A 56,102-nucleotide genomic window follows, 5' to 3' on the forward strand; every position below is an offset into this window, starting at 1 on the left:
CCGCCTTCAAGGCGGCTTTTTGTTTTCTTAGCTTGTGCCGAGATAACGACCCGGTTTGTGATTGATTGCGATGATGAGGTTCATGGCAATCGCCCCGATCAGGGAAAGCGCCATGTTCTCCCACGGGATAAACAACAGCGAAGCCAGCATGATAAGGACATCGAGGCCGAGCTGTAACCAGCCGGCTCTTATCCCATAAGCGTCCTGCAGGTAGAGCGCCAATATGTTGACGCCGCCGACGCCGGAGCGGTGTCGGAAAAGTGCCAGCACTCCCATACCCATCAAGGTACCGCCCATGAGTGCGGCGAAGAGCGGGTTGACGCTTGAGAAATCGACACTCAAGGGCATTAGCTGTGCAAAGCCCGACATCATGGCGACGGCGACGAAGGTCCTTATAGTGAAAGCCCAGCCCATTCGACGCACGGCGAAATAATAGAATGGCAGATTGATCAGGAAATAGAGCAAGCCGAATTCTGTGCCTGTCGCATATTGGATGAGAAGGGCGATGCCGGCCGTGCTGCCCGTCATCAGCATTGCCTGGCTATAAAGCGTAATACCAAGCGCGATGAAGGACGTGCCGATCAGCATTGCCATCGCATCTTCATAGAGGCGATGACGATCAAATGTGACTGCTTTCGACGCATCGATGAGCGGGGCGGCGTTATCAGTGATATCGGCCACGTGGAAACTCCAGAACAGCGAGAAGCCGGAAATCCGGCAAAAAGAATTACGGTGCCGGAGCGAATTCCGGCGTGTCATGCATTTGCGCTGTACAGTTGGGCAAGCACGCAGCATCAGGTCTTGGGAGACGATCAAATATAGCAGCCGATTCGACGCTTCGCACGGCTTGAAATATTGTTATTTCAAGGTCAGCTTTGTGGATTTATCCCAATTGCGGTGGCTGTTTGTTTTGATTTATTTCGCATGCCATTTGCGTCAGTAAGCGTTCCACGTCACGCGGACTGGACAAATGGAGCTTGGTGAGATGCTGGGGCGCAGTTTCCAGAAAGGCCAGTGCGCGAATGCGACCGTTCTTGCGATAACCTGCCACCCATTTCAGGAAGTTCCAATCGAAGCGCTCTACGCAGCCTTCCGCCATGTCGGGACGAGAGTGTCCGTAATGCATTATCGTTCGCTTCAGGACTCGCCACAGCCGGCGGGTTGTCGATATATCGAGAAAAACGAGCATATCGGCCCGCGAGGCACGATAATTCATAGTTTCGCTATGATTGCCCTCGAATATCCATGTGTCCTGATTGGCCGCTTCGATGGTGAGACGACCGATCTGGTCACGCGGGCGCATCGTCCAGCCTGGCTGCCAGTAGAGGATATCGATATGAATCACCGGTAAGCCGGTAATGTCGCCTAGCTTACGCGCAAGACTCGATTTTCCCGAACCGGCACCGCCTATGATCATGATCCGCTTTAACACCTGCGCCGTCCCCGGATTTTAACTCTGGTCGAATAAAAATCGGACATGGGCCAGGAAGTACTATAATTTTACTTCTTGGTACCTGCATGACCATAACGAGCAAAGAAAGCTCGTTAGAAAATTTGTATTGGATATGAAGGTAATATTGATCAAATGATTGACAGTCAACTTTGCGGAGCGCAATGTTGGCGTATAATCGGAACGGCTGAGAGCAACAATGACATCTACCGTTCCTCTATATTAGTAAGATCACTGGGTTTAAAAGGTGCCAAGTGATCGAAAGAGCTGCATTCGATAGGGAGTGACAAGATGTCAATTCGAACCATCACCGCCATGGCCGGCACAGCCATCATCATGAGTGCTGCAGCATTTGCCTTTTCATCGCCCGCCAATGCCCTGACGATGAAAGAATGTAGCGCAAAATATCAGTCTGCCAAAGATGCTGGCACACTTGGCGACATGAAATGGAACGATTTCCGCAAGGCGCAATGTGGAGACGGCGCAGATGCCGCCGCAGCACCGGCAGCTCCAGCCAAAAAGGCAGCTAAGAGTGCAGCCGCTCCTGCAGCAGATGACAGCGCCAAGGGCCTGACAATGAAGGAATGTAGCGCGAAATATCAAGCTGCTAAAGATGCAGGAACGCTTGGCAACATGAAGTGGAACGATTTCCGCAAGGCGCAATGCGGTGCAAATGCGGCCACAGCTCCTGCATCTGCTTCTCCGGCAAAGAAGACGGCGAAAAGTGCTGCTGCTGATGATAGCGCCAAGGGTTTGACGATGAAGCAGTGCAGCGCCAAGTACCAGGCGGCAAAGGACGCCGGTTCTGACAATGTTGCAAAATGGAATGATTTCCGCAAGGCTGAATGCGGACCGGGGGCGGATCCAGTTGCCTTCAGCACCGATGGTAATAGTGAACCAGCAGCCCCAACGGTTGCAGCGCCCAGAGGCGTCAAATTTCCAACGGCGGTTTCTGCAAAGTTTTCGAATGAATCAGCTGGCAAGGCTCGTATGCACACCTGCCTCGAGCAGTATTATACGCTGAAAGATGCCAATGCACTGGGTGGTTTGAAGTGGATACAAAAGGGCGGCGGTTACTACAGCCTCTGCAATGCACGCCTGAAAGGCAATTCCTGATCTGATCAGGACAAACTAAAGAGAAAGGGGCCTTTCGGCCCCTTTTATCTGGCTCTTGAAAACCAGCCCGTCGTTGCAACGACAAGCCAACCGAGAATCATCAGCGATCCGCCGGTCGGTGCGGCCATCGGAAACATTCGATCGTCCATTATGTCACGAATGAAGAGATCACCGCAGAACAAGGCGAGACCGATGACAAGCAATATCCCGCCCAGATAAGCGGTACGGCTGCCCGGTATGATGAGCGACAACACCAGAAATGCGGGCGCATGGCCGAGAAGAAGCGGGGCAATGTTACCCAGATGATTGTCCCCGCCATGGGCCGCTCCCGCATAAGCAGCGATCGCAAGGGCGCCACATAGCCCGGCAAGCGTGCTGAAAAGAATGTTGGGAGGTCGATTATCGAATCGAAACTGCATATGGGGCTCCACCGTTCAGGCAGTTTTGCGAGTATTTGCTTGTTTCCGGGCGTCCTCCAAAGCGGCAGGAAGGGCTGCTTCAAAAAGATCGAGCTGCTCTTCAATACCGACACTAACGCGAATGCAACGATCCAGCAGGGGGGCGCCGGGTTTGCGCACAAAGATGTCACGCGCGATCAGCCCGTTGAGAACTGCCGTGGCGAAAGTTCCATCCTCACCGCAATCGATGGCAACAAAATTCGTGGCAGATGGGATGGTCGAAAGACCATTTGCCTTGGCGATTGCGGCAATGCGGTTTCGCCCGGCAATTATTCTAGCGACTACGTTGCGCAGATAGGCCTGATCCTTGAGGGCCGCAATAGCTGCTGCCTGCGCAAGACGGTTCACTGCGAAATGATCGCGAATCTTGTCGAAAGACTTGATGGTTTCGGCGCTGCCGACAACATAACCGCAACGAATGCCCGCCAGACCATAGGCTTTGGAGAAGGTGCGCATCCGTAAAATGTTACGGCGGTCGGTTTCAAAAGGTGGGAAGGCGGACGCAGGCCCTGTTTCGCAATAGGCTTCGTCCAGAACGAGCATGGTGGTTTCCGGAACGCGTTCGATGAAGGATTGAATGTCCGAACCCGCATGCCAGGTTCCCATCGGGTTGTCCGGATTGGCGAGGTACAAAATCGCTGCATTCTTCTGGCATGCGGCATCAAGCAGGCCGTCGAGGTCCGATTTATCGTTGATATAAGGCACAGTGACCAGTTTTCCGCCATAACCCGCAACGTGGTAGTTGAAGGTTGGATAGCCGCCCAGCGAGTTGATGACGCTGTCACCGTCCTGAACATATTGTCTGACTGCCAGCCCGAGTAAGGCATCGACACCTGCTCCCGGCATAATGTTTTGCGGCTTTACGCCGTGATGCGCGGCAATGGCATGACGCAGTTCATAGTTTTCGGGGTCGCCATACTTCCAGATTTCGCTCGCTTCGGTCCGAATAGCATCAAGGACAGACGGCGCTGGACCAAAACTGCTTTCATTGGCGCCGATTCGAGCCGAGAAAGGCTTTCCGCGCTGTAGCTCCAGCGTTTCGGGGCCGGTAAAAGGAACGGTAGAGGGCAAGCTTGCGACGAGTGATGTAAGGCGAGGCGATGCCATGGCGATTTCCAGTCGATTCTCAGTCCAGCATGGTGTGAGGAGGACAGTCGAAGAGCTGGGGAGTGTCATCCCCCGTCAACGCCTGTCCGACCGGAAAAGGCATAGCAACTTGCACTGGCTGGTGCCATCACAATGATTGCAGTCGATTGAATAATGCGAGCGAACGATCAGGCTTGCGGCCCGTCAATCTGGTTAAACAATAAAATTATGCAAAGTGAAGCTATCCGGGACAACACCCGAATATCGGCAAGCTCAAGGTCGCAGCCATACTGCCGGTGGCTTGCAATCTAAAGCCCAATTCGCAGTGCCGAAGCCATATAGAGCGCCTTTCGATCTGATTGAATCAGATCGACGTTCCAAGCATTCATCCAAATCCGCATCTTATCCGAAACCGGCTTACCCGCGTCGGGATTGCGTTTTAGTGGACCTCGAGCACTTTCACGCATGAATCGAGATCATGTGTCGCCAAATGGGCATAACGCATAGTCATCTGGAGTGTCTGGTGTCCCAGCCACATCTGAACACGACGGATATCGATCCCGCCACGGACCAGACGGGACGCGCAGGTATGACGTAGAATATGCGGAACGACCTGATCGTCTGTGCCAAGACCGACTTCCATCTTCGCTTCATTCCAGATCTGGCGGAACCGGACCTGATTGAGCATGGAAAAGGGGCCTTTGAGCTTCTCATGCGGGATATGTGCTGCCTTGCGGGCACGGCGGGTGAGGGGGACAGTGCGGCTGCGATTTGATTTGGTGAGCCAAAACGTAACGCGCTGATCCTGAATATCGTTCCAGGTGACACCGATTGCTTCTCCAAGGCGGCAGCCTGTGTCGACAAGGAAAAGTGAAAGCCGATAACTATCTTCACAGCGAGACTTGATCGCTGCGAAAAGGCGCTTTTCTTCCTCATGTTCAAGGAATCGAATACGTCCTACACGCTCCTTCTGCCGGACGAATTCCGGTAGATTGAAGATATCTCCCATCTTGTGTGCCTTTCGCAGCAGCTTGCTCAGCGCAGCCATCTTTCTATTGATGGTTGCATTGCTGTTGCCACGCTCACGAAGAGAACCGACGACGGAATCAAGCATTTCCTGATCGAAACCTGAAAAGCGTGCGCCCTTCAAAATCTCATCAATTTCGCCCAGAAACGACTTCACGTTATACTTGTGTGACCCGTCATCCCACAGGATGTTGATATATTTCCCCGTCAGTTCCGCCACCGAAAATTGTTCGACAAGCCGGTGGTTCGGATTTTTGCTGGATGTGTACTTTAAGTTGTAGTCGACTATCGGCGCAAACTTGTCGCCCGTGTCGATCTTCGTTTCCCCAACGACGATCATTGCACGCCCCCCTTTGATATATGGGACGCACAACTAATGAAATAATTCACAGAACACAAGATAAGTGAGCTAACTTTATGCGGAGACATGATTGGACCTTTCTAAAAGACCATGTTTGCCCCCAGCTTTCTGTCGTCCCCCGTGATTCCCCTCGACTTTTGATCCTTTTCGAAATCCCCATTTCTGGAGGATCAAAATTCACGCATTCGTGAGCTGCATTTCAACTGAGTGTGCGCCAACGGTTTCCCGCTGGCGCATTTTCTTTAAGCGACGATCTGAAATTAGAACGAACGCTGGAAGCGGATCATGCCCTGGAAAGCATCTTCGCCATCGAGAACCGAACGTGAGTCGTCCCACTTGGTGTAGGAAACTTCCGGGGTGATGGTGAAGCCAGGAACCAGCTGGTAAGCAACGTTTGCGGTTGCTGCGAAAGTGCCGGCATCTTCATAAGCGAGCTGCAGGTTGAAGGTAGCCTTTTCGGTTGCCTTGAATGCAGCACCACCCCAGACAGCCCAGTCGCCACCCCAGGTGCCGTAGAACGAGTCGATAGCGCGGATACCACGGAAGTTGCCGTCAGCATCTGTATAGCCATAGTAGGTGTCGTCGTTGGACTTGTAACCACCCATAGCCCAGACTGAAAAACGGTCCGTGACATTGATGTCGGCGCGGATCTTGCCGGCCCACTCTTCATTCGTTGCGTCGTACGCGGCAACAGCAGCAAGCGAACCCCAGCCGCCAGCGTACTTCAGGCCGCCAACAACGTGCGGCATGTAGTCGTCAATGACGCCATTGTAATCGACATCAACGTTGTTGCCCTGCTCGAGCGATACGATGGCCGAGAAGCCATTGCCGCCGTTGAAGGTATAGCTGATCAGACCCGTGCGATAGCCGCCAGCAAGGATCACGTCGTCGTTCATGACGTTACCGAGGTAGCCCGGGAAGGTTACGAAGGCCGATTCATCGAGACCAACGCGCAGACCACCGAGCTCGATGTAGCCGTAGCGCAGCGTGCCGGTTGAGCCGGAATCGTTGCCGTCAGACCACTGGAAGCGCGTTTCGATGTAGGTCTTCAGAGTACCAAGTTCGGTTTCCGAAGCCGTCGAGAAACGAAGGGTTGCACGAGCGGTCTTGGCATAAGTGTCGCGGTCTTTACCACCCAGAATGAGCGATGCACCACCATCAGGCAGGCGCGAGAAGCTTCCGCCTCGGGCATAAACGTCGTCGCCACCCTTAACATCGTAACGAACATAGCCATGGATACGCAGGCAGGTTTCGGTGCCCGGGATGTAGAAGTAGCCAGCGCCGTAAGCATCGCAGACACGGACATATTCAACGGCTTCTGGTTCTGGTGCGACGATTGCGTCGGCAGCCTGAGCGCCGGAAGCTGCAACCAGAGCTGCAGCGGAGCCAAGGAGAAGGCTCTTGATGTTCATTTCTGACCTCCAGTCAAGAATCGGAGAATCCAGAAATTCAATAGTATTTTCAATTGGTTACTCTTTTCAAAGATTCACAATCGAAAAAGCCACAAAATCGGAGAGCAGTGCAACAATGCCGAACCGGACGCGAATGGGCACAGAATCGCAGGCAGTAAGACAAATTGTTTACGATTTTTTTCTTGAAGGGTGTCGGTCGAGACAACTGGCGGAGAGGATGGGATTCGAACCCACGAGACCCTTATGAGGTCTACTCCCTTAGCAGGGGAGCGCCTTCGACCACTCGGCCACCTCTCCGGTAAGGGCGAGATAGCCGGTACGCTTTGTCATTTCAAGCGAATTGCGCGCCTATCTGTAAATTTTCCTGCGGATTATTGCACTTTATATATACGCAATCAGGAATATGCGTGAAATCGGCCACCTTTGTTGAGGGGCGACAGTTACAATTAAGGCTGGACAACGAGAGAAGATTCGCACCCAAATCAGCCAATGTGGCAGTACGTGACCGCGCTTTGACATATTCTCCACCGGAAGCCGGAAAGTCATGGATTCGCGGGCTGAACACCGTGATGGCGCCAAATATCGCGTGTTTTCAAGCGTTAAGACCCGTTAATTAGCGTTCACCTATGTTAATAAACCCTAAATAGCCTACCTGGAAACGGGCAATTTCGTGTCTTTTCTGCAACAACCCTCTCCGATAGACGCACCAGAAAGGTTGGGAGAGTGTATTCGATGTTGAAACGAAGAAGCGGGCGAGTATCTTCACACCCAGAAGAAGGAGCGCTTCGGGGCGACTTTTTCAAAAGGGGATGGGGACAGGTTGTCCTTCAGCCAAATCAGAATGCCCAGACCCATTTTTAACTTTGACTGGAGGTCAGAAATGAACATCAAGAGCCTTCTCCTTGGCTCCGCTGCAGCTCTGGTTGCAGCTTCCGGCGCTCAGGCTGCCGACGCAATCGTCGCGCCAGAGCCAGAAGCCGTTGAATATGTCCGCGTCTGCGATGCTTACGGCGCTGGCTACTTCTACATCCCGGGCACCGAAACCTGCCTGCGTATCCATGGCTACGTTCGTTACGATGCCAAGGGCGGTGATCGCGTTTACGCTCGTACGCCTGGCGATCTGGACCGTGACACCTGGGGCAAGAACGCCCGTGCAACGCTCCGCTTCTCGACCGCTTCGGAAACCGAACTCGGCACTCTGAAGACCTTCACCGAACTGCGTTACAACTGGAACGGCGGCGGCGACGGCGAAGAAGACGCATACGGCTCCAGCGAAAACAGCTCGCTGCGTTATGCTTACATCCAGCTCGGCGGCCTGCGCGTTGGTCTCGATGAATCGGCCTTCGTAACCTTCCCTGGTTACCTCGGCGACGTCATCAACGACGACGTGATCCTCGCTGGCGGCTACCGCACCAACCTCATCAGCTACACCTTCACCGGCGGCAACGGCTTCTCGGCCATCCTGTCGTTCGAAGAAGGCGGCAACGGCGACTCCGACGTTGACGTAACGCTGAGCGACTACACGCCGCACATCGTTGGCGGTCTGAAGTATGCTGGTGGCTGGGGTTCGATTGCCGGTGTTGTTGCTTATGACGCCCGTAACGAAGAGTGGGCCGGTAAGGTTCGCGGCGACGTCAACATCACGGACCGTTTCTCGGTCTGGGTACAGGGTGGCTACAAGTCCAACGACGACGAATACTTCGTTGATGGCAGCAACGGCTACACCTACCGCGGCATCACCAGCTTCTACGGCACGTGGGGCGGCGACTGGGCTGTCTGGGGTGGCGCCAAGTTCCAGGCAACCGAAAAGGCTGCCTTCAACCTGCAGCTCGCTTACGACGACACCAAGACCTTCGCAGCAACCGCAAACGTTGCTTACGAACTGGTTCCTGGCTTCACGATCACCCCGGAAGTTTCCTACACCAAGTGGGATGACGAAAACATCAGCCTCGACGGCGAAGATGCTTTCCAGGGCATGGTCCGCTTCCAGCGCTCGTTCTAATCCCTCCGGGATTGTTCAAAAAGAACCCGGCAGCATCGCTGCCGGGTTTTTTGTTTGCCGATTTTTACGATTGTGATCTTGCCTTTGGGGGAAACTCAGTCTTTCTACGAATAGAAAGCGGGACGTGTTCGCCGCTTTGCATCCGATGATTTCCAGCGTGGAGACACCACGACATGTTTAGATGGTTTTGGCCCGGTGTAACGTGGACCGCAGCGCTGACAGCGCTTGCGCTCTGGTTTGGTACTGATCGGGTCGAGACGGATATCGCAACACGTACCGTCGGCGCACTTGCTCCTTTTATATGGACGGGCTTCGACGTCGATGGTCGCGACGTGACGCTAAAAGGCATAGCGCCCGATCCAGAAATGCAATCTGCTGCGCGGGATGCGCTTGAAAAGGTCAGAGGCATTCGGGAGATCACAGACCTGACAAGTGTTCTGCCGCTCGTTTCACCCTACCGGCTACAGATAAAGAAGAGCGCCGACGGCCTTGTCCTCTCCGGTTCTGTGCCGGACAATGACGTTAGAGACCGTATCATGACGATGGCAGAAAGCACGGCTCCAGGCCTTTCGCTTGATGACGAGATGGCCGTAGGGCGAGGCAGTCGGGCAAGCTTTGCTGATTCGGTGGGGTTTGCCTTACAGCTCGCATCTGATCTGACAAATGGGGAGATCGAGGTTTCTGATCTCAATATTTCGATCAAGGGCGAGGCTGCAGACGATGCCGGCTATCGAAAGATACGATCCCAATTGAACCAGCCGCTTCCCTTTGGCCTGAAATTGCAACGAGCCGACATTCGCGAACCGTAGTTTAAATTGCGGCGAGGGCTGAGTTGATTTGGATTCTCGTCCCCCGTTAGTTTTCTGTTCGGAATTGACAGTCCGCCTGTTCGGGCCTTTCCTTTCACTTTATGAAAAGGCATAGCGGATCATATCTTCCGTTTCAGGAATAGAAGGCGGACCTGACAATGCTTTATCTAGCCGTATCGTTTTGGCCGGTTCTCGTTGCGGCAGTTCTTATCGGTGCAGGCGTTGGCTGGTTGATCGGTCCGAAGTAGCGGCGGCAAATCTGGGGTGGGGAAATTGACGGCGAATATGTTCGTCGGGTTTGAGTAATTTGGAGTACGAGGAAACCATATGCCGTTGCTGATTGTTCAACTGGCTATTCTTGTCGCCATCGCTTTCGTAGTAGGCTGTCTTTTGGGCCGGTTCGTACGGCGCAAAGGCGCGTCGGTGCCAGACCGTGAGCGCACGATCATTGCAGCGGCACATGCCACATTGCCTGTCGATCAAACGGAAGTGGCGAAACAGACTGAAATACCGGAGAAGGTTGCACAACCCAGGGCGTCGCCACAGCCGAGCGGGTCAGAGAAGCCTCCAATGGAAGCCGTGCCGGACGTGGAATTCGTTGGGAACTGGCCTTCGCAGACGGAAAAGCCGGATGCTAATACGGAACCGGAACAGGATCCGGGACGTCCTAAGCTTCTGGATGCAGCGCACCATGGAAAGCCGGATGATCTCACGGCCATCAAGGGTATCGGCGGGGCAGTTCAGGGGTTGCTCAATGGGATTGGTGTGTTTCACTACGACCAGATTGCCAGCTGGAACGATAACGAATCAGCCTGGATCGAACGAGGTATAGGTTTTCCGCGCCGCGTGGAGCGTGAGGATTGGATCGGACAAGCCACGAAACTGGCGAATGCAGCAAATAAAGCCAGCGTCAGGAAATCGGAAAAGCCCGGCAGAACAGCCGCTAAATCGAAACGGCGACGGACAAAAAAAGCAGGCGAATAGCCTGTTTTTTCATTTCAGGGCATTTCTGCCATCTCGATATAAGCGCGAAATGTTCTAGCGCCGACCGTAAATCAGATCGGTCTGGATATCGGCACTTCCTGTCAGGCGAGCCTTATAGACTTCGTAATTTTCCATCACGCGCTGAACATAGTTTCGTGTCTCGGAATAGGGGATGCGTTCGATCCAGTCGACGACCTGATCGATCGGCTTGCCACGTGGGTCGCCATATTTCTCGACCCATTGGGACGCGCGACGGGGCCCGGCATTGTAACCGGCGAAGGTAAGAACATAAGACCCATTGAAACGGTCAAGCTGCTCGCCGAGGAAATGGGCACCAAGTGTCGCATTATACCCTGCATCCGTCGTGAGGCGTGGTGCGGAGAAGCTCATGCCGTTGCGGGTCGCCACGCTTTTGGCCGTTGCAGGCATAAGCTGCAGCAAACCGCGCGCACCAGCTTTCGAAACGGCGCCTACATTGAATTCACTTTCCTGCCGGGCAATAGCATAGGCGAGGGCCTTGCCTGATCCGCTTATATTGGCATTTGCGGGAATTGCTCCGAGCGGATGCGACAGAGCACCGACGTCTAGGCCACGCAGTGCTGCATTTTTGCCGACGCGAAGCGCCAGATAATGATTCTCGTTGCGCTCGGCCATAACAGCCAACAGGGCCAATTCGCCGACACTATCGAGTTCCTGTGAAAGCTGGTTATAGAGCGTCGTTGCGCGATTGCTGTAGCCTACCTGTTCCAGCCGCTTGATTGCCTGCACTGCAGGACGACCGGCAAACCGCGTGCGATCTGCTTCGGTTGGCCTTGGGTAGATAAGCTCTGGTGCTTTCTCGCTGAGTTTGCCTGCTGAAAGCTGGCCGTAAAATGTCGTGCCGAAATGGGCGGAGCGGCGATAATAGTCGCGCGCATCGCCACCGCTACCTGCTTCGGCCGACCGTCCGAGCCAGTAGAAGGCGCGAGATGCTGAAATCGGACGCGAGGAGATTTCTGCGATCTTGGCAAAATGTGGCGCAGCCGTCTTCGGCTGGTTCAGGGCGCGCAGCGCATACCATCCGGCATGGAATTCCGCTTCTGCGGCCATTGTGGGCGATTCGGCGGCGTGGGCCGAAACCAGCTTGTAGGCGAGCTGCGGTTTGCCAAGGTCGAGCAGTTCACGTGACAGGATGCGGCGTTCGACCCACCAGGCATCAGGATCGATAAGGGCCGACGCCTGACGTGGTGCCTTGAGCATGAGGTCTGTCGCCTCGTTATAGCGTTCGGCGCGACGCAGATAGCGAATCTTCAGGAACTGATAGGCGGCGTTTCCCTGCCACGTGCGGTCGACGTCCGCTATCGCCTCGGCGGCGTTCGGAGACTTCTGTGCTACTGCCGCAAAGGCGTTGTAAAGCGATTGGGCCTGTGCCGGGCCTGCAAGCAGTTTTGCAGACTGCATACGGTCATTATAAAGAGAACGCAGAATACGGCGCTGATGATCTTCGCGCGTCAGAACGCCAGAGAACTCTTTCAGGATCTTTTGCTCGTCATCGGCTGATAAGCGCTGTGTAGTCCACCATGGTGAAAGCAGTTCGCGCGCTTTGCCCGCATTTCCAGTGCTGACATAGGAGCGGGCAAGAAGAATCATGCCTTCTGTAGTCTGCGGGCGCGTATTGCCGAATGTTGCGATTACGGTCGCAGGAGTTGGATTTTCCTTGAACAAGGCCCGTTCAGAGTTGCGGCGCAGAACCGATGTCCCTGGCCAGCCGCGCAAATCTGTTGCCGCCGTTGCAATTTCAGCGCTCGGCACACCATCAAGACCGGATGTCGCGATAGACCACGTCAGAATCTGGCGGTCAAGCGAACCACGAGGCATCCCGTTGCGGAATGCGATAGCACTTGCGGTGTCGCGGGAGGAAAGGGCATCAAGCCCGCTTTTCAGCGTTCCGCCAATTGCTGCCGGGTTTTCCATGCGGCTGACCGCTGACGTCACGACCGGATCAGGGGTGGCTGGACGCGGTTTCGGTGTCACCAGATTCATCGGCGACTGGTGTGTCGTCGTCGGTGCAAAGGGACGCGCAAGCGGGGTGGGAACGCCGGACGGCAGCGAGGATTGCGCGAGCGAAATAACCGGCTGCAGAGCAACCGCAACAAAGCAACTCGCGAGGAGAGCTTTTCTTTTCAGGGATATCGCTGCGACTTGTTTTGACATTGGCTAACTAGAACAAAGACTTGGTTGATGTGCAATATGTTGTTGAAATCCGGCTTTTCTTAGCCCGGTTTTTGACTGGCGATTTCAATGATGAGGATAGGCTCAAGGAATGAATCTGTCCTTAATAAAGCGTTATCGCTTAGGTGTTACCGCATCTTGGTTGTTTCGGGCCGCCGATGTTTCTAAAGGCAATCGAGCGAATAGCTGGTGGAGCTTGGGGATCGCTTTAAATTTTGTCGCAAAACTGCCGTATTGCCCTTGTTTTGCCTGTATACCCCGCTTGCTCCACTCGTGTCGCAAGACTATTGTGCAACGCCTCAACCCGGTCAGAAGCCCCAGGGTGATCCCAAGCTGATCGGTGGAATGAGGTCCAGTCTTTCTTTTTTCAGGAGTTCACTAATGCTGAAGGGCTCAATTACCGCGCTTGTCACGCCATTCGATTCCGAAGGAGCGTTCGACGAGAAAGCCTTTCGCGCATTTGTAAACTGGCAGATCGAAGAAGGCACCAAAGGGCTCGTCCCAGTCGGCACGACTGGTGAAACGCCGACCCTGTCGCATGACGAGCACAAGCGCGTAATCGAGGTTTGCATCGAGGTTGCAGCTGGTCGCGTTCCCGTGATCGCGGGTGCAGGTTCCAATAATACGGTGGAAGCAATCGAGCTGGCGCAACATGCTGAAAAAGCTGGCGCTGATGCCGTTCTCGTTGTCACGCCTTACTATAACAAGCCCAACCAGCGTGGTCTCTACGAACATTTTTCGCGTGTGGCCCGCTCCATTTCGATCCCGCTCATCATTTACAATATTCCCGGTCGTTCGATCGTCGACATGACGCCGGAAACAATGGGCACGCTCGTCCGCGACCACAAGAACATTGTGGGTGTCAAAGATGCGACCGGCAAGATTGAGCGTGTATCCGAGCAGCGCGAAACCTGCGGCAAGAATTTCATCCAGCTTTCCGGTGAAGATGCAACGGCTCTTGGTTTCAATGCTCACGGTGGGGTAGGGTGCATCTCGGTGACGTCCAATATCGCGCCGCGTCTTTGCGCCGAGTTCCAGGATGCCTGTCAGGCTGGCGATTTCTCCAAGGCGCTCGAATTGCAGGATCGCCTTATGCCGTTGCACAAGGCGCTCTTCATCGAGCCGAATCCGTCGGGTCCGAAATATGCGCTGTCGCGTCTTGGTCGCGTGGAAAACGCGTTGCGCTCGCCCATGGTGACTGTGGAAGCCGCGACGGCAGAGAAGATCGATCAGGCCATGAAGCATGCGGGTCTGGTCAACTGACCCGTCAAGTTTACCGCTTTTGCTGATTTTTACGCTCCCGTAGCTTCGGGAGCGTTTTCATTTCAGGCATTGCACATTATATGGTGCCATCATGAACAAGCCCAAGAATTCTCCTGTGCGCAAGATCATCGCGGAAAACCGCAAGGCGCGCTTCAATTTTGAAATTCTAGATACGCTCGAAGCCGGTCTCGTCCTGACCGGCACCGAGGTCAAGTCGCTGCGCGCCAATCAATCCAACATAGCGGAGAGCTATGCGAGCTTTGAGAATGGCGAGTTCTGGCTCATCAATTCCTATATTCCGGAATATACGCAGGGCAATCGTTTCAACCACGAGCCGCAGCGCTTGCGCAAACTGCTCATCAGCAAGCGCGAAATGTCCCGCTTGTTTAACTCGGTATCACGCGACGGGATGACCGTGGTGCCATTGAAGCTTTACTTCAATGATCGGGGTCGCGCGAAGCTGGAACTGGCGCTGGCGCGAGGTAAAAAGACTCACGACAAGCGCGAGACGGAAAAGAAGCGCGACTGGAATCGTGAAAAGGCTCGCTTGATGCGGGATAAGGGATAAAGATCAGCAAAGTAAGAGAGCGCCTCAGGCGCTCTTTTGATTCAGATAGTCGCGTACATTCCGGAATACGGTTCGGAACATGGTATCCGTCAACCGCCCGGTATTCGTGTTATAGCGCGAGCAGTGATAGCTGGAAAAAATGCGCAGGCTGCCAATGTCGCTTGCCCGGTCGTGACCGAAGGGATGTCGCGCAACCGGCGCGCCAAGCGCACGAACTGTCGATTGATGCGCAATCGTTCCCAGTGTGACGATTGCCTGTAGCTCGCGGAAGCGGCTCAACATTGGCAACAGGAATTGTCGGCAATTGTTGATCTCGGAGCCGATTGGCTTGTTTTCCGGCGGCACGCAGCGCACCGCATTGACGATGCTGGCATCCAGCAGGCGCAAACTATCGTCAGGACGAGCCTCGAACTTGCCAGTGGCAAAACCGAATTCACACAGCGTGCTGTAGAGCAGATCACCGGCATAGTCGCCGGTGAAGGGGCGTCCGGTTCTATTGGCGCCGCGCAAACCTGGCGCCAGCCCCACAATCAGGAGCCGGACATTGTCATCATGTGCTGGCAGAAACGGCGGAACCGGTGAATTATGCCAGGAAGGCTCCTTGCGCCGCCATTCTTGCAGGAACGCGTGCAGCCTTGGGCAGATATCACAATTGGGAGATGGTTCGGAAATCATGTCCTTGCATGAACCGGCTCGACGACGGCGTCAATAGCTATCGTCGAGATCGTCATCCTGGCGGCGAGGCGCGCGTTCCGACGGGTCGCGGCCAATCTCAGCCTTGAGCGAGACCAGATCGATGAAATGGTCGGCCTGGCGGCGCAGTTCATCCGAAATCATGGCTGGCTGGGTGGTGAGAGTAGAAACAACCGAAACCTTGCGCCCCTTGCGCTGAAGAGCTTCAGCAAGTGAACGGAAATCGCCGTCGCCGGAGAAAATCACAAAATGGTCGACTGTATCCGTGAGCTGCATGGCATCGACTGTCAGTTCGATGTCCATATTGCCCTTCACCTTGCGACGCCCGGTAGAATCCGTGAATTCCTTGGCAGCCTTGGTGACGACCTTGTAGCCGTTATAATCAAGCCAGTCGATCAGCGGGCGGATCGAGGAATACTCCTGATCTTCAACTAACGCCGTATAGTAATATGCACGAAGCAGATAACCGCGCTTCTGAAACGCCTTCAAAAGTTTCCGATAATCAATATCGAACCCCAGGGTTTTCGAGGCAGCGTATAAATTAGCGCCATCAATAAAAAGGGCAATTTTTTCACGAGAATCAAACATCGTGCAATATATCCACTCTACGGTCGGACTGGAGTGGACCGGCGACCGCTTATTCAGTTTGTTTTCTAAACGGCGGATGGTATCAAATTTTACCAGTGCGTTTATTGCCTTCTAAGGATATATCACAGAAAAACAAGCAACCATTGGTTGTTATTTGATTGCAGTAAATTACTTATAAGGGAGTCTTGTCTCAGTAAACCCTTTCTGGCTTACAGAATATTGTGCCGTTTTGACGCGCTACAGTGTTTTATGGGGAGAATCCATGAAGTTGACGTTCTTTTGGCAGATTTCATGAGGTGAGGCACGAGCAATTCCGCTTTTGCTTGTAATTTGGCTCCACAAGCGTTATGTGGGGGAAAATCCATTAAAGTTCGAGAAATGAAAGGGACCGCGCATGGCCCGCGTCACTGTTGAGGACTGCGTAGATAAGGTCGAGAACCGTTTTGAACTGGTTCTGCTGGCTGGTCACCGTGCTCGCCAAATTTCCCAGGGTGCACAGATCACCATAGACCGCGACAACGACAAGAATCCTGTCGTTGCCCTGCGCGAAATCGCCGATGAAACTCTGTCACCGGATGATCTGAAGGAAGATCTCATCCACTCGCTGCAGAAGCATGTGGAAGTCGATGAGCCGGAAGCTGCTGCTCCCGCGCAGATCACCGCTTCTTCGGATGAAGTTGTAGAGGGCATCGCAGATGCTGCCGAAGAAGATGTAGTTACTTTCGACCGTATGTCGGAAGAAGAACTGCTCGCCGGTATCGAAGGCCTCGTCGCACCAGAGAAGAACGACGACTTCTAAAGCATTTCCGCCAAACTGCGAAGCGGCTTTGCCTGAGGTAGGTGCGTTGAAATAGAGATATGGAACGGTTGCTGTATTCCAGCTTAAGCGGAACCGCTTAGCCGTCGTTCGATTTCTTTCTCTTTTACATGCGCTGCGACTTCCCGGTCGTGGCGCATGTTTTTATGCGCCAAGGTCCTGTCGGCTAACCGGTAGCAACAGTTTGGAATGCTTGTTGCCGGTTGAAATGGCCAGATGACGAGCGATTTCTGTCAAAAATTAATATTGTCGTCAGAAAGTTAAGCCTAGACGTCGAGAACCATTCGATTTTCGGCGATTTTGGGTCACAATGCCCGGTATGTTTGCAAGTATCGGTTTCGAAAGGGAGTTCTCGTAGATGATGCGCCAATATGAGCTTGTGGAGCGTGTTCAGCGATACAAGCCTGACGTGAACGAGGCGCTTCTCAACAAGGCATATGTCTATGCCATGCAAAAGCATGGCAGTCAGAAGCGCGCTTCCGGCGATCCCTACTTCTCCCATCCCCTCGAAGTCGCCGCGATCCTCACCGATATGCATCTTGACGAAGCGACGATTGCCATCGCGCTTTTGCACGACACGATCGAAGATACGACGGCCACCCGTCAGGAAATCGATCAGCTCTTCGGCCCTGAAATCGGCAAGCTCGTCGAGGGACTGACCAAACTCAAAAAGCTCGATCTCGTTTCAAAAAAAGCAGTGCAGGCGGAAAACCTTCGCAAGCTGCTTCTGGCGATTTCTGAAGATGTTCGCGTCCTTCTCGTAAAACTGGCGGATCGTCTGCACAATATGCGCACGCTGGGTGTGATGCGGGAAGACAAACGCCTTCGTATCGCCGAGGAAACGATGGATATCTATGCGCCGCTCGCTGGTCGCATGGGTATGCAGGATATGCGGGAAGAGCTCGAGGAACTGGCTTTTCGCTATATCAATCCGGATGCATGGCGTGCTGTGACGGATCGCCTGGCCGAACTTCTGGAAAAGAACCGCGGCCTTCTGCAGAAAATCGAAAAGGACCTGTCCGAGATTTTCGAGAAGCATAACATCAAAGCCAGTGTGAAGAGCCGCCAGAAGAAGGCGTGGTCGGTTTTCCGCAAGATGGAAACCAAGGGCCTTTCCTTCGAGCAGCTTTCTGACATTTTTGGTTTCCGCGTGATGGTCGACACCACGCAGGATTGCTATCGGGCGCTCGGTCTCATTCATACGACGTGGTCGATGGTTCCGGGCCGGTTCAAGGATTATATTTCTACGCCTAAACAGAACGATTATCGGTCGATCCACACCACCATCATCGGCCCGTCGCGCCAGCGCGTCGAACTACAGATTCGCACACGCGAAATGGATGAGATTGCGGAATTTGGTGTCGCAGCCCACTCTATCTACAAGGATCGTGGCAGCGCCAATAATCCGCACAAGATGTCGACCGAGACCAATGCCTATGCATGGCTGCGCCAAACAATCGAACAGCTTTCCGAAGGCGATAACCCGGAGGAGTTCCTCGAACACACCAAGCTAGAGCTCTTTCAGGATCAGGTCTTCTGTTTCACGCCCAAGGGCCGTCTCATTGCTCTGCCACGTGGCGCGACGCCAATCGATTTCGCCTATGCCGTTCACACCGATATCGGTGACAGTTGCGTCGGCGCTAAGGTCAATGGCCGCATCATGCCGTTGATGACCGAACTGAAGAACGGCGATGAGGTCGATATCATCCGTTCAAAGGCGCAGGTTCCTCCTGCTGCGTGGGAATCGCTTGTCGCGACGGGCAAGGCACGCGCAGCCATTCGCCGTGCAACCCGCACGGCCGTCCGCAAACAGTATTCGGGGCTTGGCATGCGCATTCTGGAACGCGCATTCGAACGTGCCGGAAAGCCGTTCAGTAAGGATATTTTGAAGCCGGGGCTTCCGCGTTTGGCACGCAAGGATGTGGACGATGTGTTGGCCGCAGTCGGACGCGGAGAGCTTCCGTCAACCGATGTGGTCAAGGCGGTCTATCCTGACTATCAGGACACACGCGTCACATCGCAGAACAGTCCGGCCAAGACTGGTGAAAAAGGCTGGTTCAACATCCAGAACGCCGCTGGCATGATCTTCAAGGTGCCTGAGGGCAGTGAGGATGTAGCGAAGACCGGTGTGGATGCTGTGGCGAAGCCCGGGAAAAAGGCGCTGCCGATTCGGGGGACCAACTCGGATTTGCCGGTGCGTTTTGCCCCTGAAGGGGCGGTGCCAGGAGATCGTATCGTCGGTATCCTTCAGCCCGGCGCCGGTATAACGATTTATCCGATCCAGTCGCCTGCGCTGACGGCTTATGACGATCAGCCGGAACGTTGGATCGACGTGCGTTGGGATATTGATGATCAGATGAGCGAGCGTTTTCCGGCGCGCGTCAGCGTATCGGCCATCAATTCGCCCGGCTCTCTGGCAGAGATCGCGCAGATCGTGGCCGCCAATGACGCAAATATTCACAATCTCTCCATGGTGCGCACCGCACCGGACTTCACAGAGATGATTATCGATGTCGAGGTTTGGGACCTCAAGCATCTCAACCGTATCATTTCCCAATTGAAAGAAAGCGCGAGCGTCAGTGGCGCGAAACGCGTGAACGGATAGGACTAAGATGAACACCGAAGATGTGCTTGCCGTCTTCCGCGAAGCGGGAGCTATCCTTGAAGGCCACTTTATTCTCACGTCAGGCCTGCGCAGCCCTGTTTTCCTTCAGAAGGCACGCGTTTTCATGCATGCCGACAAGACGGAAAGGCTCTGCAAAGCGCTCGCAGAGAAAATCCAGGCGGCCAATCTCGGACCGATCGATTATGTGGTTGGTCCGGCAATTGGCGGCTTGATTCCGTCCTACGAAACCTCGCGTCATCTGCGTGTCCCGTCGGTCTGGGTCGAGCGCGAGAACGGTGTATTCCGCCTGCGTCGTTTCGATGTGCCGAAGGGCGCGCGAGTCGTTATCGTGGAAGATATTGTCACGACAGGGCTTTCCATTCGCGAAACGATCGACTGTATGAAGGGCCTCGGCATCGAAGTTGTGGCCGCGGCCTGCATTGTTGACCGTTCGGCAGGAAAGGCAAATGTTGGCACGCAGCTGATCGCTCTCGCTCAATATGAAGTTCCGGCCTATCCCGCGGATAAATTGCCGCCGGAGCTTGCTGCAATTCCGGCGGTGAAGCCGGGTAGCCGCAACATTTAAACAAGCTCGCCAGCGGTTTTGGATACGCTGCAGGGGAAGATACACCCCTGCGGCGAAATTCCGCTTTGCGGGACGCGTTCTAGTTACCTATTTAAGGGTAACCGCAAAGACTTTCTTCCGGCTTCCACAAACAGGGTTCCATCGTGAGTGTAGCGCCTATCAGATTCGACCCCAGATCGCCTTACCGTGCGCCATGTGGGGTATGCGTGGATTGCGACGTCAGGCGGACGGCGGTTTGTGCGGCACTTGACGACGGCGATCTCGGTGCACTCGAAGCAATCATGACCTCCAAGCGTCTCGATGCCAATGAGCAGCTGGTGGAAGAGGGGGAGCCGAAGCGCCGCGTCTTCAGCCTGACCTCCGGCATGTTGCGAATCTACACATCGCTTCCGGATGGACGTCGGCAGATTGCAGGATTCCTGTTCCCTGGTGACTATCTCGGTTTGGCTGACGACGAGACGTACTCGCAGTCGGCTGAAGCGGTCGTACCGTCCGTTTTGTGCGCTTTCTCCACCAGGGAGATGGACGATTTGATGGAGCGTTTTCCGAAGTTGAAGGAACGCTTGCACCAGATGACACGGGCGGCTCTTCGCACGGCGCGCGACAATCAACTGGTTCTTGGACGCCTTGCGCCGGTGGAAAAGCTTGCGAGCTTCCTTCTGGTTCTGTCCGCGCGGGCAGAAAAACGCGGCGAGAAGCCGAACCCGGTACATCTGTCGATGAACCGCACTGATATTGCTGATTATCTCGGCCTGACGATTGAAACTGTCAGCCGAAGCTTCACGAAGCTGAAGACGCAGGGGCTGATCCAGCTGCCTGATGCCAATACGGTGGAGATCCTGTCGCGCCGGTCTTTGGCAGCCGTTGCCGGAATGGACCCGGACAACCTCTGATTTCAAGCTACCATCCCTAGAAACGGGGTGTGTTTCCGTTGATTCAAATCAATGCTGCACTCGGCAGAACAGCCTATTCCTGACCATAGAGATTGATGCGATCTGCATTAGAGCGCTGGACGTCCATCCGGACGCACAAAGGACGCTCTAACCTGTTGAGTTCAGGCATCGCGCTTTCCGAAAATCGTAATCGTTTTTCGGGCCGGTGCTGTGGGATCGCACTGTTCAAAATGGGGAAAACAGGTGCTGTTGTGGCTGGGAATTGCAATATCGGCTGTCATGCATGCGGGCTTCCTTGCCGCATCATGCCGTCTTGCCCCGCAGAATGTCGCCCCGGTTCCGGTGCGCGTATACCCGGCAGGGCTTCGCCGGAGCACCCAACGCTTAAGGTGGACGCGCTATGCATGAAGAAGCGATAAGACGCTACGCTGCGTTGGCGGTTCCAAGATATACGTCTTTCCCGACGGCTGCTGATTTCATGCCTGTGGGCGCCGATACGACTCATCGTTGGTTGCGTCAGATTGGGCCGGAAGAATGCGTCTCCCTTTACATCCACGTGCCTTATTGCCGGCAGCTCTGCCACTATTGCGGTTGCCATGCCAAGATGGCGGTCCGCAACGATGTGGTCGAGAATTTCTGCACCTCGTTGCTCAGCGAAATCGAAACTGTCAGCAGGAGCCTGACAGCACGGCCCAGTGTGGTCCATCTTCATTGGGGCGGTGGTACGCCCTCAATTTTGAATCCGCGCCAGTTTGCGAGCATTCTGGCCTCTCTGCGCGTTGCTTTCGATTTTGCGCCAGATATGGAACATGCCATCGAGCTTGACCCGCGCACAGTTACCCCACAGCTGGCGCAAACGCTTGCGCTCATGGGGGTCAACCGCGCCAGCCTCGGTGTACAGGATGTCGATGCCGAGGTTCAGAAAGCCATCGGTCGCATTCAGCCGATAGAAACGGTTGCCAAGGCTGCCACTCTCGTGCGGGAAGTCGGTATTGATCGTCTCAACTTCGATCTCATCTACGGCCTGCCATTGCAGACCGTCGAGACATTGCGTGAGACTTGTGAAAAGGTTGCAGTGCTCGAACCTGACCGTGTTGCCTGCTATGGCTATGCACATCTTCCGCAGCGCCGCGCCAATCAGCGCCTCATCGACGCAAGTCTTCTGCCCGATGCTGACGAACGCTTCGCTCAGGCACGTGTGGTGGCGGACAGTTTTATAAGTTTCGGCTACGAGCCGGTGGGGATCGATCACTACGCATTGCCGGATGACAATCTGGCCGTCGCTGCGCGCAATGGAACGCTGCATCGTAATTTCCAAGGCTATACGGATGATCGTTGCCAGACATTGATTGGTCTCGGGCCGTCATCGATTTCGCAGTTCCCCGGTGGCTATGCTCAGAATATCTCGGATGTGAAGCAATATTCCAAACGGGTTGAAGCGGGCGATCTTGCAACGGTTCGCGGTTATGCCATGCGCGAAATTGACCGCATCCGTGCCGGAATTATCACAGCCCTGATGTGCAATTTCCGGGTCGATCTGAACACTACAGCGCCGGGCGTGGAGTTTTCCGACGAGCTGGCCTTGCTGCGGCCTCTGGTGGCTGACGGACTGGTGGAGGTCCGCAACGGTATCATCAGCGCAACATGCGACGGCAAACCACTGATCCGCCTGGTTGCGGCTGCTTTCGATGAATTTCGCAGGGAGACGATGCACGGCTTCAGTTTCGCCGTCTGAACTTGCGTTGGAACAAAGAGGCAGAGCTGAAGATGCTCTATCAAAAGAATGCTGCTGCACCGGGCCGTCAAAAGGTCAGTAGCATGGGAGCACCGCCGTTGGGGGACGTGCGGTGCTCCACTATTTCGAGCACAACCCGTAGAGCGTGAATTGCTTTTCGGGTTGTGCGTTTTTCATATGGGTCAGGCCTTGCGGTTCTTTTCCAGCTTGGGCAGGAAAATCGTCAGAAGGCCGAGCAGCGGCAGATACGAGCAGATGTTGTAAACATACTCGATGCCCTTTTGATCGGCCACGATACCGAGGACGGCCGCTGCGATACCGGCCATGCCGAAAGCAAAGCCGAAGAACAAGCCAGACACCATGCCGACGCGTCCTGGCAGCAGTTCCTGTGCGAACACCACGATTGCCGGGAAGGCCGAAGCGAGGATCAGGCCGATGATAACCGTCAGTATCGCCGTCATTTCCAGGTTCGCGTAGGGCAGGGCAAGCGTGAACGGCAGGACGCCGAGGATCGATGCCCAGATAACCTTACGGGTGCCGATCTTGTCGCCGATTGGACCACCGATGATCGTCCCCGCAGCTACTGCACCGAGGAACAGGAACAGAAGAAGCTGCGATGCCTGCACTGTCACGCCGAAATGGCTGATAGTGTAGAAGGTGTAGTAGCTCGTCAGACTAGCCATGTAGATGTACTTGGTGAAGACCAGCATTGCCAGAACGCCAACGGACACCAGAACCTTGTTGCGAGGCAGCGGAAGGGTCTTATCCGGTTTTGCCTTGCTGGCGTTCGCAATCCGGTAGCGATTATACCAGTTGCTGACATACCAGAGCAGCATCATCCCGATCAGGGCGGCAACAGAGAACCACGACACGCTGATCTGGCCGAAAGGCAGAACAATGAACGCTGCCAGAAGGGGACCAATCGACGAGCCGAAATTGCCGCCCACCTGAAACAGGGATTGCGCGAAGCCATGACGACCGCCGGAGGCAAGACGCGCTACGCGAGCTGCTTCCGGATGGAAGACGGACGAGCCGAAACCGACAAAGGCCGCACCTAGAAGCAAGATCGAGTAGTGATGTGCCGTTGCCAGAAAGACCAGACCGACAAGTGTACAGCCCATGCCGAAAGGCAGGGAATAAGGCATTGGCTTGCGGTCAGTATAGATACCAACGAGCGGCTGCAGGATCGATGCCGTCATCTGGAAAGTGAAAGTAAGGAGGCCGATCTGCCAGAATGACAGGCTGTAGTTATCCTTCAGCATCGGATAGATGGCCGGAAGGAGCGACTGCATCATGTCGTTCAGGAAATGGCCCATGCTGGTGGCCAGAATAATGGCAAGGACAGTACTGTCCGCGCCGCTGTTTGATGGCTGCTGTGCAGCACTCATGCTCATACTACTACTCCGAAGATGAAAGTCGGTCTTCAGGCGTGTTTCCTGCAGATACCATCCGAAAACAGGAAACAGGGCCCTCAAGAAAATTACGGGGTGTTGATGAGAAACCAGCGGAAACTCGTGAATTTGACGTCTGAGCCGGCATTTGTCCGATTCAAACGTCAAATTCATTCCGCCAGCGAATGTCGCGACCCATTCTCAGCAAGCCATTAATAGGACTATTGCTTCTCGCCCGCTTTCGTGATTTGGTCCAATAGTTTCGAGAGTGGGCCAAACAATGGGTCAGAACTGTAATGAAACCGAAGTCACCGCCGGGGCTTTTATTGCCGGGAAGCGAGGAACTGCAGAAGTTCCACGAGCAGCGTATTGCCATGCTGGAAGGCATGAAGGGGCCAGTGATTGCCTTGCCGACGCGCTATCCCGACGGTTATTTTGTGCCGCTCCACCGTCATAGCCGGGCACAGCTTCTCTGCGCCTCGCAAGGGGTGGTGTTGGTGACGACGGATGCAGGACGCTGGATGATTCCCAGTGACCACGCCATGTGGATACCGGCGGGCGTGGAGCATTCGGTCGAAATCCTCGGTGAAGTCTTCATGCGCTCAATCTACATTTGTGTTGATGCCGTCTCAGGTGTACCAGACTATCTCCACGTGGTCGGGCTGACCGATCTCATGCGGTGCCTCATAACGGATGCAACGACGCAGGACAGTACGCCGGAACCGGATAGTCGCGATGCTCTGGTGATCGAACTGATCCTGCGGGACCTTCACACATTGCCCCAACGCTCTCTGGGCCTGCCTTTTCCATTGGATCCGCGCTTGCAGAAACTGTGTCGTGAATTCGTGAAAAAGCCTTCTTCGCGCGCCACAATTGATGACTGGGCGGACAGGATGGCGATGAGCCGACGCTCGTTCACTCGGCATTTCCAACGGGAGACTGGCGTAAGCCTTTCGGTTTGGCGTCAGCAAGCGTGTCTTTTTGCTGCGGTTCCTCGCCTCACGGAAGGGGAATCAGTGACAAGCGTGGCGCTGGATCTGGGTTATGATAGCGTTTCCGCTTTCACGACGATGTTCCGCAGAATGCTCGGTGTTTCGCCGCGATTCTATTTGCCGAGACTGGACACGGTTCCGTTCGAGCGCAGCGATAGTGTTGTAGTTTTGACTGAATAATAACAATTGTCTCCGCGATGGGAGAGCATTAATAGAAGCGCATGCTGTTTCAACGCCGTAATCCTCCGACCAGAAAAGAGCGCTTAAGACTTCTGGTCTGGCCGCGCCGCTCCTTCTCCCGTTCCTTCCGGTACGGTGGTAAGCGGATTCTGCGCATCACAGCCTCGCCTCATGCTGTCGCAGCCGGTCTGGCGGTTGGTGTGTTTTCGGCGTTCACGCCTTTTTTCGGCTTCCATCTCATTATTGCAATCGTGCTGGCCTATTTCCTCGCCGGAAATATTGCGGCGGCAGCCCTTGGCACAACGCTTGCCAATCCGCTGACGCTGCCGTTTATATGGGGAAGCACATTCGAGCTGGGCCGTTTCATCATGAATGGAAGTATCGATGATGCTCCGCCAGTTCATCTCGGACGAGCGCTGGAAACGATGCATTTCGATGAAATCTGGACGCCGCTTCTGAAGCCGATGCTGTTCGGATCGACCATTCTGGGTGCTGCATTCGCCGTCGTGGTCTATTTCGTCACCCGGTTTGCTGTTTCGGCTTTCCGCCGTCGTCGTATCGAACGCCTTGCGGAAAAGCATCGCTTGCACCGCGAACAGGAGCTTCAAAAAGTATGATCGTCGGTATAGGCAGCGATCTCATCGATATTCGTCGTGTTGAAAGCACCCTTGAGCGACATGGCGACCGTTTCCGTAACCGGGTTTTTACGGAGATCGAGCAGAAAAAATCGGACGGGCGGAAGCAGCGCGCTGCATCTTATGCGAAGCGCTTCGCGGCGAAGGAAGCCTGTGCAAAGGCTCTTGGAACGGGCATATCCCAAGGTGTGTTCTGGCGAGACATGGGCGTGGTCAATGCCCCCTCCGGAAAGCCGACCATGCATTTGACTGGCGGTGCGGCGAAACAGCTGCAGAAACTCTTGCCAGCCGGAACAGGCGCCGCCATACATCTGACAATTACCGATGATTTTCCTCTCGCGCAGGCGTTCGTTATCATCGAAGCGCTGCCAGAGACGAAATAGTTGTGATTGTGACAGGTAAGCTCCTGCTCATAATCGTGCGATAAACCGGCGTTCTGCCGGCGGCCTGATTGCGTCATGCATTCATAGTCGTTATTAGATCGCGTTATCGGAAGCGGAGATACAATGAGCGTGTCCAGCAAGAGTGAGACAAAAAAATCCGGTGGCCTTGGCGAAACCATCAGCGTTATCGTGCAGGCGCTGCTGCTGGCACTGGTCATCCGTACCCTTCTTTTCCAGCCTTTCAGCATACCGTCGGGTTCCATGCGCCCCACACTTCTGGAAGGCGATTATCTGTTCGTTTCGAAATATGCCTATGGCTATTCGCGCTATTCGCTGCCGTTCGGACTGGATTTGTTTTCAGGTCGTATCTGGAGTGCCGAGCCGAAGCGCGGTGACGTGGTGGTGTTCAAGCTGCCGAGCGACCCTTCCGTCGATTACATCAAGCGTGTGATCGGTCTGCCAGGTGACCGCGTGCAAATGCGCGGTGGCGTGCTCTACATAAACGATCAGGCGGTCAAGCGTGATCGCATCGGCACGATCGACAATCCGGATGTGACCGAAGTGAACCGTCCTGTGGAAGTTTATCGCGAAACCTTGCCGGACGGTGTGACCTACGACACGCTTGATCTGTCGCCAAACTCCATCGGTGATGATACGCGCGTTTTCGAGGTTCCAGCAGGCCATTACTTCATGATGGGCGACAATCGCGACAACTCGCTCGATAGCCGTTTTGGCGTCGGTTATGTTCCGTTTGAGAATCTCGTCGGGCGTGCAAACATCATCTTCTTCTCTATTGCCGACAAGGCAAGTCCGCTGGAAATCTGGAAATGGCCGACTGATGTACGCTTTAGCCGACTGTTCAGTTCAGTCAATGCAGCGCCGCATACAGCTGTAACCGGAAACTGAAATGGCTTCGGCAAATCAGGCAGCAGCAATTCTGGAGGAGCGCACCGGGCACCGTTTTCTCAATTTGAAACGGCTGGATCGTGCGCTTACCCACTCAAGTGTACAGGCGCCATCGCGCGCAAATTATGAACGCCTCGAATTTCTAGGTGACCGCGTTCTGGGACTGACCGTCGCGGAAATGCTGTTCGACGAGTTTCCGGAAGCATCCGAAGGGGAACTGTCGGTTCGCCTCAATGCGCTGGTGAACGCCGAAACCTGTGCGGAAATTGCCGATGAGATCGGTCTCGCCGATCTCATTCACACCGGCTCCGATATCAAGTCACTGAATGACAAGCGTCTTTTGAATGTGCGCGCCGATGTCGTTGAAGCACTGATCGCCACGATCTATCTCGATGGTGGGCTGGAGGCCGTGCGCCCTTTCGTCAAGCGTTACTGGGAGAAGAGATCCCTGCAAACGGGGGCTGCTCGCCGCGACGCCAAGACGGAACTGCAGGAATGGGCACACCAGCAGGGCAACGTACATCCTGCGTACTCCATCATTAGTCGCAGCGGTCCGGACCATGATCCGCTATTCACAGTAGATGTGATGGTTAAGGGCTTCGCTTCGGAAACGGGTGAGGGACGTTCGAAAAGAATAGCCGAACAGAACGCGGCGGAAGCGATGCTTTATCGCGAAGGCGTCTGGAAGCGTGACAATTCCGCTTGATGCAAGAGTTGGCGTTTTTTAAATCGAGATCGGTTATAATCAGTCAATTACGACATGTCGCTTTCGTCGGCGGTTTTGTCGTATCCGGAATGCCGCACGCAGGGGACGGCGGTGTTCTGCAAGGAAATATCGTCTGGAAGGATAAAAAATGAACAATCGGACGACGTCGGGTGACGGCGAAAACGAAGCAGGGCAGACCCGTTCCGGCTTCGTGGCGCTGATCGGGGCACCGAATGCGGGGAAATCCACTCTGGTCAACCAGCTTGTGGGAACGAAAGTTTCTATCGTCACGCACAAGGTGCAGACGACGCGCGTTCTTGTGCGCGGTATATTCATCGAAGGTCAGGCGCAGATCGTCCTGGTGGACACGCCCGGCATTTTCCGACCGAAACGCAGGCTCGACCGCGCCATGGTCACGACCGCATGGGGCGGCGCGAAAGATGCCGACATCATTCTCGTTCTTCTCGATTCACAAGGCGGTCTGAACGAGAATGCCGAAGCACTGCTTTCGAGTATGAAGGATGTGCGCCAGAAGAAGGTTCTGGTGCTGAACAAAGTCGACCGCGTCGATCCGCCGGTCTTGCTGGATCTTGCCCGCAAGGCCAATGAGCTGGTCACATTCGACCAGACCTTCATGATCTCCGCGCTGAACGGATCGGGCTGCAAGGATCTCGCGAAGTATCTTGCCGAGAACGTGCCGAACGGCCCTTGGTATTATCCGGAAGACCAGATTTCCGACATGCCGATGCGGCAGCTCGCGGCCGAAATCACGCGCGAGAAGCTCTATCTGCGCCTGCATGAAGAACTGCCGTACTCGTCGACGGTGGAAACCGAACGATGGGAAGAGCGCAAGGATGGATCAGTCCGCATCGAGCAGGTGATCTATGTCGAGCGTGAAAGCCAGAAGAAGATCGTTCTCGGTCACAAGGGCGAGACGATCAAGGCAATCGGGCAATCCGCACGCAAGGAAATCTCCGAGATACTGGAACAGACGGTTCATCTCTTTCTTTTCGTGAAAGTGCGTGAGAACTGGGGCAACGACCCGGAACGCTATCGCGAAATGGGTCTTGATTTTCCAACCTAACTTATAAGACTGGCGGCCATGGAATGGCGCGATGAAGGCATAATTCTCGGGACACGACGCCATGGCGAGACAAGCGCCATCGTGGAAGTGATGACCCGTGAGCATGGCCGCCATATGGGTATGGTGCGCGGCGGACGTTCCCGCCGCATGCAGCCTTTGCTACAGCCCGGCAATCATGTGGACGTGACATGGTGGGCGCGGCTGGATGAGCATATGGGCAGCTTTACCATCGAACCGCTGGAATTTGCTGCTGCCCGCCTCATCGAAACGCCGGTGGCGTTATACGGTATCCAGCTGGCGGCCTCGCACTTGCGTCTTCTGCCGGAACGCGATCCGCATCGCGGTCTATATGAGACACTGCGGCTTATCATCCAACATTTCGACGACCCGCTTGCCTCTGGCGAACTGGTTTTGCGTTTCGAAGTGATGATGCTTGAGGAGCTTGGCTTCGGTCTCGATCTCAAGGAATGTGCCGCAACAGGCGTCAAGGAAGACCTGATCTATGTGTCGCCGAAATCCGGGCGCGCGGTCTGCCGTGATGCGGGGGCACCGTGGGCTGACAAGCTTCTGCTGCTGCCCGGCTTCGTCAACGATACTGCCGTTCGCGCGTCATCCTATGACGACATCGATCATGCTTTCACGATGACCGGTTATTTTCTGATGCGGCATGTATGGGAGCCACGTGCCGTAACACCGCCTGATGCGCGCGGCGGGTTTTTGAATGCCCTTGGGCGGGCAATCAGCCCATAGATGCATTTGATCCTGTTCTCACAGGTAAATCGAAAACTTCACCTTCGAAGGCTTCCACTCCGCGCCCGACTGCACGTACGGCGGCAACCATTCGTCCGTTTCGCGCCAAAATTTTGTCTGCGAGTGATATCAGCCGGATATTCGGCGTCGCAGATGGTGACAGGCTGCGAAGAAACCCGGCAAGCTCGCTTTCATCCAGGGCCGGGTTCAGAGCCGAAGCGATGATATAAGCCGCAGCTGTAGAACGGGAAATTCCAGCATAACAGTGGATAAGCAAAGGCGCATCCATAGACCAGCTCATCGCGAAGTCCACAAGCCGGAGCACGTGAGTTTCATCGGGGGCGACCAACCCTTCGCGCAATTCGATAATGTCGTTGAATGTCAGCGACAGACGAAGGGCATCGTATCCATCAGGCAGAGCCGCCGGGGCCTGGCTTCCAAGCGTCACGACATGGCTTGGCCGATGCAATGAGAGTTGTGTCGCCAGTTGCGACAAAGGCGTCACGATGATTCGGCTCATCGACTTTGCCGTGCCCTGTCCAATGCCGCAAACCGTGCGAGGAAATCCGTCTGCACATCTTGTGTGGGGCGCGGCGCAATATCCAGCCCTGCCGGATCGAAGCCACGTGGACGCCCGAAATATTTGACGGCCTCGGTCTCGGTAAAACCGGCGAGGCGCGTGGCTTCAAAGAAAGCTGCAACCTGATCGGCGCGCTTGATCAGCGTCTTGGGTTGGGCGGGCACGGTTATCGGCAGGGAGAAGCGCAGGTGAATTGCGTTTTCCAGCCGCGTTTCGATCAGCTTGTAATTGCCGCCCATCACCGCTTTGAAGGGCGAGATCATGTCACCGATCACATATTCCGGGGCGTCGTGCAGAAGTGAGAGCAACTGCCACTCAATGCTGGCATCGGGAACCAGTCGGGTAAATATCTGATCCACGAGCAGCGAGTGCTGCGCGACCGAAAAAGCATGTTCACCAACAGTCTGACCGTTCCAGCGCGCAACACGGGCCAGACCATGAGCGATATCTTCGATTTCAATATCGAGCGGCGAGGGGTCGAGCAGATCGAGACGGCGCCCCGACAACATTCGTTGCCAGGCACGCGTTTTGCCGGAAGATCGGTCGGCGCTTGCCATCAGGCGTTACCCGCTTCAGCTTCCGGAAATCCGAACCGCACATGCGGTGGCAAGGTGAGTGTTATGGGCGTTTCACCAGCCAAAATCGGGCTGCCCGCATCTATCGCATCCTTGGCGCGATCGATGCGCACAAGCGCGATGCCGATTGTGTCAGCGGAGCTTCCTATCGTGCCGATATCGCGCCCATCAACGGTAACGGGTGTGCCCATTGGAGGGAGGCTTTCCTCGGAACGAGCCACCAGAACGCGTCGTCGCGCAGTGCCGCGATGCTGCATGCGCGACACGACTTCCTGACCAATGAAACAGCCTTTCGGGAAGGAGACGCCGCCAGTCTGGTCGAAATTGACGTCATGCGGGAAGACGTCATTATAGGCGAAATCCGCTTCGCCTTCCGCAATGCCATATTCTGCGCGCAGCTGCGTCCACGCGCTTTCATCGGACGTGCCATCTGCGGGACCGTAAATCCGGCGGACGTTCAGCTCGGTCGGAAAGCGGCTATCTCGCTTGATTGAATCATTCTGTGAAGGATGTGATTCAGTTTGCCAGGAAACACTGACAAGTGATTCTGGCAATTGCGTTATTTCGGCCTTCGCACGCAGCCTGTAGAGGGTGATGCGCTTGATAAAATCGGCGGCAATGCTTGCCGGAAGATCGAAACGCAAGCCGCCATCAATGCGTGAAACGAGAAAATCGAACAGGATTTTCCCTTGCGGAGCGAGCAATGCTCCCGGTTTCAGGTCCTCCGGTCCAAGCTTGTCGAGATCGGTTGTAATCACGGCCTGCAGAAATTTTTCCGCCTCTTCGCCAGTGATATGAACCAAAGCCCTGTTTGAAAGATTTACCACTTCAACTGCCGTCGTCATCGCTTCGTCCTTGCCTTTCGCGCCTTCGTTACGTAAGCCCCAATGGAAAGGCTCGCAAGTCCTATCAATCTGGCAGGAGACAACAATGGCCGAAACATTCGATACGATTTTGAAGGGTGCAACCATCGTCAATCACGACGGTATAGGCCAACGCGACATCGGTATTCGCAATGGTCGCATCGCTGCCATAGGGTCTCTTTCCACACATACGGCAGGTGAGGTGATTGATTGCACCGGCCTTCACCTTCTGCCCGGTGTGGTGGATAGCCAGGTTCATTTCCGTGAGCCCGGCCTTGAACACAAGGAAGATCTCGAGACCGGTTCACTCGCCGCTGTTCTGGGCGGGGTAACCTCCGTTTTCGAGATGCCGAACACCAAGCCGCTTACCACTTCCGCCGAGACGCTGGAAGACAAGATTCGCCGTGGTCGCCATCGCATGCATTGCGATTTCGCTTTCTGGGTTGGTGGTACGCGCGACAATGCGAAGGACGTTGCCGAACTGGAACGCCTGCCGGGCGCTGCCGGAATCAAGGTTTTCATGGGCTCGTCCACCGGCGATCTGCTTGTTGAAGACGATGATGGCGTTCGTTCGATCCTGAAGAATACACGGCGTCGCGCGGCCTTCCACTCGGAAGACGAGTTCCGGTTGAAGGAACGCGAAGGCCTGCGCGTGCAGGGCGATCCGTCGAGCCATCCGGTCTGGCGCGACGAAGTTGCAGCGCTTCAGTGCACGGAACGGCTTGTGCGCATCGCACACGATACCGGCGCCCGCATTCACGTGCTGCATATCTCCACTGCCGAAGAAATCGACTTCCTGAAAGATCACAAGGATGTTGCGACGTGCGAAGCAACGCCGCATCATCTCACTTTGTCGGCAGATGACTACAAGACGCTCGGCAATCTCATCCAAATGAATCCGCCTGTCCGTGACAAGCGTCACCGCGATGGCGTGTGGAAGGGCATCGGCCAAGGTATCGTCGATGTGCTCGGTTCCGACCATGCACCACATACCCTGGAAGAAAAGCAGAAGCCTTATCCGGCTTCTCCGTCTGGCATGACAGGCGTGCAGACGCTGGTGCCGATCATGCTTGATCACATCAATGCGGGCAGGCTCACGCTAGAACGTTTCGTCGATCTTTCCAGCCATGGTCCGAATCGTATTTTCGGCATGGCTCGCAAGGGTCGTATTGCAGTCGGCTACGATGCCGATCTGACCATTGTGGACATGAAGCGCCGCGAAACAATCACGCATGAGCAGGCGGGTTCGAAGGCTGGCTGGACGCCGTATCATGGCAAGGCCGTTACCGGATGGCCAATTGGCACTTTCGTGCGTGGCATCAAGGTGATGTGGGAAGCGGAGATCGTCAACGCCAACAAGGGCGAGCCGGTGGAATTCCTCGAGGCATTGCCGCATCGCTGAAGGCAGAGCGTATTGGCGTGATTTGTCCTCTGATTGTCCGTAAGGAGGCTTTTGATCCCGTTTGCAAGGCGTATTTTCTCCCTATAGTCTTTTTATAGGGAGAACAGAAGTGTCCGCTCAAGATACTGCTTTGCTGGTTATCGACGCTCAGGAGTCATTCCGCCACCGGCCTTACTACCGGGACGGAGAGATTGGTGCCTATATTGAACGCCAGCAGGCGCTCATCAATGGCGCCAAGCGTGCCGGTATTCCGGTGGTGCAGATTTTCCATGTTGAGAATGAAGGCCCGTTCTCGGAAGCGTCGGGTCTGGTGAAGGCGATTGCGCCTCTGTCAATTGAACCCGACGCAGTTTTCCGTAAGCGTCGCCACAGCGCGCTGGTCGGAAGCGGGCTTGATGTGTGGCTGGTCGCCAATGGTATCCGTCGCGTGCTGGTTTCCGGTATCCGCACAGAACAATGCTGCGAGACGACGACACGGCAGGCATCGGATTTTGGATATCATGTCGATTTTGTCAGTGAAGCGACATTGACCTTTCCCATGACTGACCCAAGCGGCCATGAGTGGAGCGCTGCCGATATCAAGGCTCGCACCGAGGTTGTTCTGGCCAACCGCTTTGCCCGTATTGTAACCGTGGAACAGGCACTGGCTGCGCCGGGAGACCGGAAGGCAGCATGAGTGACCAGGCGGACATTGTCCGGATAATTCCGGTTTATGTCGTTATCCCGCCACGTGTGCTTTTGCTCGACGTGGCAGGACCGCTGGAGGTTTTACGCAAGTCAAATCTTGAACAGCATAAGGTGCGGTTCGACGTTCACTATATCGGGCCTGCGCCAACTGCGCTCAGCTCCATCGGCCTACCGGTGGCGGGGGTCGAGCCTTTGCCGGAGGCGCTGCCAGATGATGCGCTGGTCATTGTCTCGGGTGCGGCGGATGTCCCGCTCGGAAATGTGGAGCTCGACCGAGCCATCGATGCGGTGCTGGAAAAAGAAATCGTTCTATGGCTTCGCCGCGCGGTTCGGCCCGGTGTGAGACTGGTGACAATCTGTTCCGGTGCGCTGCTCGCAGCGCGCGCGGGATTACTCGACGGATATTCCTGCACCACCCACCATCTAACGCTGGCTGAACTCGAACGGCTGGCCCCTGCCGCCCGCGTGTATGAAAACAGGCTGTTCGTCGAAGATGGCGAACGGCTGACGAGCGCGGGCATCACCGCCGGGATCGATTTGATGCTACACATCGTTGCAGGTCTGATCGACCACGCCACGGCGCTGGCGGTTGCGCGTTATCTGGTCGTTTATTTGCGGCGCAGCGGCAATGATCCGCAACTATCGCCCTGGCTTGAGGGGCGAAATCATATGAACCCGGTCGTACATCGCGCACAGGATGCCATTGCACATGATCCGGCGGCGGATTGGTCGGTGGAGCGATTGGCGGATATCGGCGGGGCAAGCCCACGCAACTTCTCGCGCTTGTTCAATGAATATGCCGGAATGACGGTGACCGACTATGTCAATCGTCTCAAGATCAGCCTCGCACGCGAGATGCTCTTGAATTCTGAGCTTGATATCGAGAACGTTGCAGCGCAGGCGGGTTTTGCGTCCGCACGGCAGTTTCGCCGGGTCTGGCAACGCATCTACAATGAGCCGCCAAGCCGGATACGTTTCGGGGTCTGACCTATTCGCCCGCAGTGAAAAAGCGCCAGCTACCGTCTGGCCCGATGCCTATACTGTAGAAGATATAGCCGCCTGCCTTTTTCATATCCTCAAAATCACCGGCGGTGACGATTTCGAAAAGCTCCACGATCTGCGGCGGCGTCAGTTTGTCTAGAGGCATGGCGTAGAAATAGGGCCAGACATAGACTTCATCGTCCTTGCCTGCATTCAGGTGCACATAGCCCGTATCCAGTAGATCGACGATGATTGCCAGAACTTCGCGACCTGCCTCGTCGCCCGACAGCGATTTGAGGAAATCGATAACGTCTTCCTCGTGGTCCTCCAGCGAGAGCTCGGTGGCCTTGTCCTCAACGCCGAGGAGTGGTCGCAATTTCTCGATGTCGCCCGAGCGAGCAGCTTCCAGCATGCGTTCACGCGTCAGCCTTACGGATTCGGGGAGCTTATCGAAATCGCGATGGATTTCAGGCATGGGTTTGGATGATGCAGCAGGGGCAGGCTCATGGCCGGGCGACACTCTTGGTATTGCACGCGGAACCGCTCCCGGCATGGTAAAGGGGGACGGATTGTCGCCTTCATCGGCAACCGCGCGGGCACCGGGGCGTTGCAAGAAGTCTGATTGGTCCGTAAGCGCGACGTCAAAAGAGTTTGCTGCGGCGGCTGGCAAAGCAATACCGCAGGCAAGGATTATCCCGGCCAATAAAATTCGAGGAGAGGCGGCGTTCCTGATCGGGAATGACATTTGGCGCAAGAAGAGGGACGCCGGGAGGGAACTACTGCGCCGGTCTGGTCCCGCGACCGGCGTTCTATCAATGCTACTGAAGAATGCGCTGCGGCAGGAAGGTTCCTGCTAAAATCTGTTCGCGCATTTTCTCAATCAGCTCCAGCGCACAATCATCGCCCGCTTCACGGATCAGTTCAGTAAGCGCGGTCGTAAAGGCTGCTTCGGCAAGGATTTCCGGTTCGATGCCTTCAGAGATGCCGTCTGCCCAGGCCTCGTTATGATATTCGATTGCGACGAGTTTCTTCTCTCTCGCAATCATTTCGTCCAGATCGGCCGGTGCATGTTCCATAGACTTCATCCTGGCTTTCGCCTTTCTGTTGCGCTGTCGGTGTCTCACCGTTTCGCGGGAGCTCAACCACCTGGCAACGTGACTGCCTTCTTAAGACAGTGTTAACAGATTATCACGGATTTGAACGAACAAATCCTGTCAATCCGCACAAGAGTGAATGATTGGTTAATTTCCATAGCGCGATATGATCTCGTTCGACAAGTCCTCGCCTTCCTTCATGTAGCGATCAATCGCTGCAAGCGCCGAGGGGGTGCAGCGGGTGTAATTGTCGCTGAACACGCGATACCCGTGGTTGAAGCTCGAAATGAGCCGCACCCGCTCGGCTTCGGAAGGCTTTTCCGCTGTCACAATCGCATCCATCCGATCGCGCCATTCGCTGCCAGCTTCGCCGCACAGATTGCGCAGATAGTGAAGCGAGCCGAGAATTTCGGCGAGCCGCAACATCTTCCCTTCATAAGGCGCATCCTGAGCGGAAGCCGGACATGCCACCCCGACCCATAAAGCGATCGAGAAGCAGATTGCCGGTCGAAAAAACGGAACGCTTTTCAATCCAAAACCTCTCACCTGAAAATGAGCTATTGCTATAAATAGGGGCCGCTTCAAGGCAGATTGCTAAACAGGATTAATATCCGAACACTCGTCTTCATTTTCCGCTACCGCGCGGGCGACATCGAGGGTGCTGTCCGTCACCTTTGCCGAAGCCATCTCATCTATCGCCAGCCAGCGAATGGATGCGGCGTCGTCTCCGGCGACTTCCTGACCAGAAACTTGCCAGGCCCGGAAAACGGACAGGTAATAGCTCGTGTCATATGCCTTCCCCTCAAGGGCCAGATCTAAGGTTATGACGTGCGATAGCGCCTTTGCATCGAGCGCTGTTTCTTCCTTGAGTTCGCGGATCGCGGCTTGTTCGGGTGTTTCGCCCGGTTCGATACTTCCCCCCGGAAAAGCAAGCCAGCCTTTCCACGGCTCTTTCCCGCGCTCGACCAAAAGGAAACGCCCTTCGCGTCTGCAGATCAGCGAAACACCATGAACCGTCGCAGGTATCGGAAGTACGGGAACTGTTTTCATCATGCTCACTTTTTGAATTGCGCTCTAGCTATGATCGGGCAGACACCGGTTGGCAATGGAAAAGCGCCCCTTGACCAGCGTCGAAAAACACTAAACATGCTCACCATGTGTGGACGTTTTTCATTGACGACAAGCCGGGAGGAACTGGAAGCCTTCGCGGTCGCATTGATCGCAGAGGATTTTCCTCCACGATATAACATCGCGCCAACGCAGCCTATATTGACCATTCTGGGCGGGGAAACGCCGCTGCCGGGAAGCAACAGGCCGGATCGCGTCGGGTTGCTGGTGCGATGGGGTTTTATTCCGTCATGGGTCAAAGACCCGAACGACTGGCCGCTCATGTTCAATATTCGCTCTGAGACGGCAGCGGAGAAGAACTCGTTTCGTGCTGCACTGAGCCACCGCCGTGCCTTGATCCCGGCATCGGGTTTCTATGAGTGGCGCCGTGAGGGGAAGAACAAGGCTCAAGCCTACTGGGTGCGCCCGCGCAAGGGGGGCATTTTCGCTTTTGGTGGTCTGATCGAGACATGGAGTAGCGCGGACGGATCGCAAATCGATACCGGAGGCATATTGACGACGAGTGCCAATGGCCTGTTGCGACCGATCCATGAACGGATGCCGATTGTCGTGCCACCGGAAGATTTTGCCCGCTGGCTGGACTGCAAGCGTTTTCTGCCGCGCGAAGTGGCGGATATCATGCGCCCGGTTCAGGATGATTTCTTTGAAGCGATTCCAATATCGGACAAGGTCAACAAGGTCACCAACACGACGCCCGATTTGCAGGAGCGTGTAGCGGAACAGGTTCCTTCGGAGCATGCAAAGCCAAAGCGAAAGAACAAGCCCGAATCCGATGACGGAAATGGCGGGCAGCTTTCGATGTTCTGACCGTGACTGCCAGTCTTGCTGGACTGGCGCTATTTGTTACGCATCCACCGACTCTGATCGCCGAGCCTGCGAGGCTCGGCGCTGAACGACATCAGCTTCTTCAGCCTGTCTTCTTGACGGCGAGAATGGAACGCCGGCGATAGTCGTTACGACCGTCGCTGCTGTGCCGCGTTGCGTTCAGCAATGCTGCAACAAGCACGGCAGGCCCGATTTCGCGGTATTTATCAACCAGTCGGTCTTGGCGGGGTTGCAGTTCACTCTTAGACATTGGTCTTTCCTTTCGATAATGCCTGGTCACCATTTTGTGATTGATTGAGACCGAATGAAGGCTGTTTGGAGCCGGTTTTGCGGCTTTCCGGTTCACGCGGGGAAGGGGATACGCAGGTTGCAAAAATACAACATGCTTGGTGATCTCACTAAACTATCAGCCGCTTAGCGAAAGTTCTTGACGGAAGCACTCCTGCTGAGGATAAGTGCAGCCATGAAAACGTCGACCACGATCATTTGTATTTGTGCGATTATTATTGGCTAGCAGCCTGCTGGCCCGGCCGTTTTCGTCTCCCTTTCATAAAAATTGGATGATAACGTCCCGGTCAGTCGGCTGCGGTCAGTTGCGCATTGATTTCACAGGTCTTTTTGGGGAATATTTACAATGGCTTATGCGCCACAACTGCGTCTGTACAACACGCTGACCCGCACGAAGGAGGAGTTTTCTCCCCTCGATGCCGACAATGTGCGCATGTATGTCTGCGGACCGACGGTTTATGACTTTGCGCATATAGGCAATGCCCGTCCGGTGATCGTTTTTGACGTGTTGTTCCGTTTACTGCTTCATGTCTATGGCGCGGATCATGTCACCTATGCGCGCAATATTACCGACGTCGATGACAAGATTAACGCCCGTGCCGCGCGGGATTATCCCGATTTGTCCTTCAATGAGGCCATTCGTCGGGTCACAGAAAGCACCAATGCACAGTTTCAGGCTGACGTGACGGCGCTTGGCAATCTGCAGCCCAGTGTTCAGCCGCGTGCGACCGAGCATATGGACGAGATGCGTGCGATGATCGATCGTCTCGTGAAACTCGGTGTAGCCTATGTGGCTGAGGATCATGTCCTCTTCTCGCCGTCCGCCATGAATGAACGGAAGGGGCCGCGCTATGGAGCGCTCGCCCGCCGCTCGCTGGATGAGATGCTGGCTGGCGCCCGCGTTGACGTAGCGTCTTACAAACGGGACGAAATGGATTTCGTGTTGTGGAAACCGTCGAAAGAGGGTGAGCCGGGCTGGTCGTCTCCTGCGGGGATTGCGGTGCTCGGCCGACCGGGCTGGCATATCGAGTGCTCGGCCATGTCGATGGCCAAACTGCTCGAACCGTTTGGCGGTGGCCTGAAATGCGATGATCCGCTGAAGAACCAGTTCGACATTCATGGCGGCGGTATTGATCTCGTCTTTCCGCATCACGAGAACGAAATTGCGCAGTCATGCTGCGCATTCGGCACTGAACGGATGGCAAACATCTGGATGCATAATGGTTTCCTGCAGGTCGAAGGGCAGAAGATGTCGAAATCGCTCGGCAATTTCATCACCATTCGCGATGTTCTGAACGAAGGCCTGCCGCAACTGGGTATTTGGGATGACGTTGATGCGCGTGATCGCTGGGTTGGTCTGGCGGCTCGCCTGTCAATGCTACAGACGCATTATCGTGAGCCGATCAACTGGACGGCGCAGCGTCTGGCAGAATCTGCCGACGAACTGCATCGCTGGTACGGCTTGCTGCGCGACAGGAAGTTCACTGTACCGGAAACGCTGACCGCAGTTGGTGAAGTCGTTGAGGCCTTGTCTGACGATTTGAACAGCTGGACGGCGATCACCGCATTGCGAAAGGCTTTCAAAGCACGCGATATCGCCGGATTGGGTGAGGGCATGGCGCTGCTGGGCTTGTTGGATTCGCATTTCGTTATGGCTGAAGATATTCCTGTCTTTGCAAAGGCGGAAGTGGATCATGAAGCCATCGAAGCACGTATCGCGGAGCGTCTGCGCTTGATCAATGAGAAGAACTGGGCCGAGGCTGATCGCATTCGCGATGAACTGCTTCAGGAAGGTGTTCAGCTCAAGGATGGCAAGGATCCGGCAACGGGCGAACGCACAACGAGCTGGGATGTGGTAGGCTAACAAGCTTGTGGAGCAGGGAGTATGACATGACGCTTGATAACAAACCGATCTATACCGGCGGATGCCAGTGCGGTGCGGTTCGCTTTCGCGTCGACGGCGCGATAGGCTCCGCATCGATCTGTCATTGTCGCATGTGCCAGAAAGCGTTCGGCAATTTCTATGCGCCGCTGGTGTCGGTGAGCGATGCGAAGCTGGAATGGACGCGCAATGAGCCGAAGCGCTTCCGTTCGTCCAATCACGTGCAGCGGGGCTTTTGTTCTGAGTGCGGCACGCCGCTTACCTACGAAGCGCCTGACGGGATTGCGCTTGCCATCGGCGCTTTCGATGCGCCGGAGGAAATCGAGCCGACGGTTCAGTGGGGCATCGAAAAGCAGCTGCCTTATGTGCCGGAACTTGCAAATCTTCCCGGCTACACAACAGAACGCGATCCGGAGAGCATCGAATTTGTACGAACGATGATTTCCTACCAGCATCCTGATTACGACACTGAAAGCTGGCCGCAACAGCAAGGTTGACCGGACCTCAGACCCACCGACAGGCAGGCACAATGGCACGCGAACGCATCTATATCTATGACACCACTCTGCGGGATGGGCAGCAAACACCCGGCATTGATTTTTCCGTAGAGGACAAAAAGTCAATTGTTGTGCTGCTGGAGGAGTTGGGCGTCGATTATGTGGAAGGCGGTTATCCGGGAGCCAACCCGACCGATACGGCTTTCTTCAAGCGTCGCCAGACCGCACGCGCCAAGTTTGTGGCCTTCGGCATGACGAAGCGGGCAGGCGTTTCGGCATCCAACGATCCGGGCCTCTCCAGTCTGCTTCAAGCCTCTGCTGATGCTGTTTGCTTCGTTGCCAAGAGCTGGGACTATCATGTTCGCCTCGCGCTGGGCTGTACCAATGAGGAAAATTTGGAGTCGATCACCGCTTCCGTCACGGCCGCACGTATGGCAGGACGGGAAGCGCTGGTCGATTGCGAGCATTTCTTCGACGGATATAAGGCCAATCCCGAGTATGCGCTTGCCTGTGCCAAGGCTGCTTATTCAGCAGGTGCGCGCTGGGTAGTGCTTTGCGATACGAATGGCGGCACGCAGCCGTCGGAGATCGCCGAAATTGTTGCCGCCGTAACGGCTGTTGTTCCAGGCGAGAGCCTTGGTATCCACGCCCATAATGACACCGAGCAGGCGGTGGCCGTCTCGCTTGCCGCGATTGATGCAGGTGTTCGTCATGTACAGGGGACCCTCAACGGGATAGGCGAGCGTTGTGGCAATGCCAATCTCGTTTCGCTAATCCCGACACTTGCGCTGAAACCTTATTGGGCAGAGCGTTTTGAATTGGGGATCAAGCCCGCTGCACTGAAGGGGATCACGCGGATTTCGCGCGCCTTCGACGATATTCTGAACCGTCCGCCGACAGAGCAGGCTCCCTATACTGGCACCTCAGCTTTTGCGACCAAGGCTGGAATCCACGCTTCCGCGCTACTCAAGGAACCGCAGACCTATGAGCATGTGCCGCCGGAATCCATTGGTAACAGTCGGCGCGTTATGGTGTCGGATCAGGGTGGAAAGTCCAATTTCATCGCCGAACTGGAACGCCGGGGTATTCGCGTTGCGAAGGACGATGTGCGTCTCGACACGTTGATTGCCGTGGTCAAGGAGCGCGAAGCCGAAGGCTATGCCTATGAAGGCGCTGATGCGAGTTTCGAACTTCTTGCGCGCAACATGCTGATGCCCCAGCCGGAGTTCTTCAAGGTCGAATCCTTCCGCTGCCTTGTTGAGCGTCGTTTCGATGCCAACGGCATGTTGAAGACCGTTTCCGAAGCCGTGGTCAAGGTGGAGGTTGATGGCGAGGTTCGCATGTCGGTGGCCGAAGGGCACGGCCCGGTCAATGCGCTCGATATCGCATTGCGCAAGGACCTTGGGCGCTTTCAGGACGAGATCGAGGATCTTGAATTGGTGGATTTCAAGGTGCGTATCCTCAATGGCGGTACGGCAGCTATCACGCGCGTCCTGATAGAATCCGGAGATGCTACCGGCGCCCGCTGGCGCACCGTCGGCGTGTCAGACAATATCATCGACGCGTCCTTTCAGGCACTGATGGATTCGGTCAATTACAAACTGATGAAGAACCGCGCGATGGCCGGACTGGCCGCTGCGGAATAAATCCATCTATTCACAGCGATTGATGCTTCGATCAGTTTAATTGAATGGATTTTATGGGTTGTTGAGCGCATAGCAGGTGAAGTTCGATGCTTCGCTTGCCGTAGTCGGTTTGCGACATCTTCAGTTCGCCGAGGAGAGAGGCATGTCCGACCAGACCATCACCGATACGCGCCTGTCTGACGGGTCGCGCGGTTTTCTGATGGCTATGGGAGCCTATGGGCTCTGGGGTGCACTGCCATTCTATCTCAAAGCGCTTGGCCACATTCCGGCAATGGAAGTCGTATCGCACCGCGTGATCTGGTCTGTTCCGGTCGCGCTGCTGCTTTTGCTGGCTCTTGGTCAGTTCAAAGGCATTCTCAACGCTGTGCGCCAGCCGCGCATGCTGGCCATGGCGGCTCTGACAGCCGGGCTTATCACCATCAACTGGTCGATCTATGTCTGGGCTGTGGCTCATGATCAGGTGATGGGCGCCGCACTCGGCTATTACATCAATCCACTATTCAATGTCGTTCTCGGCGGTCTTTTCCTCGGTGAAAGGCTAACCAGGGTTCAGTATGTCGCCGTGGGACTGGCTTTCGCTGCGGTGATATTGCTGACCGTCAATGCAGGTGGCCTGCCGTGGGTATCGCTGGCGCTGCCACTGACTTTCGGCCTCTATGGTTTCTTCCGCAAATCATTGCCGATGCCGCCGTTGCAGGGCTTCACACTTGAAGTGCTCATCCTGTGCATTCCGGCGCTGGGCTATGTGTTGTGGCTGGCGGCAAATGGTCAGGATCATTTCTCTACCGGGCCAGCGTTTAACGTGACGATGTTGCTTCTGGCGGGCCCTTTCACAGCCATTCCCCTGATCCTCTATGCGGGTGGTGCGAAGCTGCTGCGCTATACGACGCTTGGTCTCATGCAGTACATGACGCCGACGATGTTGTTTTTCTTTGCGATTTTCATCTTCAATGAACCATTCTCGACAGCGCAGCTCGGCGCTTTCGCGCTGATCTGGGCCGGTCTTACGCTCTATACATGGTCGATGCTGGTCGAACATCGTCGAGGTCGGGCGAAGGCCTGAACTTCACGATCTGCTGAATGTGTTTCTCTTCTGGTGGATATCCGCCAGAAGCCATATTTTGGCCGCTGTCTTTGCCACTGTTCCACCGATAATCCTTGGCGGAGAATTATTGAAAATGGTCTTCTGGTCAGCGCCAGCAAACGAAAGACAAGTTGCTGCGACGGCGGAGCCAGATTTTACGTCTTTCGGAGCTACTCTCAACGGTGAGCCGCTTTCCTCCCATAGCTTGAAACCATTCCGGCAAGTCCGGTTTTCCCTGCACACGCATCTGCGGTTTTGTCTTGCACTGGCAACCGCCACCGTCATTGCCGGAGGCGGATTTTTGCTTACGACAGGTCGGCTGACGAGGCATGGACGCCCTGCACAACCTGTCATGATCAATGCGGCTACATTGAGAAAAAACCGCGCTGCACCGAGAGAAGCACGACTGGTACCGGAAAGGAGTGTCATCCTGGGAGCTCGGGTATCAAGACGCATCGACATAGCAGAAGGCGTCGAGGACGGCGATGCGCGTCTTTATACCTATCAGCACGTTGTTCTTGACGTTAAGGGCTCGAAACATGCCGCGATCGATGATGGGCTCCATGGAAGGATTTCCTCACTGAAATCGCATTCGGAACCACCCGAAGAAGAACTGAAGCGGGGTATTCCGATTAATGTCAGTCTCGCCAGACCGGCCGTAGGTGCAGGAGCTAAGGTTCACGAGATTATCGTCGCGCCGCAGTCACGCGAACGATTGGGTGCATTGTTGCAAGCAGCCGGCATAACGATCGAGGACAGCAAGCGGCTTCAGGACGCCCTGGCCCGAACCGAACTGGTGCCCGGTGACAGTCTGGAACTCCTGGTCGACAAATCGGCTCAAGATGCTGGTGACGACGGAGAACAGCATATTGCGCTTGCACGGTTCCAGCATGGCGATATCGACAAAGCTGTTTATGGACGTGCCGACGATGGCGTTTTTCGCGCTACCGGTAATGAGCGTCTTTTTGCACGCCTGTCGCGCGATGCGATGCTGACGGCCTACCATCCGCAGAACGCGGTCAGCAGTAGCAGCACCATTCCGTCCCGGCTGGCACAAGCGGGCGCGCCACGTGCAATCGTCAACGAGGTTGAAAAGCTGGCTTCACAGAACGGGATTTCACTTCGTGGTGAGGCCAAGACGCCCGAACTGATAGATTTGCTCTTCCGCAAAAGTGCGGAGACGGAACCGGAGCTGGTTTTTATCGAGTTCACAACGGATGGGAAAAGCCGCCGCCTGTATCGTCATGAAGGCAATGGTGGCGCGGATTACTTTAATGAAGACGGCTCGTCCATAACGAAATATCTTATGCAGAAACCTCTGCCGAACGGTCGTCTCAATGATGGTTTTGGCTGGCGCACACACCCCGTTCTGCATGTTCGTAAACACCACAATGGCGTGGATTACGATGCGCCGATCGGCTCGCCTATCGTTGCAGCGGGTGACGGTACAGTGGAGCTGATCTCGTATCAGAAGGGATATGGAAAATATGTCCGTATCCGTCATCAGGGTGGCTACAGCACGACCTATGCGCATCTTTCGGCGGCCAGAAAAGGCCTGAAGATTGGCGAGCACGTCAAGCAGGGCGATGTAATCGCCTATGTCGGATCGACGGGCTATTCCACCGGCCCGCACCTCTACTATGAGCTCAAGGTCGGCGATCAGTATGTCGACCCGTTGACGGCGCGTCTCAATGCTGGAGAGAAACTGACTGGCTCCTCCCTGAACAGCTTCCGCGAAGAGATTGATCACGTTGGTCAGATCGTCAATGAAATGAAACTGCCAATCATGCCAGCTGCGCCTGAAACGGTGAAATCAGCTTCAGGGAAGAGCGGCAGTGACCACTGATTACTTTGTCGGGCGGTAGGCGTTTGCCAGCGCGACGAAATTTTCCACACTGAGCGTTTCGGCGCGGCGTGTTCCATCTATGCCTGTCTTCTGGAGAAGCTCGGCTCCGCCAATGGTTTTCAGGCTCTGGCGCAACATCTTGCGGCGTTGTCCAAAGGCGGCCTGCGTGATTTGCCCGAGTGCATTCGCACTGCAAGGCAGCGGGTCTTCACGCGGGATAATATGGACGACCGACGACATCACTTTCGGTGGTGGCGTAAACGCTTGCGGCGACACGTCGAAGCTGATCTTCGAGACAGTTCTCCACCCTGCGAGTACACCCAGACGTCCATAATGATCACTATCAGGCGTCGCGACGATACGCTCGGCGACCTCCCGCTGGAACATCAATGTCATCGACGAATAAAAAGGGGGCCATGGCTCGATCAGCAGCCAGTTGAGCAGAAGTTGCGTGCCGACATTGTAAGGCAGATTAGCAACGATGCGTGGCTTTGGTCCATCTGGAAATAATGTCGAAAAATCCTGCTCAAGAGCATCGCCTGAGATGATGCGCAAACGACCTGGATAATGCGCCTCGATTTCGGCGAGAGCGTTCAGGCATCTTTCATCGCGCTCAATTGCCGTGACATAAGCGCCTTGGGCAAGAAGTGCGCGGGTCAGGCCGCCGGGACCTGGACCAACTTCGATGACGGGCTGGTCCTGCAGATTCCCTGCTTGCCGGGCGATCTTCGATGTCAGATTAAGATCGAAAAGGAAATTCTGGCCGAGCGATTTCTTCGGCATCAGATCGTGCCGTTCGATTACCTCGCGAAGCGGTGGGAGGCCATCAATACTCATGCCATTTGTACTCGTTAATGTCCGTTGGCTGCGTTCTTGGCCAGTTCCTGTGCAAGGCGAATGGCCGCGACAAGGCTGTCTGGGCGGGCAACGCCTTGGCCTGCAATGTCAAAAGCCGTGCCATGGTCTGGCGATGTGCGAATGAAGGGAAGCCCGAGCGTTACGTTCACGGTTTCGTCGAAAGCCAGCGCTTTGGCAGGGATAAGGGCCTGGTCGTGATACATGCAGACCGCAGCATCATAGGTTGCACGGGCCGGGGCGTGAAACATCGTATCAGCGGGCAGGGGGCCGCGAGCATTGATCCCTTCACGGCGCAACGCCTCGATTGCGGGAAGGATTATAGCGTCATCCTCTTTACCCATGGCTCCGCCTTCGCCCGCATGCGGGTTAAGTCCCGATATGGCAAGACGCGGCGCGGAAATGCCAAATCGCTCCCGAAGTTCCGTGGCGGTGATCCGCGAAACCTCGATAATGTCGGCAGTGTTCAAGCGGACAGGCACTTCAGAAAGCGGAATGTGTATGGTGACCGGAACAGCGCGAAGCTGCGGCCCGGCCAGCATCATGACAGGTGTAACAGGCTTTCCAAGATGCTTGCTTGCCAGCTCCGCCAGGAATTCAGTATGGCCCGGATGTTGAAACCCGGCTTCATAAAGCGGCTTCTTCGAGATTGGACAGGTAACGACTGCCGAAGCCTCGCCTTTTAGCGTGAGCGCGACCGCGCGCTCGATTGCTTCAATGATACCAGCAGCGTTTTTTGGCAACGGCATGCCGATGCTGTCCGTTAGCTTATTCTGGAGCGGGAGTACCGGCAACACCCGAGCAAAGACACTACTCGCGGCAGAAATGGTGGAAATAACCTCCATCTCAACATCAAGTCTGAGATGTCGCGCCCGGGCAGCCAGTTGCAGTGGATCTGCCAGCACGGCGAAAGGCGACAGTGAAAGCTCGTTGCGCCGCAGCCAGGCTGCAAGCGCAACATCGGGGCCGATGCCAGAAGGGTCGCCAATGCTGATGGCGAGGGGAGGAGCGGGTGTGGCGGACATCACGTCATATTCCAATGAGGACGGATGAACCGTCAGGTCGTTTAGCGATTAACGATCTTCGCCTTTTCGCGCAGTTCCTTCAGATACTTCTCGCTAAGCTGTTCGGCTTTCTTTTCCTGGCCGGCAGCGGATTCCGCACCTTCCATGGAGAAGACAAGCTGAGCAACGCGATCGTCCGATATCTGGCGGGTTGAGCAGACTGCCAGGAATTCCACGCCCTTTTCGGTTTCCTGCGGCGGGGTCGTGCGGCCGACCGATGTTGCCTTGATCGCTTTCGACCATTCGTTCGGCAATTGCTGTTCGATGATGCGACCGAGATCGCGGACGGTCACGTCAAGAATGCCTTTGGCCTGCTGACGGGTCGCATCACAGCTTTGGAAGCGCGAGCGGAGTGCATTGGCTTCCTGCTTACGCTTTGAAAGCAGGGCAGGAGAGCGCTTGGAGGCGGGCACTACGAAAATGACCTGCTGGAGGCGATATTCGGTTGCTACGGGCTTCTTGCCGCCATCCTTCAACATGCGTTGGACGGCTTCCTGTTCGCTGATCATGCCGGTCGCCCGGAAGCGGGCGCTAACGAGGCGGCCCCAGCCCATCTGGACCATGATGTATTTCTTGAAATGGTCCGGTGTAACACCTGACTGGTTCATCAATTGATTGAGCTGCGCCAGACTCATCTTGTTGCGGCTGGCAAACCCGGCATAAGCCTCATCGACCTGCTGGTCGCTAATGTTGATGCTGCGCGATTTCATTTCGATGCGCTTCAACATTTCATCGGTCAGTTCTTCTTTTGCGACCTGACTGAGATTGCCTCCCTTGCGTTGCAGCTTCAGGAAAGCGACGCGGTGCTGAATGTCGCTGTTCGTGATGGCATTGCCGGAAACGATGACTTTGACCTCAGACCCTGCACCTGCAGCAAATGCTGGAACCGCAACGGTTCCAAGCGTCGTCAGGCAAACTGCGGCGCTCAGCATGGAAGCGAAGAGAGGTCTTGCAATCATCATTTTTCTTTCCCGATTCCTTCCGGTCAACAAACGACAATCCTTACCGGACATATCCCATTATAGTCATTGCCGCTATTCAGCCCAGCAAGCAATCATATCAGCGGCTGATCATAAGCTGCCTGTATAGATGAGCTAGTGCGGCGAAACAATGACCCAAAAGCTATTTTAGGAAGCTTGTATCGTCTGAATACTGAAGAATGGAAGCCAAATGAGGCTTTGATGAGCAAATTTCTTTGTCGCATTAAATGGAAAGACCGGAAGCATTTCCAACGCTTCCGGTCCGTCAAGATTAGAAAGTCTGATTACCGCTACCTATGTCACCCAAGGTGCGAAGCGAAATGTTGAAGCCAACGCTATGGGACGCTTTATCCTCACCCGGATTGCGCGTTTGAATATAAGCCATCGAGTAGGTGAAGCACTCATCATCATAGGCGAGCCCTGACGATGCGCGGACCAGGGTTTCAGATACCATGTCATAGGTGCCTGAGCCGAAGACACGCCAGTTCGTATTGATACGAGCTGTAGCCGAACCCGTAATTTCCTGACGAAGATCATTATATCCGTAGGCCGGTTGCGGAGCGATATAGGCGTATTGTGCGGAAACTGTCAGCTTCTGCCAGCGCTGCTGGGCTTCAAGTTCGCCGCGCTGGACAGAGAAACTGTCCTTGTCGAAGCGTCCACGAGCAGCAAGAGCAAGACCTGTCGAGTTGGACGTGCCGATCATGGCCACGTAATCGGAACGGGCATCCTGCAAGCCGGAGTCTGCACCTACATTCAGGAAATCGCTTGTACCGTAAGAGTTTACACCGCCCAACTGGAATGACTGACCGCCGAGTGCATAAAGTGCCCAGTCGCTGTTGTTGAAATTACCCGAATATCGTAGGCCAAGATTGGCACGGGTACCACCTTCAACACGGTCATAACCGGAGAACTTGTCGCGCGAGAACAGGTTCGTCGCGTCGAAGACAAAGCTCTGTGCATCTTCATTCGGCAACTCGCCTGCATAGCGTTCGTTGTTGCGAACATAAAGCTGCGCAATTGGCTCGATGATATGAGTCGAGCTCGTGGTTGAGAACAGGATCGGCCAGCGCAGTTCAAGCCCTGCGGTTGCCATGGCGCGAAGCGCTTCCGAACGCACGAGTGCATCCGTATAGCCGGCATCTGCCAGATTGAAGTTCGTATTAGCCCCAATCGCATCACCACGTAGTGCCAGCAACGGCGTGATGACCAGACCAGCAGGCGTGATGAACGTGCGCTTCCATTCCGCTTCGGTGGTCAGGCGTGCATTCGTTCCGTCGAAGCCGGGAACGCGAGGGAACCTCGTGCCGGCGTGCGTAAAATTTGCATTCTGACGATAAAGGACCTGCAGATTGGTATTGAAGTTCAGCTCACCGCCATAGACCGGCTCAGGCATCGTGTAGGAATAATCCAGACTTGGGAAAACCCAAGGCTGCTTCGAATGCATCTCGTTCGGATTATCCGGCAGGAGAGATTCCTGCACATTGAAGCGATAGAAGTTCAGGTCGAAATAATTCCGGTTGTTGATACCTCTAAGATAAATCTTGGAGACCTGAGTTCCGGCGTTATACCCTTCGATATCGTAAGTACGGCTGAAGTTCCGATCGGTCTGTGCCATCACATCCCAGCCAAAACGCCAACGCGAATTAAGATCGAAATCGCCCGTCGACGCAATCATACCACGATTGTCTTCTTCGCGGTCAACGGTGTTCACATCGAATTCTTCTGGCTTGTTTTGATGAATGCCAGCAATGCGCAGATTGTACGTGCCGTTTTCCAGGCGATGACGCCATTCAGCCTCGGTCAGGAAGCCTTGCTTGGTGTAGGCAGTCGTGGAAAGTGTGACGTCGTAATTCGGGGCGAGCGCCCAGAAATATGAGTTCTTGATACCGAATCCCAAGTCATCCTTGTAGGAGAAACCCGGAAACAGGAAGCCGCTTTTGCGCTTAACAGTCGGGTCTGCCATCTCGAATGCTGGAAAATAGGCGAGCGGCATGCCAAAGAACTCGAAGCGACCGTGTTCAAAACGAACCGTCTTCGTGGTGCTGTTCCAGATGATCTTGCGCGCCTTGATCTGCCAGAGTACTGGCTTGTCCGGATTTTTCGCGCAGGGTTCACAGGCCGTATAGACGCCATTGTTGAACGTCGTAATTTCACCGTTGCTGCGTTCAGCGCTTTCGGCGGCAAAACGGGTGTTGTCCGTTGTCTCGACACGAAGGCCGTTCACGAAGCCGTCGCGGAAACTATCGGTGACATCCATATGCTCGGAGTAAATCTTGTTGCCGTCGCGTTCGACGATTTCAACATTACCCGTCGCGGTCATGCGCCGCGTCTGCTGGTTATAGGTTACCTTGTCGGCGACAAGATGGTTGCCGTCATACTCGATACGCACTTTGCCCTGAGCCGTGACGGTATTGATGTCGCGATCATAGACGAGCTCGTCTGCTTGCAGAAGCATGCGCGCATTCGGATCACTCTCGTAATTGGATGCGAGAGCGTCCTGTGCCGATGCAGGAGAGGGCAGGGCTGCGACAGAAATGAAAGGTAAAGCAAGGACGCACGCCAAAGCCGTCCCGCGCGCAAGACGCGAGAGCGAATGGGGCAATACCATGCGGGCGTTACTCAAACCCACTAACCATCCTCCTTATGCAACAGAAAGGAGACACCAAAAAATGTCGCGATAACAACCGGAACCCAGGCAGCCACGAACGGCGGAACGAATCCCGCATTCCCGAATGCCTTCACCAGCACCGAAACGACATAAAGCATGAAGCCTGCGATAACGCCACCCAGAATCATCGCGCCTGACTGACCAAATCGCACAAATTTCAACGACACTGTTGCAGCAATGAGAGTCATCGCCATCAGCAATGCCGGCAATGCCAAAAGTGACTGGTATTGCATGTCAAATGCATTTGCCGAATAACCGAACGAACGCGCGACTTCAATCTTGTGGCGCAACTGCGTGAAGGGGATGGTGTCCGGCGTCGCGAGCTTCTCTTCCACATATTCCGGGCGCAGTTGCGTCTCTATCTGGAAACTCGCCATCTTCTGGGGTCCTTCGCCGCGCGCGAATCGAGTCACGTCGGTAAGCTCCCAATGACCGTCCTTCAGCTGTGCAGTGCGTGCGTCGTAGCGCACCTTGATGTTCTTCTTTTCATCGAACTGAATGAATGTCGCATCGGCAAGTGTCGCGCCCTGCTTCAGAATACTTTTCGCGCCGATGATGGTTTCGCCTTCATCGGTTTTCTGGCGCAGCCATGGATCGCGCAGGGCAGAAACGTCGGTAACCTTGCCGGTCTTCCATGTCGATGCGATCTCGTCGGCCTTGGCAAAGCCATAGGCAGCGAACGGATTGAGGATGAAGATCGTCGCCAAGCCGAACAGGAAGGCGCCGAAGCAGGCAGGTAGAAGGAACTGCCAGGCGGAAACACCGACGGAACGCGCAACGACCAGTTCATATTTTCTGTTGAGCGAAATGAGCGTCGCCATTGCGGAAAACAGGGCAACGAACGGGATCATCTGCTGCATGATGAAGGGGACGCGCATGGCGGACAGGCCAAGCGCTGCCCAAACCGAATAGTCCGGCAGGTTTGATAGCTTGCTCGCATTCTCGGTAAAATCGAGAAGCAGGGACAATGCAAAGATGCCGAGCAGAAAATAGAGTGTGATCTGCACATAGCGGATGAAGAAATAACGCCCAAGCGTCCAACCGATCATGCCTGACCTCCCGCTTTATTGCGCGAGCGTCCGGTGAGGCGGGCATAAAGCTCCGAAACGCGCTTTCTCAAACTGTCGAAACGGTCGAGAATGCGGTCGTTCCATTTGTCCGGCAGGCCGATCCGTCGCCCGGTGGCGAGCGCAAAGCCCGTCACGAGAATGACGGCGAGAGGCACCAGATACATGACGACGATATAGCCTGCATCCTTGTCGGCCCGGTCGGACGCGAAATAACCTGCCCAATAGACGAGAAGGGCGGTGCTGATCGCCGAGAATGACGCGGAGACACGGGCTTCGCGATGCGAACGGGAATCGCCCGCAAACGCCAGTGCAATCATCGCAAAGACAACCGGGTAGAGCCACTGGGTTAGACGCCGATGCAATTCGGCCTTGTAGCGCAGCGGACGGGTCTGAAGGATCGGATCGTTCGGGTCTGGATTGAACAGATAGGAAAGCGGACGGTCTTTCGCGTAGATCACGAAATCGTCGCCAGCCGACGCGAACTGGCTGAGGTCGAATGCATAGGAATTGAACTTGATGATTGAGACAGTGCTATCCGACACATCACGCCGCTGCACTTCACCGTTCTGCATCAAAAGCATGTCGCCAGTCGGCGTCGACGCAATCGCGCCATCTGCGGCGTAATAGATGAGGTCGAGCGACGGATCGCGGGAATCGGCAATGAAAAGCCCGCCAATGCTGCCGTCAGCGCGTCGTTCTGCGACCTGAATGTAGAGATTGTCTGCCAGTTTGCGGAAGTTCCCTTCCTGAACGATGACATTCATCAGGTCGGCGCTGGCATTGGCGATCATCGCGCGCATGTTCATGCGCGCATAGGGATCGACATAATTGGCGACGAGAAACGAGACCACGGAAATCACGGCCGCAAGAATCAGAACAGGGCGCATGACCGCGCTACGCGGTGCGCCCGACGCATTGATGACGACGAGCTCGGAATCCTGATTCATGGTGGAAAGCGTCTGAGTGATCGCAATAATCAGCGCAAACGGCATCACAAGAGGGATGGCCGACGGAATCAATAGCGAACTGAACTGGATGATTGTCTGGAATGTCTGCCCGCTTGTAGTCAGAAAGTCGATGCGCTGGAGCACTTGCACAGTCCAGGTAATACCGACTGCCGCTCCGAGCACTGCGAGGAACATGATCGCCACCCGGCGCAAGATGTATAACTCGATCAATCGCATAGGTGGAGTCTACATCCCGGTTCCGTTGAAGGCGCACGCACCCGAAAAAGGCTGCGGCACTAGTTATAATCACTGAACTTAATGACGCTTGGCTAAGATTGGCCCAATAAACACGGTTAACAGACTACTAAAAGCATTGCGAAGATGCCAGCGCTGCTACTCCCGTTAATGGGCCTTGTTAATGAGCGATGAGTCGGCTCAAGGCAACCAGTTTTTGTACGGAGCAGGCAAGACGGGTTTGCAATAGTGTCCTGCGCGGTTTTCCTCGGGCTAAAACTCGACAATCTGGCATCAACTCTTGCTGTTTCGCCATATTCGTCTCACATGAGTGGGGAAAAGTCGCGACACAATCGTGTCATTCTCAAATCGACACCAAGTTTGGAGTTGTCATGTCTAAACGTCCTTCGATCTCTTTCAGCGATTTTGCAGCACCGGAAAAAGGCGTGTCCATCGTCCTCGTCGCCAAGGGCGGCGGCTTTGCGGATGAGGCGGCTCTGGCCGCTGGCGGTACGGAAAAGATCAAGCGTATTGCCGATATTTCCGGCTTCACCGGTGCCCTCGGCAAGACAGCGGAAGCGATCGAAACCACTTCCAGCGGTGTCGACAAGATCGTTCTGGTTGGCGTCGGAGAACCCGGCAAGCTTGGTAATGACGATTGGCTGAAGATCGGCGGTGCTGCGTTTTCACGAATCGGCAAGGCGGAGCGGGCAACGGTAACGCTTGCATTGCCTGAAACCACCATCGCCGGTGATGAGGCTGCAGACCTGGCACTTGGCATGATTCTGCGCTCCTACAAGTTCGAACGCTACAAGACGCGCAAGAACAATGAGGAAAACGGTGATGCGAAACACGCTGCCAAAATCAGCATCTGCGTCGCTGATCCGCATACGGCGAAGCGAGCCTTTGAAGTTGCCGAAGCGGTCGCAGACGGTGTTATCCAGGCGCGTAATCTCGTCAATGAGCCTGCGAACATTCTCGGTCCGGTCGAGTTCGCACAGGAAGCCGAAAAGCTCGAAAAGCTTGGCGTGAAGGTCGAGGTTCTCGGCGAGAAGGAAATGAAGAAGCTCGGCATGGGTGCGCTTCTTGGCGTGGCACAAGGTTCCGTTCGCCCGCCGCGACTGGTTATCATGGAATGGCAGGGCGCGAAGAGCAAGGAAAAGCCGGTTGCTTTCGTCGGCAAGGGCGTGGTGTTTGATACGGGTGGTATCTCCATCAAGCCTGCCGCTGGCATGGAAGACATGAAAGGCGACATGGGTGGGGCGGCAGCCGTCACCGGTCTGATGCGCGCTCTGGCCGGTCGCAAGGCAAAGGTCAATGCCATCGGCATTATCGGCCTTGTTGAAAATATGCCGGACGGCAACGCCCAGCGTCCCGGTGACATCGTCACATCCATGTCGGGGCAGACGATTGAAGTCATCAACACCGATGCAGAGGGCCGTCTGGTTCTCGCCGATGCACTGCACTACACAAATGATCGTTTCAAACCGCGCTTCATCATCAATCTGGCCACCCTTACGGGTGCTGTCATGGTTGCACTCGGTCAGCATCACGCCGGCCTCTTCTCCAATGACGATGAGCTTGCGGACCAGCTTTATGATGCGGGCCAGTTGACCGGTGAAAAGCTGTGGCGCCTGCCGCTCGGCACCGAATACGATAAGATGATTGATTCGAAGTTTGCCGATATGAAGAACAGTGCTGGCCGTTACGGCGGATCGATCACGGCGGCACAGTTCCTGAAGCGCTTTGTCGGCGAGACCCCTTGGGCGCATCTCGACGTTGCCGGAACAGCCATGGGGTCGCCAGCAAACGAGTACAGCCAGACATGGGCTTCCGGCTATGGCGTCCGCTTGCTGGACCGCCTTGTCCGGGATCATTTTGAAAGCTAAAATCTTTTCCAAACAACGGGATGGGTGGAGAAGCGGAATCAATTTCTTCACCCGGTCTCCAAACGGATAGTACATGGCGGAAATTCTCTTCTACCATCTGACGGAATCGACACTAGACGAGGCCTTGCCTGGTCTGGTCGAGCGCTCGCTTGGCCGCGGCTGGCGCGTCACGATCCAGACCGTCAGCGAGGAAAGACGTGATGCGCTGGATGGTTTGCTCTGGACCTTTTCTGATACGTCCTTCGTGGCGCATGGCACCGATAAAGAGCCCCATCCCGCACACCAGCCTGTATTGCTGACGACCAGTGAAGCGAATCTGAATGGAGCGACTGTGCGCTTTCTCGTTGAAGGCGCAGGGCTGGAACAGGTGGACGCCTATGAACGTCTTGTCGTCATGTTCGATGGGCACGATCAGGATCAGCTCGATATTGCCCGAGGGCAGTGGAAAAATTTCAAAGCGGGAAGCCACGATTTGACTTACTGGCAGCAAACGCCCGATCGCCGCTGGGAGCGCAAAGCGTGATGCGTCCGCTATTCATTTTGATGATTGTCGCCGGTTTTGGCCTTGGCATCGGTTATCCTTGGTATATGCGCCATTTCACGGGCAGCGAAATCGGGCGTTGGACCATGCTTGAAAACCGCCAGAACGGCTTCAAGATACAGGAAGTCAGACTGTCGGCGGAAGATGGGCCGGTGCGTGTGTTCATCGATGCAACACCTTTGCCGGGTTACGTGCCGGCGGAAAGGCGCTCGGCAGTGACGCTTGCGGTCAGCCGCGATGGGCAACCGGTTCTCTCCCAGGGACTCGACTTTATCTCGACCAGCGGTTCCATCAATACGGATCGCCCGCAGGATGGCAGTGTTCTGCGTCAGAGCGCCGGGGATATCGATCCAGTCATTCCGGGGCTTTATGCGTTTCGTCTGGTGCAGGGAAACACGGATGGGCTTCAGCTTTCAAAAGCCGATCTCGTATTGCGTCGTGGAGCGGAAACGCCGGACGAGGTCTATACAACCATCGGTCTGATCCTCGGTGCATTCGGTCTTTATGCTTTGATGCGCACACGCTTGCGTCCCCAGAGCTGACCGATGACGATGCTCTGCAAAATTTCCGACAGATTGCTGCTGTTGTTGCTCTCGGCTCTTGCAGCGCTGGTTGCGCTGATACCGCTCGAAAGGCTGGGCCTCTTTGGCTCTTCTTTTGAAGGACAAAGCGGTTACGCCGCCCTTTATTTCGGGTTTCCGGTTCTGACTGTCATTTTCGCGCTTCTCGCGGTGCGGCTCATGCCTCGTCCTCTGCCGGTCGCCATGCGCATCATCGGCTGGG

55 protein-coding genes and 1 tRNA gene (1 of these 56 running past the window's edge) are annotated in these 56,102 nt (G+C 55.2%); 31 read left to right on the forward strand and 25 right to left on the reverse strand.

What is annotated here, in order from left to right:
* Positions 1 to 27: 27 nt before the first annotated feature.
* Both AAE521_RS09540 and AAE521_RS09545 read right to left on the reverse strand, forming a co-directional pair.
* A complete protein-coding gene (locus AAE521_RS09540; protein ID WP_374865227.1) occupies positions 28 to 681 on the reverse strand; it encodes a YitT family protein in 654 nt (217 codons plus the stop codon).
* 202 nt (positions 682 to 883) lie between these two features.
* Complete coding sequence (locus AAE521_RS09545; protein ID WP_342061193.1) at positions 884 to 1,432, reverse strand: P-loop NTPase family protein; 549 nt, start codon at positions 1,430 to 1,432, stop codon at positions 884 to 886.
* 309 nt (positions 1,433 to 1,741) lie between these two features.
* On the opposite strand from AAE521_RS09545, the gene AAE521_RS09550 reads away from it, so the two are divergent.
* Positions 1,742 to 2,566 (forward strand): antifreeze protein, encoded by an 825-nt coding sequence (locus AAE521_RS09550; RefSeq protein ID WP_374865226.1) that lies wholly within the window; start codon positions 1,742 to 1,744, stop codon positions 2,564 to 2,566.
* 44 nt (positions 2,567 to 2,610) lie between these two features.
* On the opposite strand, the gene AAE521_RS09555 is transcribed toward AAE521_RS09550, so the two are convergent.
* The 5 genes from AAE521_RS09555 to AAE521_RS09575 all read right to left on the reverse strand — a co-directional run bounded on the left by AAE521_RS09555 (position 2,611) and on the right by AAE521_RS09575 (position 7,206).
* Positions 2,611 to 2,985 (reverse strand): DUF423 domain-containing protein, encoded by a 375-nt coding sequence (locus AAE521_RS09555; protein ID WP_342061194.1) that lies wholly within the window; start codon positions 2,983 to 2,985, stop codon positions 2,611 to 2,613.
* A gap of 15 nt (positions 2,986 to 3,000) precedes the next feature.
* Entirely contained in the window at positions 3,001 to 4,131 is a 1,131-nt protein-coding gene (locus AAE521_RS09560; protein ID WP_342061195.1) for a pyridoxal phosphate-dependent aminotransferase, read from the reverse strand.
* Positions 4,132 to 4,549: 418 nt separating this feature from the next.
* Entirely contained in the window at positions 4,550 to 5,476 is a 927-nt protein-coding gene (locus AAE521_RS09565; RefSeq protein ID WP_071631463.1) for a tyrosine-type recombinase/integrase, read from the reverse strand.
* 281 nt (positions 5,477 to 5,757) lie between these two features.
* Entirely contained in the window at positions 5,758 to 6,909 is a 1,152-nt protein-coding gene (locus AAE521_RS09570) for a porin (protein ID WP_071631462.1), read from the reverse strand.
* Between the two features lie 206 nt (positions 6,910 to 7,115).
* Positions 7,116 to 7,206 (reverse strand) — tRNA-Ser (locus tag AAE521_RS09575).
* 583 nt (positions 7,207 to 7,789) lie between these two features.
* Between AAE521_RS09575 and AAE521_RS09580 the strand changes: the two genes are divergently transcribed.
* The 3 genes from AAE521_RS09580 to AAE521_RS09590 all read left to right on the forward strand — a co-directional run bounded on the left by AAE521_RS09580 (position 7,790) and on the right by AAE521_RS09590 (position 10,704).
* Positions 7,790 to 8,911 (forward strand): porin, encoded by a 1,122-nt coding sequence (locus AAE521_RS09580; RefSeq protein WP_342061196.1) that lies wholly within the window; start codon positions 7,790 to 7,792, stop codon positions 8,909 to 8,911.
* A gap of 173 nt (positions 8,912 to 9,084) precedes the next feature.
* Positions 9,085 to 9,720 (forward strand): BON domain-containing protein, encoded by a 636-nt coding sequence (locus AAE521_RS09585; protein WP_342061197.1) that lies wholly within the window; start codon positions 9,085 to 9,087, stop codon positions 9,718 to 9,720.
* A gap of 327 nt (positions 9,721 to 10,047) precedes the next feature.
* Positions 10,048 to 10,704 (forward strand): 50S ribosomal protein L21, encoded by a 657-nt coding sequence (locus AAE521_RS09590; RefSeq protein ID WP_342061198.1) that lies wholly within the window; start codon positions 10,048 to 10,050, stop codon positions 10,702 to 10,704.
* Between the two features lie 54 nt (positions 10,705 to 10,758).
* Here the strand turns inward: AAE521_RS09590 and AAE521_RS09595 are convergent, their stop codons facing one another.
* The gene (locus AAE521_RS09595) at positions 10,759 to 12,897 is read right to left on the reverse strand and encodes a lytic transglycosylase domain-containing protein (RefSeq protein WP_342061199.1); all 2,139 of its coding nucleotides are present in this window, start codon (positions 12,895 to 12,897) and stop codon (positions 10,759 to 10,761) included.
* Between the two features lie 399 nt (positions 12,898 to 13,296).
* Between AAE521_RS09595 and dapA the strand changes: the two genes are divergently transcribed.
* Entirely contained in the window at positions 13,297 to 14,178 is an 882-nt protein-coding gene (gene dapA, locus AAE521_RS09600; protein ID WP_071631457.1) for a 4-hydroxy-tetrahydrodipicolinate synthase, read from the forward strand.
* A 91-nt stretch (positions 14,179 to 14,269) separates the two neighbouring features.
* Complete coding sequence (gene smpB / locus AAE521_RS09605) at positions 14,270 to 14,746, forward strand: SsrA-binding protein SmpB (RefSeq protein ID WP_342061200.1); 477 nt, start codon at positions 14,270 to 14,272, stop codon at positions 14,744 to 14,746.
* Between the two features lie 24 nt (positions 14,747 to 14,770).
* Here the strand turns inward: smpB and AAE521_RS09610 are convergent, their stop codons facing one another.
* On the reverse strand, positions 14,771 to 15,421 hold the full coding sequence (locus tag AAE521_RS09610; protein WP_342061201.1) for a uracil-DNA glycosylase: 651 nt from the start codon (positions 15,419 to 15,421) through the stop codon (positions 14,771 to 14,773).
* A gap of 30 nt (positions 15,422 to 15,451) precedes the next feature.
* A complete protein-coding gene (locus AAE521_RS09615; protein WP_012092419.1) occupies positions 15,452 to 16,027 on the reverse strand; it encodes a LabA-like NYN domain-containing protein in 576 nt (191 codons plus the stop codon).
* A gap of 394 nt (positions 16,028 to 16,421) precedes the next feature.
* On the opposite strand from AAE521_RS09615, the gene rpoZ reads away from it, so the two are divergent.
* The 5 genes from rpoZ (at position 16,422) to hemN (ending at position 22,663) form a co-directional block, all read left to right on the forward strand.
* The gene (gene rpoZ / locus AAE521_RS09620; protein ID WP_071631455.1) at positions 16,422 to 16,826 is read left to right on the forward strand and encodes a DNA-directed RNA polymerase subunit omega; all 405 of its coding nucleotides are present in this window, start codon (positions 16,422 to 16,424) and stop codon (positions 16,824 to 16,826) included.
* A 376-nt stretch (positions 16,827 to 17,202) separates the two neighbouring features.
* Complete coding sequence (locus AAE521_RS09625; RefSeq protein WP_342061202.1) at positions 17,203 to 19,449, forward strand: RelA/SpoT family protein; 2,247 nt, start codon at positions 17,203 to 17,205, stop codon at positions 19,447 to 19,449.
* Positions 19,450 to 19,456: 7 nt separating this feature from the next.
* Positions 19,457 to 20,035 (forward strand): orotate phosphoribosyltransferase, encoded by a 579-nt coding sequence (gene pyrE, locus AAE521_RS09630; protein WP_342061203.1) that lies wholly within the window; start codon positions 19,457 to 19,459, stop codon positions 20,033 to 20,035.
* A gap of 143 nt (positions 20,036 to 20,178) precedes the next feature.
* Positions 20,179 to 20,928 (forward strand): helix-turn-helix domain-containing protein, encoded by a 750-nt coding sequence (locus AAE521_RS09635; protein WP_071631452.1) that lies wholly within the window; start codon positions 20,179 to 20,181, stop codon positions 20,926 to 20,928.
* A 400-nt stretch (positions 20,929 to 21,328) separates the two neighbouring features.
* Positions 21,329 to 22,663: an oxygen-independent coproporphyrinogen III oxidase gene (gene hemN, locus AAE521_RS09640; RefSeq protein WP_342061204.1), complete on the forward strand. Its 1,335-nt coding sequence runs from the start codon at positions 21,329 to 21,331 to the stop codon at positions 22,661 to 22,663.
* A 182-nt stretch (positions 22,664 to 22,845) separates the two neighbouring features.
* Here the strand turns inward: hemN and AAE521_RS09645 are convergent, their stop codons facing one another.
* On the reverse strand, positions 22,846 to 24,057 hold the full coding sequence (locus AAE521_RS09645) for an MFS transporter (RefSeq protein ID WP_342061205.1): 1,212 nt from the start codon (positions 24,055 to 24,057) through the stop codon (positions 22,846 to 22,848).
* Positions 24,058 to 24,380: 323 nt separating this feature from the next.
* On the opposite strand from AAE521_RS09645, the gene AAE521_RS09650 reads away from it, so the two are divergent.
* From AAE521_RS09650 to recO, 7 genes are all read left to right on the forward strand, one after another.
* Complete coding sequence (locus AAE521_RS09650) at positions 24,381 to 25,226, forward strand: AraC family transcriptional regulator (RefSeq protein ID WP_342061267.1); 846 nt, start codon at positions 24,381 to 24,383, stop codon at positions 25,224 to 25,226.
* Positions 25,227 to 25,267: 41 nt separating this feature from the next.
* Positions 25,268 to 25,843, forward strand: coding sequence for a type IV secretion system effector BspA (bspA, locus tag AAE521_RS09655; RefSeq protein WP_029925252.1), 576 nt, complete (start codon positions 25,268 to 25,270; stop codon positions 25,841 to 25,843).
* Complete coding sequence (gene acpS, locus AAE521_RS09660) at positions 25,840 to 26,244, forward strand: holo-ACP synthase (protein WP_342061206.1); 405 nt, start codon at positions 25,840 to 25,842, stop codon at positions 26,242 to 26,244. Before bspA ends, acpS begins: the two co-directional genes overlap by 4 nt.
* 123 nt (positions 26,245 to 26,367) lie before the next feature.
* Positions 26,368 to 27,150: a signal peptidase I gene (gene lepB, locus AAE521_RS09665; protein ID WP_342061207.1), complete on the forward strand. Its 783-nt coding sequence runs from the start codon at positions 26,368 to 26,370 to the stop codon at positions 27,148 to 27,150.
* A 1-nt stretch (position 27,151) separates the two neighbouring features.
* The gene (rnc, locus tag AAE521_RS09670; protein WP_071631446.1) at positions 27,152 to 27,856 is read left to right on the forward strand and encodes a ribonuclease III; all 705 of its coding nucleotides are present in this window, start codon (positions 27,152 to 27,154) and stop codon (positions 27,854 to 27,856) included.
* 148 nt (positions 27,857 to 28,004) lie between these two features.
* Complete coding sequence (gene era / locus AAE521_RS09675; RefSeq protein WP_342061208.1) at positions 28,005 to 28,940, forward strand: GTPase Era; 936 nt, start codon at positions 28,005 to 28,007, stop codon at positions 28,938 to 28,940.
* An 18-nt stretch (positions 28,941 to 28,958) separates the two neighbouring features.
* Positions 28,959 to 29,690 (forward strand): DNA repair protein RecO, encoded by a 732-nt coding sequence (gene recO / locus AAE521_RS09680; protein WP_342061209.1) that lies wholly within the window; start codon positions 28,959 to 28,961, stop codon positions 29,688 to 29,690.
* Here recO and AAE521_RS09685 read toward each other — a convergent pair.
* Genes AAE521_RS09685 through ygfZ form a run of 3 tightly spaced genes read right to left on the reverse strand, consistent with a single transcriptional unit; the run spans position 29,680 to position 31,690 of the window.
* Positions 29,680 to 30,210, reverse strand: a complete 531-nt coding sequence (locus AAE521_RS09685; RefSeq protein WP_342061210.1) for a tyrosine phosphatase family protein — start codon at positions 30,208 to 30,210, stop codon at positions 29,680 to 29,682. The two genes, recO and AAE521_RS09685, sit on opposite strands and share 11 nt — an antisense overlap.
* A complete protein-coding gene (locus AAE521_RS09690) occupies positions 30,207 to 30,827 on the reverse strand; it encodes a YfbR-like 5'-deoxynucleotidase (RefSeq protein ID WP_071631442.1) in 621 nt (206 codons plus the stop codon). The genes AAE521_RS09685 and AAE521_RS09690 overlap by 4 nt, the downstream gene beginning before the upstream one ends.
* Complete coding sequence (gene ygfZ / locus AAE521_RS09695; protein ID WP_342061211.1) at positions 30,827 to 31,690, reverse strand: CAF17-like 4Fe-4S cluster assembly/insertion protein YgfZ; 864 nt, start codon at positions 31,688 to 31,690, stop codon at positions 30,827 to 30,829. Before ygfZ ends, AAE521_RS09690 begins: the two co-directional genes overlap by 1 nt.
* A gap of 85 nt (positions 31,691 to 31,775) precedes the next feature.
* On the opposite strand from ygfZ, the gene AAE521_RS09700 reads away from it, so the two are divergent.
* The 3 genes from AAE521_RS09700 (at position 31,776) to AAE521_RS09710 (ending at position 34,784) form a co-directional block, all read left to right on the forward strand.
* Complete coding sequence (locus tag AAE521_RS09700; protein ID WP_342061212.1) at positions 31,776 to 33,110, forward strand: dihydroorotase; 1,335 nt, start codon at positions 31,776 to 31,778, stop codon at positions 33,108 to 33,110.
* A 109-nt stretch (positions 33,111 to 33,219) separates the two neighbouring features.
* Complete coding sequence (locus AAE521_RS09705) at positions 33,220 to 33,786, forward strand: isochorismatase family protein (protein ID WP_342061213.1); 567 nt, start codon at positions 33,220 to 33,222, stop codon at positions 33,784 to 33,786.
* The gene (locus AAE521_RS09710; protein ID WP_342061214.1) at positions 33,783 to 34,784 is read left to right on the forward strand and encodes a GlxA family transcriptional regulator; all 1,002 of its coding nucleotides are present in this window, start codon (positions 33,783 to 33,785) and stop codon (positions 34,782 to 34,784) included. Before AAE521_RS09705 ends, AAE521_RS09710 begins: the two co-directional genes overlap by 4 nt.
* A 1-nt stretch (position 34,785) precedes the next feature.
* Here the strand turns inward: AAE521_RS09710 and AAE521_RS09715 are convergent, their stop codons facing one another.
* The 4 genes from AAE521_RS09715 to AAE521_RS09730 form a co-directional block, all read right to left on the reverse strand.
* Complete coding sequence (locus AAE521_RS09715) at positions 34,786 to 35,523, reverse strand: hypothetical protein (protein ID WP_342061268.1); 738 nt, start codon at positions 35,521 to 35,523, stop codon at positions 34,786 to 34,788.
* Positions 35,524 to 35,596: 73 nt separating this feature from the next.
* Positions 35,597 to 35,863, reverse strand: coding sequence for a hypothetical protein (locus AAE521_RS09720; RefSeq protein WP_084094097.1), 267 nt, complete (start codon positions 35,861 to 35,863; stop codon positions 35,597 to 35,599).
* Between the two features lie 156 nt (positions 35,864 to 36,019).
* On the reverse strand, positions 36,020 to 36,373 hold the full coding sequence (locus AAE521_RS09725) for a TIGR02301 family protein (RefSeq protein ID WP_374864872.1): 354 nt from the start codon (positions 36,371 to 36,373) through the stop codon (positions 36,020 to 36,022).
* A 93-nt stretch (positions 36,374 to 36,466) separates the two neighbouring features.
* The gene (locus AAE521_RS09730) at positions 36,467 to 36,922 is read right to left on the reverse strand and encodes an NUDIX hydrolase (protein ID WP_342061269.1); all 456 of its coding nucleotides are present in this window, start codon (positions 36,920 to 36,922) and stop codon (positions 36,467 to 36,469) included.
* A 105-nt stretch (positions 36,923 to 37,027) separates the two neighbouring features.
* Here AAE521_RS09730 and AAE521_RS09735 point away from each other — a divergent pair, with 105 nt between their 5' ends.
* Positions 37,028 to 37,807, forward strand: a complete 780-nt coding sequence (locus AAE521_RS09735; RefSeq protein WP_342061270.1) for an SOS response-associated peptidase — start codon at positions 37,028 to 37,030, stop codon at positions 37,805 to 37,807.
* Positions 37,808 to 37,907: 100 nt separating this feature from the next.
* On the opposite strand, the gene AAE521_RS09740 is transcribed toward AAE521_RS09735, so the two are convergent.
* Entirely contained in the window at positions 37,908 to 38,075 is a 168-nt protein-coding gene (locus AAE521_RS09740) for a hydrolase (RefSeq protein ID WP_071631435.1), read from the reverse strand.
* Between the two features lie 384 nt (positions 38,076 to 38,459).
* Between AAE521_RS09740 and cysS the strand changes: the two genes are divergently transcribed.
* The 5 genes from cysS to AAE521_RS09765 all read left to right on the forward strand — a co-directional run bounded on the left by cysS (position 38,460) and on the right by AAE521_RS09765 (position 45,068).
* Positions 38,460 to 39,977 (forward strand): cysteine--tRNA ligase, encoded by a 1,518-nt coding sequence (gene cysS, locus AAE521_RS09745; protein WP_342061216.1) that lies wholly within the window; start codon positions 38,460 to 38,462, stop codon positions 39,975 to 39,977.
* A 26-nt stretch (positions 39,978 to 40,003) separates the two neighbouring features.
* Positions 40,004 to 40,492, forward strand: a complete 489-nt coding sequence (locus AAE521_RS09750) for a GFA family protein (protein ID WP_342061217.1) — start codon at positions 40,004 to 40,006, stop codon at positions 40,490 to 40,492.
* Between the two features lie 32 nt (positions 40,493 to 40,524).
* A complete protein-coding gene (gene cimA, locus AAE521_RS09755; protein WP_342061218.1) occupies positions 40,525 to 42,138 on the forward strand; it encodes a citramalate synthase in 1,614 nt (537 codons plus the stop codon).
* Between the two features lie 142 nt (positions 42,139 to 42,280).
* The gene (gene rarD, locus AAE521_RS09760; RefSeq protein WP_342061219.1) at positions 42,281 to 43,201 is read left to right on the forward strand and encodes an EamA family transporter RarD; all 921 of its coding nucleotides are present in this window, start codon (positions 42,281 to 42,283) and stop codon (positions 43,199 to 43,201) included.
* Positions 43,202 to 43,316: 115 nt separating this feature from the next.
* A complete protein-coding gene (locus AAE521_RS09765) occupies positions 43,317 to 45,068 on the forward strand; it encodes a M23 family metallopeptidase (RefSeq protein ID WP_342061220.1) in 1,752 nt (583 codons plus the stop codon).
* Here AAE521_RS09765 and rsmA read toward each other — a convergent pair whose 3' ends face one another.
* The 6 genes from rsmA to lptF all read right to left on the reverse strand — a co-directional run bounded on the left by rsmA (position 45,069) and on the right by lptF (position 52,892).
* Positions 45,069 to 45,905, reverse strand: coding sequence for a 16S rRNA (adenine(1518)-N(6)/adenine(1519)-N(6))-dimethyltransferase RsmA (gene rsmA, locus AAE521_RS09770; RefSeq protein ID WP_342061221.1), 837 nt, complete (start codon positions 45,903 to 45,905; stop codon positions 45,069 to 45,071).
* A gap of 14 nt (positions 45,906 to 45,919) precedes the next feature.
* Positions 45,920 to 46,948 carry a 4-hydroxythreonine-4-phosphate dehydrogenase PdxA gene (pdxA, locus tag AAE521_RS09775; protein ID WP_342061222.1) on the reverse strand — a complete coding sequence of 343 codons (1,029 nt, stop codon included), beginning with the start codon at positions 46,946 to 46,948 and terminating at the stop codon, positions 45,920 to 45,922.
* A 41-nt stretch (positions 46,949 to 46,989) separates the two neighbouring features.
* Complete coding sequence (locus tag AAE521_RS09780; RefSeq protein WP_342061223.1) at positions 46,990 to 47,949, reverse strand: peptidylprolyl isomerase; 960 nt, start codon at positions 47,947 to 47,949, stop codon at positions 46,990 to 46,992.
* 289 nt (positions 47,950 to 48,238) lie between these two features.
* Positions 48,239 to 50,578, reverse strand: a complete 2,340-nt coding sequence (locus AAE521_RS09785) for an LPS-assembly protein LptD (protein WP_342061271.1) — start codon at positions 50,576 to 50,578, stop codon at positions 48,239 to 48,241.
* A 20-nt stretch (positions 50,579 to 50,598) separates the two neighbouring features.
* Positions 50,599 to 51,687 carry an LPS export ABC transporter permease LptG gene (lptG, locus tag AAE521_RS09790; RefSeq protein WP_342061224.1) on the reverse strand — a complete coding sequence of 363 codons (1,089 nt, stop codon included), beginning with the start codon at positions 51,685 to 51,687 and terminating at the stop codon, positions 50,599 to 50,601.
* The gene (gene lptF / locus AAE521_RS09795; RefSeq protein WP_342061225.1) at positions 51,684 to 52,892 is read right to left on the reverse strand and encodes an LPS export ABC transporter permease LptF; all 1,209 of its coding nucleotides are present in this window, start codon (positions 52,890 to 52,892) and stop codon (positions 51,684 to 51,686) included. Before lptF ends, lptG begins: the two co-directional genes overlap by 4 nt.
* A 389-nt stretch (positions 52,893 to 53,281) precedes the next feature.
* On the opposite strand from lptF, the gene AAE521_RS09800 reads away from it, so the two are divergent.
* The 4 genes from AAE521_RS09800 to AAE521_RS09815 all read left to right on the forward strand — a co-directional run.
* On the forward strand, positions 53,282 to 54,778 hold the full coding sequence (locus AAE521_RS09800; RefSeq protein WP_342061226.1) for a leucyl aminopeptidase: 1,497 nt from the start codon (positions 53,282 to 53,284) through the stop codon (positions 54,776 to 54,778).
* A gap of 73 nt (positions 54,779 to 54,851) precedes the next feature.
* Positions 54,852 to 55,301 (forward strand): DNA polymerase III subunit chi, encoded by a 450-nt coding sequence (locus AAE521_RS09805; protein WP_342061227.1) that lies wholly within the window; start codon positions 54,852 to 54,854, stop codon positions 55,299 to 55,301.
* Positions 55,301 to 55,861 carry a type IV secretion system effector BspB gene (gene bspB / locus AAE521_RS09810; RefSeq protein WP_342061228.1) on the forward strand — a complete coding sequence of 187 codons (561 nt, stop codon included), beginning with the start codon at positions 55,301 to 55,303 and terminating at the stop codon, positions 55,859 to 55,861. Before AAE521_RS09805 ends, bspB begins: the two co-directional genes overlap by 1 nt.
* Positions 55,862 to 55,864: 3 nt before the next feature.
* On the forward strand, positions 55,865 to 56,102 hold the 5' portion of the coding sequence (locus AAE521_RS09815; RefSeq protein ID WP_342061229.1) for a hypothetical protein. It continues 38 nt past the right edge of the window; the window shows 238 of its 276 coding nt (coding positions 1-238); the start codon lies at positions 55,865 to 55,867; its stop codon lies off the right edge, out of view.

Source organism: Brucella cytisi (assembly GCF_038433355.1).
GTDB lineage: Bacteria > Pseudomonadota > Alphaproteobacteria > Rhizobiales > Rhizobiaceae > Brucella > Brucella cytisi.

What these genes read in the sequence shown, in the direction of transcription:
- AAE521_RS09550 (WP_374865226.1), top strand. Translation starts at nt 1,742, where the DNA reads ATGTCAATTCGAACCATCACCGCCATGGCCGGCACAGCCATCATCATG.
- AAE521_RS09555 (WP_342061194.1), bottom strand. Translation starts at nt 2,985, where the DNA reads ATGCAGTTTCGATTCGATAATCGACCTCCCAACATTCTTTTCAGCACG.
- AAE521_RS09560 (WP_342061195.1), bottom strand. Translation starts at nt 4,131, where the DNA reads ATGGCATCGCCTCGCCTTACATCACTCGTCGCAAGCTTGCCCTCTACC.
- AAE521_RS09565 (WP_071631463.1), bottom strand. Translation starts at nt 5,476, where the DNA reads ATGATCGTCGTTGGGGAAACGAAGATCGACACGGGCGACAAGTTTGCG.
- AAE521_RS09570 (WP_071631462.1), bottom strand. Translation starts at nt 6,909, where the DNA reads ATGAACATCAAGAGCCTTCTCCTTGGCTCCGCTGCAGCTCTGGTTGCA.
- AAE521_RS09580 (WP_342061196.1), top strand. Translation starts at nt 7,790, where the DNA reads ATGAACATCAAGAGCCTTCTCCTTGGCTCCGCTGCAGCTCTGGTTGCA.
- AAE521_RS09585 (WP_342061197.1), top strand. Translation starts at nt 9,085, where the DNA reads ATGTTTAGATGGTTTTGGCCCGGTGTAACGTGGACCGCAGCGCTGACA.
- AAE521_RS09590 (WP_342061198.1), top strand. Translation starts at nt 10,048, where the DNA reads ATGCCGTTGCTGATTGTTCAACTGGCTATTCTTGTCGCCATCGCTTTC.
- AAE521_RS09595 (WP_342061199.1), bottom strand. Translation starts at nt 12,897, where the DNA reads ATGTCAAAACAAGTCGCAGCGATATCCCTGAAAAGAAAAGCTCTCCTC.
- dapA (WP_071631457.1), top strand. Translation starts at nt 13,297, where the DNA reads ATGCTGAAGGGCTCAATTACCGCGCTTGTCACGCCATTCGATTCCGAA.
- smpB (WP_342061200.1), top strand. Translation starts at nt 14,270, where the DNA reads ATGAACAAGCCCAAGAATTCTCCTGTGCGCAAGATCATCGCGGAAAAC.
- AAE521_RS09610 (WP_342061201.1), bottom strand. Translation starts at nt 15,421, where the DNA reads ATGATTTCCGAACCATCTCCCAATTGTGATATCTGCCCAAGGCTGCAC.
- AAE521_RS09615 (WP_012092419.1), bottom strand. Translation starts at nt 16,027, where the DNA reads ATGTTTGATTCTCGTGAAAAAATTGCCCTTTTTATTGATGGCGCTAAT.
- rpoZ (WP_071631455.1), top strand. Translation starts at nt 16,422, where the DNA reads ATGGCCCGCGTCACTGTTGAGGACTGCGTAGATAAGGTCGAGAACCGT.
- AAE521_RS09625 (WP_342061202.1), top strand. Translation starts at nt 17,203, where the DNA reads ATGATGCGCCAATATGAGCTTGTGGAGCGTGTTCAGCGATACAAGCCT.
- pyrE (WP_342061203.1), top strand. Translation starts at nt 19,457, where the DNA reads ATGAACACCGAAGATGTGCTTGCCGTCTTCCGCGAAGCGGGAGCTATC.
- hemN (WP_342061204.1), top strand. Translation starts at nt 21,329, where the DNA reads ATGCATGAAGAAGCGATAAGACGCTACGCTGCGTTGGCGGTTCCAAGA.
- AAE521_RS09645 (WP_342061205.1), bottom strand. Translation starts at nt 24,057, where the DNA reads ATGAGCATGAGTGCTGCACAGCAGCCATCAAACAGCGGCGCGGACAGT.
- bspA (WP_029925252.1), top strand. Translation starts at nt 25,268, where the DNA reads ATGCTGTTTCAACGCCGTAATCCTCCGACCAGAAAAGAGCGCTTAAGA.
- acpS (WP_342061206.1), top strand. Translation starts at nt 25,840, where the DNA reads ATGATCGTCGGTATAGGCAGCGATCTCATCGATATTCGTCGTGTTGAA.
- lepB (WP_342061207.1), top strand. Translation starts at nt 26,368, where the DNA reads ATGAGCGTGTCCAGCAAGAGTGAGACAAAAAAATCCGGTGGCCTTGGC.
- rnc (WP_071631446.1), top strand. Translation starts at nt 27,152, where the DNA reads ATGGCTTCGGCAAATCAGGCAGCAGCAATTCTGGAGGAGCGCACCGGG.
- era (WP_342061208.1), top strand. Translation starts at nt 28,005, where the DNA reads ATGAACAATCGGACGACGTCGGGTGACGGCGAAAACGAAGCAGGGCAG.
- recO (WP_342061209.1), top strand. Translation starts at nt 28,959, where the DNA reads ATGGAATGGCGCGATGAAGGCATAATTCTCGGGACACGACGCCATGGC.
- AAE521_RS09685 (WP_342061210.1), bottom strand. Translation starts at nt 30,210, where the DNA reads ATGAGCCGAATCATCGTGACGCCTTTGTCGCAACTGGCGACACAACTC.
- AAE521_RS09690 (WP_071631442.1), bottom strand. Translation starts at nt 30,827, where the DNA reads ATGGCAAGCGCCGACCGATCTTCCGGCAAAACGCGTGCCTGGCAACGA.
- ygfZ (WP_342061211.1), bottom strand. Translation starts at nt 31,690, where the DNA reads ATGACGACGGCAGTTGAAGTGGTAAATCTTTCAAACAGGGCTTTGGTT.
- AAE521_RS09700 (WP_342061212.1), top strand. Translation starts at nt 31,776, where the DNA reads ATGGCCGAAACATTCGATACGATTTTGAAGGGTGCAACCATCGTCAAT.
- AAE521_RS09710 (WP_342061214.1), top strand. Translation starts at nt 33,783, where the DNA reads ATGAGTGACCAGGCGGACATTGTCCGGATAATTCCGGTTTATGTCGTT.
- AAE521_RS09715 (WP_342061268.1), bottom strand. Translation starts at nt 35,523, where the DNA reads ATGTCATTCCCGATCAGGAACGCCGCCTCTCCTCGAATTTTATTGGCC.
- AAE521_RS09720 (WP_084094097.1), bottom strand. Translation starts at nt 35,863, where the DNA reads ATGAAGTCTATGGAACATGCACCGGCCGATCTGGACGAAATGATTGCG.
- AAE521_RS09730 (WP_342061269.1), bottom strand. Translation starts at nt 36,922, where the DNA reads ATGAAAACAGTTCCCGTACTTCCGATACCTGCGACGGTTCATGGTGTT.
- AAE521_RS09735 (WP_342061270.1), top strand. Translation starts at nt 37,028, where the DNA reads ATGTGTGGACGTTTTTCATTGACGACAAGCCGGGAGGAACTGGAAGCC.
- AAE521_RS09740 (WP_071631435.1), bottom strand. Translation starts at nt 38,075, where the DNA reads ATGTCTAAGAGTGAACTGCAACCCCGCCAAGACCGACTGGTTGATAAA.
- cysS (WP_342061216.1), top strand. Translation starts at nt 38,460, where the DNA reads ATGGCTTATGCGCCACAACTGCGTCTGTACAACACGCTGACCCGCACG.
- AAE521_RS09750 (WP_342061217.1), top strand. Translation starts at nt 40,004, where the DNA reads ATGACGCTTGATAACAAACCGATCTATACCGGCGGATGCCAGTGCGGT.
- cimA (WP_342061218.1), top strand. Translation starts at nt 40,525, where the DNA reads ATGGCACGCGAACGCATCTATATCTATGACACCACTCTGCGGGATGGG.
- rarD (WP_342061219.1), top strand. Translation starts at nt 42,281, where the DNA reads ATGTCCGACCAGACCATCACCGATACGCGCCTGTCTGACGGGTCGCGC.
- AAE521_RS09765 (WP_342061220.1), top strand. Translation starts at nt 43,317, where the DNA reads ATGGTCTTCTGGTCAGCGCCAGCAAACGAAAGACAAGTTGCTGCGACG.
- rsmA (WP_342061221.1), bottom strand. Translation starts at nt 45,905, where the DNA reads ATGAGTATTGATGGCCTCCCACCGCTTCGCGAGGTAATCGAACGGCAC.
- pdxA (WP_342061222.1), bottom strand. Translation starts at nt 46,948, where the DNA reads ATGTCCGCCACACCCGCTCCTCCCCTCGCCATCAGCATTGGCGACCCT.
- AAE521_RS09780 (WP_342061223.1), bottom strand. Translation starts at nt 47,949, where the DNA reads ATGATGATTGCAAGACCTCTCTTCGCTTCCATGCTGAGCGCCGCAGTT.
- AAE521_RS09785 (WP_342061271.1), bottom strand. Translation starts at nt 50,578, where the DNA reads ATGGTATTGCCCCATTCGCTCTCGCGTCTTGCGCGCGGGACGGCTTTG.
- lptG (WP_342061224.1), bottom strand. Translation starts at nt 51,687, where the DNA reads ATGATCGGTTGGACGCTTGGGCGTTATTTCTTCATCCGCTATGTGCAG.
- lptF (WP_342061225.1), bottom strand. Translation starts at nt 52,892, where the DNA reads ATGCGATTGATCGAGTTATACATCTTGCGCCGGGTGGCGATCATGTTC.
- AAE521_RS09800 (WP_342061226.1), top strand. Translation starts at nt 53,282, where the DNA reads ATGTCTAAACGTCCTTCGATCTCTTTCAGCGATTTTGCAGCACCGGAA.
- AAE521_RS09805 (WP_342061227.1), top strand. Translation starts at nt 54,852, where the DNA reads ATGGCGGAAATTCTCTTCTACCATCTGACGGAATCGACACTAGACGAG.
- bspB (WP_342061228.1), top strand. Translation starts at nt 55,301, where the DNA reads ATGCGTCCGCTATTCATTTTGATGATTGTCGCCGGTTTTGGCCTTGGC.